The following is a 57,671-nucleotide window of genomic DNA, read 5'->3' as shown; positions in this document are numbered from 1 at the left end:
ATATGATCCTCGATCAGCCAATCAAGAAGTTCGAACTTCGTCGCGAAAACGGACAGAAGGTTCATGGCTATATGTGCCGCGATCGGAGCCTTGACAGAACCGTACTTCTCATAGAAATACGCAAGCATCATTCCCAACACAAAACCATACGTCATCTGTACCAGATTCATGTGCATGAATCCAAATACCAGCGCAGAATACAGCGCAGACTGCAGATAGGTTCCCCGCTCCCTCAGCCGCTTAAAGAGCAGCCCTCGGAAGACCAGCTCTTCGCTCATCGGCATCAGGATCCCCAATACGATGATCTGCACCGGCAGAGACGAAGCATAGAACGCTTCCATCGTCGCCTGATAGGAGTCGCTTATATCCGACAGATTCCCTATGATGATCAGATTGTTAAGTCCCAGACTCATGGCAAGAGCCATAAGAAGCCCCGCCGCATATTTCCACAGAGGCGCCTTCTTATTCGGTATAAATCCCGTCATCCTCTCCCTTACACGGTCCTTGTGGAAGAGAACCAACATCACCGGAATCGTGACGAATGCCGCCACACCCTCGATGGCGGTAGAAAATCCTACGAACTGCTCCATGATGCTGTCATAAAGGTTCATCATCTGCTCCTCGCTCTGCATCGCCGCCATAGACATATCCTGATGAGCCACCATGTACATCATGGTGAATATTCCTGATGAGATCATACTGACACTGATCGCGATCGCCCACTTTATCACGATCGGTCCCCACAGATGCCAGATCCGCTTCCCGTAATTCTCCGGTGTCATAGGAGGCACCTGCCCAAATTGCTGTTCCATATTCGTCCTCTCTTTCATCCAAACAGTATACTTAACTTATTCTACTTCTCTGATATGGAACATGCAATAAAAAAAGTATTAAATTTGATAAAACAGCAGAAGCCGCAATATTCTGACACTCAGAATACTGCGGCTCCCTGAAACAACAATATATTATCTCTTATCTTCTGGTACACTTCTAATCCTTCTCATCCGTTAAGCTCCATCCGTATACTGATATATCATTTCGCTTCTGTCTCTTAGTTTTCTTCTTCCTTTGTTGAAACTATCATAGCACAAAATATCATTTTCTGCATCCAGGTACAAACTTCTTGACAAGATTATTTTACTGCCTGTCTATTCCAATTCTGTGCTGCATGCATATATGTCAGAAGAGCCCCGGCCGCCATCCGGCATCTCAAATCCATCAGCTCACACTTAAGCATCTGCAACCTCCCATAACACTCCGTACCGCCGTCTCCCTCATCTTGTGCGACAATCAAAGAATCAATCGAAACCTCCAAGAGCCTTGACAATGCATACATATTATCCAGCGACGGCAGATTCTTCCCCCGAAACCAGTCATACACCGACTGCATAGCCGCAAAATTCATATAATCCCTGATCTCCCTCGCCTGGATTCCTCTTAAGTCACAGATCTCTTTAATCCTCTTTCCCGTCTCCTCAACGTCAATTACCGGATACTGCACGCTCTCCACTCCTTCCCGGACCTAATAACCTCTGCGCTTCTTATACTCCCCAATGATCGCCCCGATCTCATTATAATCCCTCTCGAACAGCTCTTGGCTGATCTGCACGTTTAAGATATCCTCTGGGACCCTCTCTATTATCTTATCCGTCACAAACTTCTTGCTCTTTTGCTTATAACCCGGAAGCCCGTTCTGTTCCTGTATATGTGCAAGCTCCGGCCTCCATAAGATACCAAGCTTCAGTTTCAGATCCGTCTTCGGACTATCCCCGGCCTCCCGCATCACATAGAAGTCCATTGCGCCGTCTACCTTCTCGGCGGTGATGATCCCCCACCAATCCGGTACGTGTTCCCTGATATGCAGTCCATGGCTGCCCCCGGCGACTACATAATTACGGTCAAAATATCTGTCATAGTCCCTGACCTGCCGCTTAAGCCTGACATATGTATCCGCATCGCTCTTGATCTCAATACCTGCGACCGCGCAGGGCATCACCATTACAATATCCGCCCGGGATCTCCCCATCTGCTTTTCTTCGATGATCCGAATCTTCCCGTAACGCTCCTCCAGGAAATCAAACAGCGGTTCCCTGATATCCTTATCATATAATTTCACCATTCCTCATATCACCGCACAAAGGCTGAACCTCCCCGCCCTGGGAATGCTCAGCCTTTCTCTTTTGTAAATATATCTACAGCTTGACCTTCACCACATCCACATCAAGATCCCACAGGAACTTATCCAGATCCTTGAAAGATAAGAATACCGTCGCCGTATTCTCAAGCGGATGGATTCCGAGACTCTTACATCTACTCAAATCCTTATCAATAAAAAATTCCACCGCATGATCCGTATCGTTCATCAAACCAAAGGGCGTCACGCTTCCCTGCTTAAGTCCCAGATACTTCTCTAAGCGGTCCTCCGAAGCAAAGCTTAAGTTCCCTCCGCCAAGCTGCCTGCCAAGGGCCTTAAGATCTACCTTCTTATCCTCCTCACAGGTTACAAGAAAATGCCTCTTCCCCTTCGAGTCCCTCAAAAACAGGTTCTTACACAGCGTTCCCTTCTCCGGGAGCCCCAGCCTGTCCATATCCTCCATAGTATATACCGGCTCATGCTCCACCACCTCGTACTTAATCTTCAGCTTATCCAGCGCATCATATACCCGCTGCTTTTGATCCTCCATGCTGCGATCACTCCTTCCTATCCGGGATAATGGACTACGATACTCGCAGTCACCATCCCCATTCCTGTATTCTTATATACATACTCGTCGAAGGCATTGTAAGACGCTGAATCTCCTGCCTTCAATACATACTCTCTGCCGTTAAAAATCAACGTCAGTTCTCCGGAATAAACGGTAATAAATTCCCTGGTTCCACTCATCTGCCGATTCCCCTGCATCCTGCCTCCTTCATCGAATTCCAGGTCAAAGATCTCAAAATCCTGTCTCTCCCTGAATTCAAAGACCGGATATAGCCGGTACTTTCCTTCGTCACCGATCAGCGGCGTTACCACCGACTTGCCCGTCTTCGAGAAAGGCTTGGGCTTGTCCGCTGTAAATGCAGTCACCGGAACCTTCAAGCCAAGAGACAGCTTATACACTGTCGAAATCGTGGGATTGACTTCCCCACGCTCCAATTGGCTTAACATACTCTTGCTGATAGAAGTAAGGGATGATACCTGTTCCAGACTCAATTCCTTTCGCTTCCTGATATCTCTCAGATTACCCGCAATAATATGATTCAAGTTCTCCAAAGGGATTCCTCCTTAAAATTCCTGTATATTAAATTTTTATCTATTATATTGCATAGCATAAGAAAAGTAAAGATAAAAATAACAAGGGCAGAATAAAAAGCTACCCTCCAAAACATTCTGCCACCGCTTCTTCATATCTGTCCGTCTTTTCTGCTTTTTTAATCCGCTTCAGCTGCTTCTCGCATCCCGGAAATGATCTGCCCATATAACACCAGATCTCCTTCATCTTAAACAGCACGTTTTTATCCCCCATGCCGGTGCCGCGGTATTCTTCATATATCCGGTCATGGAACCTTCGGATCAGCGCCCTGTCCGGCGATCCGGCGCCCTCGATCTCGCTTAGAAGTCCCGGATTCTCTATAATTCCCCTTCCGATCATACAGGTATCCACCGAAGGAAATCTGTTTTGAATCATCCCTGCATCTTCCTTTGAACAGATATCTCCGTTATAACACAAATCGATCTTGCTCGTCCTGACCGCCTCTTCAAACATCTCAAGATTCGGCTTATTCTTATAGAAATCAGTCTGAATCCTGGGATGAATGATCAGCTCCTCTGCCGGATACCGGTTATAGATCTTAAGAAGTTCCAAAAACTCCTCAGGATCGTCCTTCCCGATCCTGGTCTTGATCGAGATCTTAACCTTTGCCTTCGAATAGATCTCATCCAAAAAACGGTCAAGTCCTTCCGGGTCTGCAAGGAATCCAGATCCCCTTCCCTTCGAAACCACCGTTTTGGACGGACAGCCCAGATTCAGATTGATCTCTCCGTATCCGTAATATGTAAGCTTCTCGGCCGTTCCCAGGAAATCCTCAGCCCGGTTCGTCAATATCTGGGGGACCAGCCGCATCCCCTTGTTATTCTCCGGCAGGATCTCCGCCAACTCCTTCGCGTTAAATCCTCTCTTCGTGTGCGGAGACAAAAAAGGTGTAAAATATTTGTCCATGGGCCGGAAACAGTCATGGTACGCCCTTCGGTATATCCGCGTGGTAATCCCCTCTAACGGAGCCAGATAATATCTCATCGCCTTCGCTGTCCTTTCTCCCTGTCCTGCGGGACAGAATATTCATGTGCTTTTTATCATACCACAATTCTCCCATCCCGCGCCACTCTTATTTTTCCGTTCCGCTTAATCCGGCTTCTCTATTTTGACCGATACCTCTGTAAGCTTCACAATATTTGTCTGTTCCGTACTCTTTTTTCCCTTATCTTTCTGCTGCTCCGCCCTCTTCTTGGCAGCGTACAGATTACCCGGCAGAAGATCCAGCTTCAATTCCTTCATATTCTACGTGCTCCTTTCAGCAAGACAAGTCTTCCTGATAGATAGTATGCACGCCCCTGCCCCGATTATACACCCCGATAAAAAGAACAGACCCCAGCCAATGAAGTTCTTCTCATTGACCGAGATCTGTCCTGATCTTATATCCTATCCGTCCGGCTTGCCGCCTTACGAATCCCTTTACAGGTCTTGTAACTCGCTTGCTGCCCGGCGGACGATCATATATTACTGCCGCCTGCGTCTGCGCAAGACATTCACACCGAATACAGCCATACACAGCGCCGCTGCCGCAGCATAAGTCACAGCCGGATTCATATCTCCCGTCTTGACTCCCTGGACCCTGGTGCCGTTCTGCTTCCGGTCCTCGGTGATCACGTCTTTTCCGGTATTAGTGCTATTGCTTCCGGTATTCTGATTACTATCGAAGAGCGCCAGCGCATTCTCCAGATTCATAAGCGCCGCCTGCAGCTCCTCCAGAGTCGCATTAGGATCTTCAAGAACCCTCTTTGCCTCGTCGATCGCTCTTTGCAGATCCTCCGTCCGTTGGTCTGCCGGAATCGTCTCCGCCTTCTCTATAAGAGCCTTAAGCTCAGCTCTTATGGCGTCGATCTCCGGCGTTCCGCCCGGCGGATTCCCCTCTGACGGCTTACTTGGGCTGTCCGATTCACTGCCATATCCAAGCAGGTCTGCTTCCGTGACCAGCGCCGTCGTATTACCCCGGACCACCTTAAGCTGGCTTTCATCAATATTAACTGTAAAAGGTATCAGACTTCCGTCCGCCCTCTTCACATATACCGTTCCGACATCCAGGAAATCTCCATCCTCATCTGCCGTAAATAACGGCGTTGTTCCCGCAATATAGATATTCAAGATCCGTCCCTGGTCTGACCGGAACGTATGAACCTTGGTATTCCCTAAGATCCACTCCGTAAACTCTACTCCCGGCACGATCCCATCTGCGCTTCCCGCCGTATCCTTCAAGTCTAATGAAAGACTGATCGAAACCGTAGTAATTCCTTCCTGCGCCGCATTGGGGAGGGTCAGCTTCACAGAAGCCTTCCCCTCTTCACTCTCAGTCGCATTGATCGCCGACACCGCAGCCGATGCCTTGAGCGGCAGCATTGCGATAAATGCGAACACTGCCATGATCATGCCCATACTTAATATATATTTCTTCATGTTCTACTCCTTTTATCGCTGTTGTTTCTTGCCGCTGAGCGTTATACTCGGAAGCGTTGACGGCATAGTCTCGAACACGGTATCGCTGACCATCCTCTGTCCCTCAAGGGTCAAAGCATTATCCACACGGTACAGCTCCGCGCGTACCTGCTTAAGACTTGTAAGATCCGCCTGCTCCGGTTTGATCCAATAGATCCAGGTTCCGTCATAGGTATCTTCGATCGGGCCTGATTCCGATACCGTTGAAAATACCACCTGTTCTGCATTCAGAGAACCGTCAGTCCCCGTACCTCCGACGATATTGCCGTTCTGGTCATAGAGCAGCACTACATTGTAAGCCGAATTTCCCTTGTAGGTTCCGGTAAATACGATCGAACCTGCCGGGATCACATCCGTATCCTTCTGTCCGTACTGATATGCGTTATCCAGCTTGCCGATCGCCGCAGTACCGCTGCCGGAAGCCTTCCTGAATTCTACATTATCTCCGGTCACTCCAAACACATCCAGCTCTGTGATCGCAATCTCTCTTCCCTTCTGGTTCTTAATAGCAAGCTTCATCGCCGTCGTCTGATACAGCGCAATATTCTTAGTGCCTTCCTTAGCGAAATGAACACTCCTGCTGCCGGAAGCTTCGAATGATCCTGCTGCTGCTTCTATCCAGGTACCGTCCGCATCGTTCTTCACATAGACGCTGTAATCCTTGATCGGATTGCCGCTGTTCACCGTATACTTAAGGCCGGCAACCCTGGTAGGCTGATTGAATTCTATCAGGACTTCAGCATTGACGCCCGCCTTTCCGGTATATACCGTATCGCTCTTATTGTCGATCGCATTTTTAATCGGCGCCTCCTTAACCGGACTGCATGAATCCTCAATATCTTCGTCGTCTGATGCCAATGCACTTGTAGCGGTCATATCATTGGTGCTGGCCGTCCAGTGCGTCTTGTCGATCTCGCCCTCGTGCATGATCTTAAGCGGCGGCAGAGTCTTTACCGCAGAACGGTTCAGATACTTGTCGATCAGCGTGATCTCATAGGTCACCACGCGATTATTCATTGTTGTCACAACATCCGTAAACTGGCTTCCAGTCGTAAATCCTACGACCTCTCTCTCAACCTGTCCGTTCGAAGTCGTACAGCGCACGATCTCATATCCCTGGATATCCTCCGCGCTGATATTCTTGGAACTCAGCGTAATATCTACCTGATTCGCAGCACTGGCATTGATAACGGCTGCTGTGCTGTCGCCGACCGCTTCTACTGCCCCGGCCGTACCAAGCGAACTGCCGCTGCCATTTACCCGATATACACGGGAATTATCATCTACATAGTAGATCGCCCTTGTCTCTGCCGCAAACTGATCTGCATAGTTTACAGTATCCTGATTCGGTGTCATACCCCAGCGTACGAAGAAGTCCAGGATGTTCTTCTGTGCCGCCGCGCAGGCTAAGCGCATCAAATCCTGATCCCTGTCTCCTGACAGTGCAAGCGCCACGCCTCCCGGCGCCGGTGCTTTTGCCGGAGTCCTCGAATAACTGTCCACCCTTGCAAAGAAGAGGTTATTGAGCTGGTCCGTATAATCCGAATAAGTCTTATAATTGAATCCGCTGTCATACGCCAGATGAAGCTGCCAGTACATACCAAGCTGCGTAAACACATTGGACGCACGGCCCTTCGTACCGGATGTAACCTTATCATACACATTATCGTATTTGAACCGTACAGTGTCATTATCATCATGTGCCTGTGCAAGCACCGCAAAATAATTGTTCGTGATCTCTGCGACCGCGTAGGTTCCCTGGTTGATACAATGTCCGATCTCATGGGCGATTCCCCAGCCAAAATACTGACCGCTTTGATACCTGCCGCTATCATCAGACTGTACCGGAACTCCGTTTATCATTCCCGGCGCCGACCCCCACTCGATACCTATATGGTTGCCTGACGCGTACATGAACGCACCTGCGAACATCCTCTGATAACGGATGTTCAGATGATTCGCCGGAATCTTGTCTTTCGCTTCTGTCGCATTATTGTTCAATCCCTTATGCTGATAGAACAAGCCCATCATGCCTTCCATGGCGTCCATAGACGTCACAAGCTTCTGTGCTCTGGCCTGTACGCTTCCCGATCCTGTACCGGCAAGGATCTGCTGTGCCGGAAGGGATAACATCATCGTATCCAGCATAATATCAGATGCTCCAAGGATACAGTCCGCCGCCTTATACTCATACTGTACTGACGTATTCTTGGAATTCTTATGAACCTCGTTATGTTTTGCCTGTATGCCGCCTACATAGGCATCCAGCTTCGTGATATACGCTTCGGCCCTCGCAAGGCGTTCACCGGCATCGCTGACCTTATACAGATCAAGCCTTGGAACCTCTACGCCGCCGTTCACGCGAACCGCATAACGGTCATTGGCATTGTTTCCTGTATACTGTACATACAGCGCGCCTCCTGACTCTGCATCGACGGACCAGAGCTTCGGAATTGTAATGTCATTTCTTCCGATCTTAAGCGTCGCTACCGCCCGGAACATTGAGCCTGACTCCGAATGATACTGCGTGCTTACAAGCTGTAAGTTGGTCGTATCACCAGTCTTCTTCGTATTATGTCCGACATAGACCGTGATCTCCTCTCCTGCCGCCGCTGTCACTCCCAGAGGCTGCCATGCATTCAATCCGCCGAAACCGCGTCCCACATCCCTGGTCGTGATGGTATTGTAGATACCTACCGTCTCCGTTAGCTGCTTGGAGTTCAGGATGTCTTCTGCAGTCTTCAATTCACGCTCCAGATAATCCTTATCCGGATGATATTCTTTGCTTTCCGGATCCTGGGTATTGATCCGTTTCCTCAGAGCGTCAATAACCGACTGATCCACATCGCTTCTCAGCACTGTATGAAGATCGTCCTCATAGAGCGCCATAATATCTCTCTCTATCGAATCATAATGATAGAAATACACCTCCGATACCGTGATCGTACCGGATGCTACGGCACGCGCAAGCCCAAACTGGAGCTTCTTAGCCTTGATCGGCTCTGAAAGCTTGATCAGATAGTAAGGCCTGTTATCTGAATCTGCCTTCTTCTGGATTCCCATCCTTGGAAGTACATTGACATTGCCGTTCTCATCCCAATATCTGACCTGTACATAGCCGTAGTTCGGACTCTGGGGCACTACTTCCTGAAGCGCGATCCGGTCAAGCTCATATGCCTGGTCAAACTCATAGGTGAAACCATGTTTCAGCGACAGAGCATTAAATCCGCCTCCGTCCCAGGTATTAAATACATGATGGGAAAGCGCATTATTATCCACCGTTCCCCATACGGTTCCGGCTTCCGTATCAAGCGGGCTGTCCTTCATCGCGCCTGTTCCGGTCACCGCGCTGATGATATGTCCGCTCACCTTACCCGGGTCTGCCCTGTTGATCAGCTTATACTTCGGCATCGCAGCCGGATCCTGGTCTGTAGTAACAGCCTTAGACGTAAGAGACGCCTTACCCTCTCCTAAGTCATTCACACCTGTCACATATAACTCATAACTCGTCTTATCCTTCAGATCCGTTATCGTATGCTTGCTTGCGGTAATTCCTTCTATCTTAGTATATTCCTTCGTCCCGCTCTCTCTGTAATAGAGATTATAGGAGTCTGTATCCTCCATCATCTTCCAGGATGCGTCTATCGCGCGGTATTTGCCCTCCGCCTTCAGGCCGTCAGGAGCATCCGGCACCTTATCTACCTTAGGAACCACTCCGATCGGACTGCAATATCCGCTTCTCCATGCACCGTTCACAGACTGTACACGAACCTTATACTCCTTGCCGTTGACGAGCTTATCCTGCTTAAATGAGCTGACATTCAGCATATTGCCCTTCGTAGCAATTACTTCCTGCTCTCCGTTTTCATCCTCGATCAGTACCTCATATCCCGTAACGTTCACACATGCATTCCAGGTCACAGTGAACTTCTTATTCCCCGCTTCTGAGGCAAGTCCCTCCGGGATATCCCTTTGCGGTTCAGGGATCCGGTTCTCCATATCATTCACGAATTCCACCTTGGCGATCTCCGCAAGGTTATTATTATTCTTCATGCCCGTGATCTTGATGGTAACCTTCTTCACCGCGATCTGGCTGCCAAGATCGATCATGATCTTGCCAAATCCGTCCTGCGTTACCGTCACCTCTTCAGCCGTAAGCAGCGGTTCGATCCCTTCCGGCACAACGGGAACTTCGATCGTGTGATCGTTCTTCGTCTCGCTCCCGTCTTCACCCGTGACAGTCTCCGTATATGTAATCTCAACCGCAGCAGTATCGATCGGATTATCCTCCTTCGAATCGATCACGATCCCGCCGGTAGGGAAGCTGTCTCCGTCAATGTCAAACACCATCGTCACCGGCGTCTTATCAGAGATCTTCGCCTGATCCTCCCGCGTCAGAGTCACAGCTCCTTCACCTCTGGACAGATTCTCAAGAGACCCCTTCACAAGGGTCTTATCGCCTGCGCTCTGTGTGATGGCAGACGACGGCACATGCTGTTCCACGAATGACGCGGTATCCTCGCTCACCTTATACCCCTGAACAAAATAATCCAGATCCGTAAGGTCGAGCCTGCCGTCCCGATTAAGGTCTGCCAGAGGATTGTCCTTCGGCTCCTTCTCCTGATCGATCAGATCTATAAGCTCGGTCTCATCCTTTTCTGTAATAACTCCGTTCCCATTCACATCGCCGATCAGGACCGCTCCCGGATGCTTTCCCCCTGCAGTATAATCATATCCGCCGATAATTCCGGTCGCAAGGCTCACCTTATACGCCCAGCCCTCAACCTGAAGCTGCTGCTTATATGTGGCGAACCCTGGAGCTGATACCTCCAGCGCATAGAGTCCTTCTGTCAGATTGTCGAATGTGACTCCCTCCTGTACTTCCCTGACGCCTTCTGACGGCAGCGTGATCGTCTTGGAATCCTGTCCTTCCAGTTTGACGGTGAATGTCACCGGTTCTCCCCATTCTAATGTCTGGGCGATATAGACGTCCACCTGTCCCTTGTTCAAATCGGCTTCTTTCGCCTCTTCCTCGCTTGCAAGGTTGATTCCTGCTTCTTCCTCCCCGCTTCCCGGCACTGTTATGTCCGCCTCAGAAGTGGCTGACGGAGGATCTCCTGTGTTCTCCTGGCCGCTCTCATCCGGCCCATTTCCCGTATTCTGCTGGTCGCCTGTATCTGCCTGATCCGCTGCCGAACCGCCGCTCTCAACTGCATCATCCAATCCTGTAGCATAAACACTCATACACGGCGCAAGAACCAATACTGCTGCCAGCAGATATGAAACAATCCGCTTCATATTCCTCTCCTTTCACAACTATTTCTCATCCTTTTTATCTTTTTTGGACTTCATAATCCTAATGACAGCGCTGATAATAACTACTGCTGCCACCGCATAGAATATGACATCAGATCCCGCCTTAAACATCTCGTACATGTTAGATCTTCCTCCTGCTTATTCCTTTCTAAGGTCTGTCCAACTATCGGTTTTAGCGGCCATAAACCCATATTCATTATATCTTCCTGATGAGATTTTTGCAATATACATATGCGTCTTAAGTGTAATTTTTTCCATAAGTGAATGCTGTACTACCCTTACTTCATCCTGTACTTTCCAAACGCCTTCTCTTCGTCCACATGCACCTCCCGAAAGAACAGCACAAGCCATATGATGATCGCAAGAATCGCCGCATTCTGCGACATTGTCAGATCAGACAGGATTCCTCCCGCCTCCAGTATCACCGCCCACAGGGCGAACGCATTTCTCTGATCCCGGCTCATCCTCTTCTTATCATACAGTTCTCTTTTTTCCTTCGGCATGGTATTGAACCCGGCGATCAGCATCGCGCCCTTTTCCCTAAGAACCGCGAAGAGAAGCGCCGTAACCCCAAAGATAATACCTGCCCATTTACAAGTTCCCGTCCACATATCCATCCCTTTCACCTCCCCGGCAGACAATCTGCCGCAGCTTGCCCGCTATTTAATATAGAAGCCGCCCACCTTCATATCCTCGTCAAATGATATGGTGAACTGCGCTTTTCGTTTCTCATACTTTACCTTTATCACGGCAACCGCGTATTCCTGTTCTGTATCCGGATCCTTGCTTCCGGTCACCGCCTCCTTATCATAGCCTTCAAATGCGCCAAGTTCTTCGATGACCGGCATCACCTGGGACCGTACCTGATCCTTGTCAAAAGCGCTTTTTAACATGGCGTTCCACCTGTCATCGACCAGCGTATCCACATCTCCTTCATTCAGGATCCCGATCACTTCCTTGGCCTCTTCCCTGACCTCTGCCTCGTCAAATTTGTCCGAAAGCTTCTGCCCTCCTGCACATCCTGTAAACATACCCGCAAGCATACCCGCTGCCATAAGCATGCCCATGAGCCTTCTCATTCTTCTCGTTCTCATAATTTTCCTTCTCCTTTACTCTATGTCCTTCTCCGGTATCGTTATATTTACAACAAACTCATTTCCAAGCGTCTCCGTCAGGATTCCGCCGCCGTATTTTTCCAATGTAAGGCGCACATTTTCAAGTCCGATCCCCATATGCTTCCTCTCACCTTCCCTCTCCTGCTTAAGATCTGCCTTCCCTGCTTTCTGAACAGACATGGAGTTCTCAAGCTTCATCACCACAAAATCATGAAACGTTTCCATCCGCATCTTGATCCATCTCTCTCCTTCCGCCTGCTGCGCCGCATCCAGTGCATTGTCCAGCAGATTGGCAAATATTGCCGTGATATCCATATCCCTGATATGCTCAAGGCTGATCCGGCCGATCCTGACGTCCATCTCTATCCCTTTGCTCTTTGCCGCCTTCGCCTTGTCATTTAGAATGATGTTCAGCATCCGGCTGTCTGTATAATTCACGATTGAAAGAGAGTCCAGCATACCCTGCATATCCTTCACGTATTCCTTCCCCTGCTCTGCATCCTGCTTCCTAAGCTCCTCGATCGCCTGGAGATGGTTCCTCATATCGTGGATCATCTTGCGCGATGACTGATACTGCTGTTCCACCATCTCATAATATTGATACTGCAGTTCATTTTGCTTCATCCTGATCTTAAGTTCTGCCTCAAGCTTCTTATTCTTAGACTGGTAAGAGAATAAAAACCATATATAGAGATTCATCACGACCAGGAAGAAGATATCCAATATAATAAGAAACGCCCCGTACATCTGCATGAACACATCTCCGATGCTGATCAGGGAAAATATGATGAACACGCTGACAGCCGGAGGCAGAAACAGGCCGGCAAACCGGATTCCCTTCACGTCCTCGAATTTCCTTCTATTTAAAAATACCACCCATATCCCTGTCAGAAGAATATCTGTCAGCATCCTGACGATAAGCGTCACATCCGTCAGATAGTAATCAAAGACAGCCAGACCCCACCGCGTGGAGATGAATCCTAACATCAGATAGCCGATAAAAATCTGGCCTACAAGTACAGACACCGGATACAGGAAATAATAGAACCTATAGATTCTCATACGGTTATACAGGCCGTATCCTGCCGCCTCCGTCATCAAGACCATGAAAAGCGGCAGAACCAGATCCGTATAGCCACTGTCCTCCATTCCGAAGGTAATTCCCGCAAATCCTGCCCAATAGAGAAAAAATATCCCCAAACGATACCTCTTCTTCGTAGTTAGGCTCTGTTCTGTGCGGCTCATGAAAAACCAGGTGCACAAAGTAATAACCACCGTCTCTGCCATCACAAGAATGTTGTACCACATCGCCGATTCTACCCAGCTCATGCCATCTCTCCTCCATGCTTAATGCTCAATGCATCCCCGCCAGACTGTCCGCCTGATATTTCCCAAGCGCCGCCCGGAATTCCACAGACCGCTTCTGCGACAGCGGGATCTGATCTCCGTTCATCATAATGATCTCGTATCCCCGGATCGCCTTTACATGATGCAGGTTGACGACGAAGCTCTTGTGCGGGGCGGCAAAACCATAGGGGCCGAATATCCCCAAGTATTCCGCTATCTTTCCCCGCACCATAACCTCCCTGTGCTTTAAGACAAACCGAAGCTTCCGGCTCTGATATTCCAGATAATAGAGCTCCGATATCACAAACTCTTCGATCCCTTCTGTCGTCTGCACCCGGAAGGGAATCCCCTTCTCTTCCTCCCCTCCGTAGATGAGCGCTTCCTTCATCTGCCGGATGATCTCCTCCTTTTGCACAGGTTTTACAAGGAAGGCAAAAGGATGCACCGCAAAGGACTGACTCATATAATCCTGATATCCTGTGACATAGATGATCTTCACCTTCCGGTCCGATCTTCGAATCCTTTCCGCCACTTCAATTCCATTTCCCCCAGGCATATCAATATCCAGGAACAGAATGTCATACTCTCCGTAACCCCGAAGAAGATCTGCTCCGCCTGCGAACTCTTCCACCCGGCAGGATATCCCGGATTCGGAAACCGTCCTGCATAAGAACCGACGCATTCTGACATCGTCATCACATATGGCTATCCGGTACATCTTTGCACCTCCCCTACCGTCCAATCTTAATCGCCGGGTTGATCCGCTTCAATTCCCGGAACAGCAATTCCTTATCACACACGGAGATCAACGCCTCCTGCCGTCTCCCCCTTATCATTACCCGGTCTAATGACAGCGCCCCGGATGCGATCGGATTATGTGTCTTATACACTTCCCTGATCTCCCCGATCTCAATAGTAGTCCTGCAAAGGCCTAATACCAGTATCAGCCTTTCGCCGTCAATCTCTACATAATTTTTCACCAGCATCGGCAGGAACACGATATTCCAGACAAAGAAAACAAATATCATAATTACCAGCATTCCAACATCTTTCCCCTCCTCTGACGGTTCAAAAAAGAGGTAGAGCATCAAGATCTCCATACCCACGAACATTATCCAGAACCAAATTGCTATCTTCCCTTTTATCCTCATGTTACGCCTCCTGAATCTTCATATTCAAAGCCAATAAAGTATCAATATTCGAATATCTTTATCACTATTATATACTTTTTTACAGGAAGGACAATAGATGATTCCTGTGATATTGTTTCAGAAACATAAGGTAGTGTACGGTGATATATGTTCTAAATGGCTTCTACGTCCACCACACTAACAACGGCAAGAGGCCGGGATTCAGAAAGGCACTGGCTCCCAGCTTGTAAAATCAGGTGGTTTATGGTAGTATGGAAATACGAAAACGGAAGGAAAATTGCCTTTTTAAGGATAACATTCCATTGGCTGAATTTGTGTTGCGCACTATCACAGATAAACTTGATTTAATTATTACTGATTGTGAAACACAGAAAGATATGAAAAGACTGGCCGGGGCACGTTCTATCTGCTTGGACGCATATGGAACGGATTCGGTTGGAAAAAAATATGATTTAGAAGTCCAGAGGCAGGACAAAGGAGCAGACCCGCACAGGGCAAGATACCATTCAAGCGTAATGGATATAGAGAATCTCCATTCAGGTCAGGAATTTAAGGAGTTGCCGGACACATATACAATCTTTATCATTGAAAAAGATTTTTACGGTCAAGGCGAAGCGGTTTATCCGATTGAGAGAATCAACCTTGCAACGGGTAAATCTTTTGAAGATGGGGAGCATATTCTTTATGTGAATGGTGAATATCGTGGAGATTCTGCTATGGGAAAACTCATGTACGATTTTAATTGTACCAAAGCAGATGATATGAATTTTGAATTGATGGCAAACCGAACACGGTATCTAAAAGAGAATCCGAAAGGAGTGAGCGAGATGTGTAAAATTATGGAAGATATGAGAAGTGAATCTTTAAAAGAGGTTGCTCTTCGTATGTTGTCAGCTGGAAAATATGCTCTGGAAGAAATTGCAAATATTTCTGGACTTTCTCTTGAAGAAGTAAAAAAATTGAAAGCTGAAAGAACAGTGTAAACAAAACTGTAGGCCGGAAATCTAAAAACAGGTTCGTTTTCTATATTGAACCTCTGTTCACAATATGGTACATTAGTTAACAAAAATAGAGAAAAACGTTTATATAAATTCGTCAGCACAAAGGAGGTTTACAAAATGGCTTCAGCACAGCGGCCTACTTATACCATTGATGATATCTACGCCCTCCCAGACGGGCAGCGGGCGGAGCTGATCGACGGAAAGATGTATATGATGGCGCCGCCAAATGCAAGACATCAAGACATTATTTTTTCATTATCAAGAAAAATTGCAGACTATATTGATGCGAATCAAGGATCTTGCAAAATATATCTTGCTCCTTATGCAGTATTTTTAAATGCTGACGATAAGAACTATGTTGAGCCTGATATATCTGTTATCTGTGATAAAAGCAAACTAGAAGATAAGGGGTGTAACGGGGCTCCTGATTGGATTGTAGAAGTAATCTCTCCATCAACACAGCGGATGGATTATAGTATCAAGCTATTTAAGTACCGCACTGCCGGGGTTCGGGAATACTGGATCGTGAACCCGATAACAAAAACGGTTCAAATATATTCTTTTGACGACGACGAAGATTCCAGCCAGTTTTCTTTTGATGATGAAATCCCCGTCCATATATTTGATGGTTTGACTATCAAACTCTCTGATTTATTATAGAGAAAGAACCGCAAAAGGCTATCTGTTATGTGGATGACTGGTATAAGTAAAAACCAGGAATCGCCTTTTAGATTCCTGGTCCCTAATCATTTTCTTCACTCAGACCACAGCCTCGATCAACGTCTTATCTCCCACCTTGATCTCCTTTACTCCGATCTCCTTTTTCTTATTGAAATTAAAACTCAGCATATATCCTCTCGTGAGATGAAAATATTCCAGATAGTTGGATAATTGTTCTTCACCGCGCTCATTATAGGCATTCCCCCGCCAAATTTTTAGTTCGATCACATTCTGCTCTCCCATGTAATAGATGACCAGATCCATACGTTCATTATTCCTGGTTCTTGACTCTACACTGTAATTTCCGATCCCATTTATAATGGGCTTCAAAAAGAGAATAAAATAACGTCTGCCAACATCTTCAAGAAATGTATCATCTTTATCTCCATACAGATCAGAGAATGTCTCCACGAATTTTTCAAGCACCTTCCGAATATCAAGATGGCCTCCGACAATAAATTGATTTCTCTCCTGTACACCCATAAGATACATTCTGCTTACAGAAAATTCCTCGGTTATAAAATAATTGTACAACACAGATTCAAAGATCCGATTAGAAATAGCCGCTGTATCATTCTCATTCCGAATAATTCCAAACATGGCCGCAGTCTTCATGTAACTGCTCGTCGCATTATACGGAATCGGCTTCCCGGTAAACAAAAGCTCATACAAGATCGACCGAAGTTCCGGGTAAAGTTCAATTTTTCTTATAAGAGACTGATACAGTGTGTTATCTTCTTTTACAATCATCCTTTCTGCTTCATAAAACCCGGCTTTTGTCCAAGCACTGCTCTTATCCGGGAATCCCTTCATCCCTGCGACCCTCTCATCAAGATAATTACAGAATCGAGACACCAGATACGGATACCCGGAAGTGTATTCATGGATCATACCAGCAATCAGGTTCAATTCCATACCAGTATGATGATCATTCTCATACTCTTTTAACATTCCCTCAATATCATCTAATGAAAAACTCATATCCACAAGGAAATCTGCCGCAATGTTCCATGGACTGTTCTCCAGATGATCTTCATCCGGCCGAATCTTACCGCGTACACTGCGCACATCATAGACTCCGGCAAGAATCACCGATTGAAAAGCCGGTGTTCTCCCTCTTCTCAGATAGTAAAAACGAAGCTGAGCAAGAAAATCTACAAACACCTGGTTATTGGATGCAGAATCCACTTCATCGATGATCATTACGATCTTCCTCTCAGATTTCCTGCATAATTCCGACAGCAAGACAAACAGTCTTGACAAAGTTGCCCCTTCTACTCTTCCCGCTGAATATTGCTTAAGCTCTTCCTCTGCTTCAGCCGGTATATGTTCTGTATATAAAAGTATCTGTCTGGAAAATGCGGCGGCAAAGCTGTATTCCGATTCGAAGTCAGCATAACTTAACCCCTGAAAGTCCAGGCTTATGACTTCATATTCTGTTTGCAAATAATCCGCCAAAGCTGTCAGAACCGTCGTCTTCCCATACTGTCTTGCCCTGTTGATGGTGAAATACTTTCCGGCATCTACCATTGACTTGATCTCCCTTAACCGGGTATCCAGATTGACCATATAATGCAGCTTTGGATCGCAATATCCATCGGTATTAAATGTTTTACCCATGAAACCTCGACTCCTTCAAAATCTCTCAACTATTTAAAAATGCCGGATCACCTCGAACCTTTCAAGCCTAACTTCTTCCTCTGCCCCGATCCCCGCCTTCTGCTTTGCGATCGCGATCTGTTCCTCAACCGTATCCACCCCGGGAAGGTTCGGAAGCAGCAGCCCCCGGCGATATCCCTTCGTCACTATCACTCCGTACCGCTTCACATCCAGTTGTTTTGGCGAATCGACAGCTTCCGTATCTCCCAGCACATCCACACTGATCGACAGCTTATCCAGTTCCTTCGGCTCTATCGGGGAGAATCTGGGATCCTTCGCGGACGCGCTGACCGCGTTCTCAATGATCTCTTCTGCCACGGATGCCTGCACCGCCTGAATCGTGCCGATACAGCCCCGAAGCCGCCCTTCCTTCTTGACAGAGACAAATACTCCCGCCCTGCTTGTATACATCTCCCCGGGGAGGTTCTCAGGTATCTCCATCTTCCTTCCGGTACGGACATACTCCTCGATCGTCTCTCTGGCAAGCTGCACATATGCGTCTTCCTTCGCCCTCTGATCCATGATCCGCCGCTTCTCCTTCTCCTCATACCGGTCTTTCAGATTCCTTGTAAGATCCTTATCGCCCGTCTCATAGGCACAGATCCCATAACCGACCCCAAAAGGCCCCTCATAAGACAGAAGTTCTGCCCTGACAGCGGTTCTGTCCAAAGCTCCCGCCATCATAACGAATGAACGGTGTCCGCACTCCCCCGCCTTCTCGCAGAAATCCTCCGGGAATTCCAGAAGCTTCTCAAAATCACCGCTGCCCATCACATCCATGATCTGTCTGTCATACTCCGGTCCCTCTTCCTTGTAACCGTAAGGCCCCGTTTCCAAAAGCCTGTGTGACAGATCGCCGCTGGCGATCACCGCCGTGTTCCTGTTAAGCACCTCTGCCGTCTCCTTGATACGCCGCCCAAGTTCATAATGTTCCGTAAGGGAAAGCCCTGACAATCCGATCCTTACCAGCCTGTATTCCCGCCAATACTGATTCACAAAATAGAGCGGCACCATGGTCCCGTGATCCAGCCGCCTGTCCCGCTCTCCAAGCGGCCCCGCAGGTATCTCTCCCGCCTCAGAAAGCTTCGCAAGATTCTCTGCGAATTCCGTATCATAACTAACCTCCGTCTTCACCCATCCTGCGCCAAACTGTCCGAAATCACCCTTCGCTCCCTTTCCCGGTGAAATGTGGAAATAATCCGCATACATGGTCTGATGCGGCGAGATCAGCACGATCGTATCCGACCTGAGAGCGCCGATCCGACCTCCGATCTCATGATATGCGTCAATCGTATTCTGTATCTTCTTCTCCTCACCTCTGCCGATCTCCGGAATGATAAGCGGCGGATGAGGTACCATAAATGCTCCTGTAATCATGACCTGACCTCTTAAATAACTTCTTAATCTTCCTTTTCTTACTCTTATCATACCATCTTTTGATTTTTCTGTACAGGCAATATCACGCTCACGAAACAAAAATACTTCAAAAGCTTCATCAGCAATTCCCCACAAACACATGCTCTAAGTATCTTCCGGCCGTCTCTGCAAGACGGTATACCTGCCGCACATCCGTCGCCTGCCTGTCCGTCATGTGATATCTTGGATAGAAACGTGTAACATGAAGAGGGATCTTCTTTCCCGCTTTATCTTCCACAGAAGCGATCCACCCTGCTTCCTCCTCCATCTCCCCTACATCATCATTCATACCCGGAACGATCAGAGTCGTCAGCTCCACATGACATTCTTCTGCCGCCCGTACTATGAACCTCTTGACCGTATCAAGATCCCCTCCAAGCTCCCGATATGTCTCCCTGCAAAATGCCTTCAGATCAATATTCATTGCATCTATATAAGGAAGCAATTCATCCAATACCTCACATGACGCCGTCCCGTTCGTAACCATCACATTGACCATACCGGCATCTCTCACAAGCCTTGCCGTATCACGCACATACTCCCAGCCCACCAACGGCTCATTATAGGTAAATGCAACTCCGATATTGCCTGATGTCCTGTATTCCAGCGCTTTATCTGCCAGTTCCCGGCAAGAGACACAGACCGTATCTGCCCTCCCCTTTAAAATCACATTTCCCTCCGACTGCTGCACCGACGCCATAGATATCTCGTAATTCTGACAGAACGGACATCTCAGATTACATCCGAAGCTTCCGACAGACAGGATCAGACTTCCGGGTCTGAACAGCCGAAGCGGCTTCTTCTCGATCGGATCTAACGCCATGGACGTGATCTGTCCGTAGCTGACACAGACGATCTTCCCCTCCTCATTCTTCCGGGCTTTGCATATGCCTGTCTGCCCGTGATTTAGATTACACTGATGCATACATACTCTGCAAACCTGCTTCATACGATCCTCCTAATATATTTCCGCCTGTACGGCTGCTGTTATTTCAGATACTCGATCAACGGCTCCAGATACTTCTTATCTGTCCAGTCTGCCGTCTGTCCCACTGCGCTCATAAGGCCTGCCATCCATGGTTCATATGTACTCGGATCCTTTTTTGCCACAGACTTCTGCAGCAATGTACACAAAATTCTGTCCGCGAATCTCATCTTGCTCATATCCCACACACCCCGTCCATAGAACAGCGGGATTCCTCTAAGTTCACCCGTCAGATTGTGCTCCCTGATCCCTTCAAATGCTTTCTCGTCATAAGGCGAAGCGCCTACGCATAATACGGCCGTCTTCTTATTCTTCAATCTGCCGATATTCTTTTTCAAAAATGATAATCCCACGATCCCGGAAGCATAGATGCCTCCGCACAGTATGATTGTATCATATTGCGCCACCTCACTTGGTGCCGCCTTCGGCGTCTCCACACAGTCAAAACCTGTCATCTGCCGCAGCCATCCGGCATATTTCTTCGTCGCTCCGTATTTGGACTGGTAAATAATGATTCCCTTTTTCATCGTCTTTACGTCTCCTTTCTGCATTCTGTCTCTGATTTTAAAAAAGCTTCATAAGCGATCTCCTGCTGCGCATAGATCTCATCCGCCGAGATCCCCGGCGATGTTACCGAAAATACAGTGCCAAGGCCGATCGTATAGATCAGCATATTCAGGTGCAGCCGTCTCGCCGCCGGTACGCTGATGTGCAGATCTTCCGCTATAACTTCTGCAAGCTCCCGGCTTGCTTCTGTCCGGTACAGATCATCCAGGGAAGCGATCCCCTCTCTCTTATGCAGGATAAATATCCTGAACAGATTCGGTTCCTCCTTCGCCAACTGAATATAGTTCCTGCCGATACTGCGGAACAGATCGTCTTTGTTGATATGCGCCGCGATATATTCCTGTATGAATATCTTTACCTTTCCTGCCACTTCCATGCGCAGACCGTCCATATTCTTACAATAACTGTATATAGGCTGTACGGAACATCCGATCTTATCTGCAATATTTTTCACCATAACCTGTTCCATACCGCCGTCCCTTGCGATCTCAAAGGCTGCATTGACAACCATTTCCTTTGTGATCCTCTGCTTTGGCATAATCTCACTCCCTCTTCATTTACATAATCATTTTATATAATTAATTTATATAAAATGATTATACTTCTGCCCTTACATACTGTCAATCAAAAACTTTTCAACCGTACAATGGAAACTTTTCGGCATTTCTTCCGTCAGCTTGACTTTTTGCGCAAGGATGTCTATTATTATGAATCATGATAGAATTGTATAGGGACAACACAAATGAGGTGAGATTATGCACAGAGAATTTTTAATGGGCAACGAAGCCATAGCCATGGGCGCGATTGCCGCCGGAGTGAATCTGGTATCCGGCTACCCCGGAACTCCTTCCTCCGAAGTGCTGGAGACAGTGGCAAAGCACAGGACCGACAATACCTATGTTGAATGGTCCGTCAACGAAAAATCTGCTCTGGAGGTCGCCGCCGGAGCCGCATATACAGGCGCACGCAGTCTTGTAACTATGAAACAGGTCGGACTTAACGTCGCATCCGATCCGCTGATGAGCCTTGCCTACATCGGGGTCAAAGGCGGAATGGTCGTCCTTGCAGCCGATGACCCCGGCCCGATCTCTTCACAGACCGAGCAGGATACCAGGCATTACGCCGCATTCTCCAAGCTTCCCTGTTTCGACCCTTCTTCCGCGCAGGAAGCATACGAGATGATCCAGGAAGCCTTTACATATTCAGAAGAATACGGCACTCCCGTCCTCATTCGGCCAACCACAAGAGTCTGCCATGGATACGCGTCCGTTACCGTTAAGGATCCGGCAGAATATACGGTGCACCGCCCGGAAGGCTTCATCAAGGACAGCTCTAAGTGGGTGATCTTCCCAAGGCTTTCCTATCAGAACCATAAGCTGATCGAGGAGCGCAATGTCAGACTGGCTGACGAGTTCTCTGCTTATAAGCGAAACCAGATCTTCTACGCGGCAGACAGAATATCCGATCCTGTCCCTTCCAAGGGAAGCATTTCAAACTGTCAGGAAGATACAACCAGTCCTAACCGGTATAAGAAACGGCTGGGAATCGCATCCGGCGGCGTCAGCTTCCCCTACGCTATGGAGACATTGGCACAGACCGGCCCGGTCCGCCTTCTTAAGATCGCCACGCCCCACCCCTTCCCGGAGAAGCTGGCCCTTGAATTCCTGACCGGATTAGACGAGGTTCTCTGTATTGAAGAACTGGATCCTGTCATTGAGCGGGAACTGACTTATCTGTGCGGGAAATATAATCTTCCGGCGAAGATCTGCGGGAAACTGACGCACCACACACCCAATGCCGGGGAAAATACACAGGACAGCGTCCGGCAGAATATTCTGGATTTCCTTAAGGACAGCCCGGATACAGAGCATGGAAATACATTTTCAGATGTTCCTCCTGCTCTCCCTGTACGTCCTCCGGTACTCTGCGCAGGATGTCCTCACCGGGCCTCCTTCTACGCAGTCAAGACAGCCATGAAGGGCAGGAAGACCATTTTCTGCGGAGATATCGGGTGCTACACCCTTGGCAACGCCATGCCTCTTGACATGGTAGATACCTGTCTGTGCATGGGCGCCGGCCTTGGGATCGCCCAGGGCGTCGGACATATGGAACCGGACACCGTCTGCTTTGCATTCGTCGGAGATTCCACCTTCTTCGCGTCCGCGATCACAGGCGTGATTAATGCCGTATACAATCAGGCGGATATGACCCTGATCATACTGGATAATTCCACCACCGCCATGACCGGACATCAGCCCCATCCCGGCACCGGACGTACGATGATGGGCAGCGTAACAGACCAGATCGATATCGAAGCCGTCCTTCGGGGAATCGGCCTTAAGACTGTAGAGACCATAGATCCGCTTAACCATGAAGCCGCCGTCGCCTGTGTGAAACGGACAGCAGGAGAGCCAGGCGTTAAGGCGATCATTTTCAGATCACCCTGCATTGCCGTCACCAGACCGTCCGGCAGCATGCACGTCACTTCCGGGAAATGCATCAATTGCAGGAAATGTATCCGGGAACTTGGCTGCCCTGCGCTGATCATCAAGGATGGTTCTGTAAGCATCGACGCCTCTCTCTGTACCGGATGCGGCCTGTGCAGCCAGCTCTGCCCGGCAGATGCGATCTGTTCAGCCGGGGCCGCAGATAACATTTCCCATGATACGGAAGCTTTGAAGGAGGGAAACGATCATGAATAAAAACATCGTATTATGCGGAGTCGGCGGACAGGGAACGGTTCTCGCTTCCAAGCTGATCGCTGCCGCCGCCATGAAAAAAGACATTCCCGTCATGAGCGCCGAGACCATCGGCATGGCACAGCGGGGAGGCAGCGTGTTCAGCCATATCCGCATGGGCGAAGGATTGTACGCTCCTATGATCGCCAAAGGAACCGCCGATATCATCATCGGCTTTGAGCCGGGAGAAGCCGTCCGGCAGCTTCCTTATCTGAGAGAAGGCGGTCAGGTCATCGTAAGCCAAAGAGCCATCATGCCTGTCACGGCGACCCTGTCAGGCACACCTTACAGCGGCGGCGAGATGACCGCATACCTTAAGGAACGCATACCGAACCTGATCATCGTCGATACAGAGCGGGCCTGCCGCAAGATAGGTTCTCCCAAGGTACTAAACCTGCTGCTCCTTGGCGCCGCGATCCACAGCGGTGCGCTCGGGCTTAACGAAGACGAGATCAAAGACGCCGTCCGCGAGAGGCTGCCTGAGAGATTCCACGAACTTAACTTCCGGGCGCTTGCGTATGTCCGGGAACACCCGGCACAGGACTGAGTCTCTTTTCACAGATTGTCCATCTCCCGACCCCATCAGACAGGATATACTTAGAATCAGACAGAATATACTTAGAAAGGATACACACATGCAGATATCAGAATTACAGATCAGTCAGACAAACCATCAGATACAGGCGCTCATCAAAGCCGGAAGCTTCTACGGCAAAAAGCTGGAAGAAGCCGGCATCTCAAGCATATCCTCGCCGGAAGATTTCGAGAATCTTCCTTTCTCCGAGAAAAATGACTTAAGAGAAGCCTATCCCTTAGGACTTATGACCGCCCCCGAAAAGGACATCGTAAGGATCCACTCTTCGTCCGGCACCACCGGCCTTCCGGTTATCATCCCGTATACCGCCAAGGATGTGGAGGACTGGGCCGTCATGTTTGCCCGCTGCTACGAGACGGCAGGGATCACCAACATGGACCGCATTCAGATCACACCGGGATACGGGCTTTGGACCGCCGGGATCGGGTTCCAGGCCGGCGCCGAGAAGCTGGGCGCCATGGTCGTTCCCATGGGGCCCGGCAACACGGATAAGCAACTGCAGATGATGATGGATATGAAGAGCACCGTTATCTGTGCAACCTCCTCTTACGCCCTTCTTCTTGCCGAAGAGATTGAAAAGCGAGAGATCAAGGATAGAATCCATCTGAAAAAAGGCGTGATAGGATCCGAACGCTGGGGCGAGAAGATGCGCCAGCGGATCCGGGAAGAGCTTGGAATTGAGCTCTATGATATCTATGGACTTACCGAGGTCTACGGCCCCGGAATCGGCATCAACTGCAGCTATGACACCGGAATGCACTACTGGGACGACTATCTCTATATCGAGATCATAGATCCGGTTACACTGAAGCCCGTACCGGACGGCGAACTCGGAGAGATCGTGATCACGACCCTGGTAAAGGAAGGGGCTCCTCTGATCCGTTACCGGACCCACGACCTGTCCCGCATCATCCCGGGCGCCTGCCCATGCGGCAGCAAATATCCCCGTCTGGATATCATTATGGGAAGAACCGACGATATGATGAAGATCAAGGGCGTTAACGTATTCCCAAGCCAGATCGAAGAGATACTTAAGGAATTCCCGGAAGTTTCAAGCGAATACCAGATCCGTATCTCGCATCTGGACGGCAGAGACACCATGCGTCTCTATGTGGAAACCAACGGAAGCGTTGATTTCCTTGACCTGGCGAAACGCATTGCCGGCACGGTCAAGAGCCGAATAGGTTTCACACCGCTTGTCAAGGTTGTGGAATTAGGACTGCTTCCAAGGAGCGAGAAGAAATCCAAACGCGTAATCGATGAAAGATATGAATAGATGAAAGATCAAAAGGTATAAAGCCTGTATTTGGGCCTTATACCTTTGATCTTCTCCTTGCAAAGTCTTTCTCTTTATTCCTTCATATATTTCCTCTTAAGCCACCTGATCTTCCGCCCGCAATGAATAAACAAATACAAATATAAGCCAAAAAGTATCGTAAAGAAAATGACAAACCCTTTTGCAAACGGATCTCCTCTTTCATTCCAGTTTAAAAACTGAATGACTAGCTGCAGCATCACACAGCTAAAGAACACCATCAGAAGCGGTATCATCCGGCGTTTGAATACCCGCTCTACCATCTCGATCCGGGACTCATTGTCACTGAATATCTCAAGCTCCCTTTCTTCTGAACCCGCCCGCTTCCTGAAATAACTAAAACCGTTCACATCAAAGAGATATTCCCACCCATAATCATTATATAACTGCAGATACTCCGTCTTTTCACTTTTTTCCGCCTGTTCAAAGTCAAGCCTGTACACGACATCCTCCGGCACACATTTATCAAAAAGATAAATCCCCGGAAGCCAATATTTGCATAATTTCCACCCTTCCTTATGCTGTTCACTAAGGAACTTCTCTTCTTCTTCATAATCCGTCACAGTCATAAACCGAAATAATACTCTATCTGCCATAAATATATTCTCCTTTACTATTCTTGTATAACCGTTCAATCCGACGAAGCTCTATCTCCAGAACCTCCCAGCCAAGCTCCGTGATCACATACAGCTTCCTCTTCTCTTCCTCTCTTACGAATCTGATCAGCCCGTCCTTCTCCATCTTAGACAATGTTCCGTACATGGTTCCCGGACTTATGGTTACTTCTCCGCCTGTCATCTGCCTGACCTGCTGGCCGATGTTGTAACCGTGCATCTCTTCTCTCAGACAATATAAGATATAAAAGCCCGTCTCCGTCATAGGAACATATACTCTTTTGATCCGCTCCAGCATTCCACCACTTCTCCTTTCCTTAAGAATCTGCTTCGATATAATGCAGTTCAATACATTGCATCTCGTTGTATCGCGATTCGATATATATGTTTATATCACACCTCGATATATATGTCAATACATTTTTAAGAGGCAATTGCAGTGTAAAGTCGACTATGATACAATATAACATATTGTACAATGTGAAGATATTCAAGGAGACCTGCATATGGAGACTTTAAAAAACATGAATCAATCTGACAACACAATCTTAAAAGAGCCAAAAAGGCGGAAGATAACAGATAATATACTTGTCCTCTATCTTCTTGCCACCTTACTCATCTTATTGGGACAAACCGCAGGTATGCTGCTGGGCTTCCTCCCCTTTATGACAGGATCAGACGCTGCGATAACCGTCTACATGTATATAAGTTTTATCGGGCTGTGGGCCGTTGCCCTTCTGTACATGCGGTTCACGAAGAAGAACCGCCCAATCCTTCTGGCGATCGGCAGCAGAGCCTCCGGCAATAACGTGAGAAATCTTCTGATCGGCTTTATTATCGGTTTTGGCTTGAATAGCATCTGCATTCTGGCGGCATGGCTGCACGGAGACATCACACTATACTATGATTCCTTTCAGCCGTTATCCTTCGTCCTCATCTTCGTATCTGTCTTCGTCCAATCTTCGGCAGAGGAACTCATCTGCAGGGGATTTTTATACCAAAGATTACGGCAGAGCTATCGCAGCCCCGCCGTTGCGATCATTGGAAGTTCCTTGCTGTTCGCCATCCTGCACCTTGGAAATGAAGGCGTTACAGCATTATCCGTGTTAAATATATTTGTTGTAGGGATCCTGTTCGCCTTCATGGTCTATTATATGGACAGCCTCTGGTGCGCCATGGCAATGCACGCAGCATGGAATTTTACACAGAATATTCTCTTCGGGCTCCCCAACAGCGGCCTTGTATCACCTTACTCCGTCTTCCGCCTGGACGCTGCTGCAGCAAAAAGCAGCTTCGCCTACAATGTAGGATTTGGAATTGAAGGAACCTTATTCGCAGATGCGGTTCTGATACTGGCATGCGTCTGCATGTATCTGTGGGGCAGGCGGAAGTCTTTTTGACTGCTTCTGCCCGTTCTTTAACTGTTGGATTTACACCACCGTCTCAATCGAATCCACAATACTCATCTTCCCGACCGCTCTAAGCGGAATCGCCGTCGCCGCAAGGCATGCTGCCACGGACACCGCCGCCGCTTCAAGAACCGGTATCACCGGAAACGCCATAAGTTCAAGGCTGTCTGTCGCCGCCGCTCCCACAAGAAACGTACAGATATATCCCAATACCGCTCCCAGTACCGACGCGGTCAGGCCATAATAAACCCCTTCCCACAGAAATGTCTGGTAAAGGCTTCTCTCGCTCATCCCGATCGCCCTCTGCATCCCGATCTCACCGATACGGGTATGAATGTTCACATAAACAGTATTGACGATATTCAAGATACCGATCAGTCCGATAAACAGGATCTGTCCCCAGCACAGAAAACGGATCTGCTCAAAGCTCTCTGCCATCTGCTCATACGCCTGACGGTAGGACAGCCAATAAGTCCCCGGATTCTCCCCGCACCATTCGTCCAACCATTTCTCAAACGTCTCCGCGTCTGCATCTTCTTCAAGAGTCGGGCAAACCTCTGAGAACCTGTCGTCTCCGGTCAGCATATCATAGAGTGAATCCGTGACGATCACCTGCACACCATTGTGAAAATTACCGCTCCCAATACAGACCGGATTCTCTGTAATCCCCACTATCCGAAGGCGTACACCATTCACCGTGACCGTCTCATCCTTATGCAGTTCTGTTTGCGGTATTTCCTGCCCCTCATAGGAAAATGGGATCGGATTCATGACAAGGCATGCTGTTCCGGCCTTCCATTCCTCTAAATCCTCCTTCGGCAAGCCCGGCGCATATCTGCTTATGCTGCTTCATCAACCGCAGCAATCTGAAAATTCTCACTTGGCTTAAGATCAATATCCTGTTCAATCGGCACATTTCCTTCTTCATCCTGCTCATAGTATTTTAACTTCGTTGCGGCAAGACCTGCCACTGACTCGTGATCTTCAAGCTGTGCTACGGCTTCCGGAGGGATTCCTGCCGTCTCATTTGTCACTGCATAATCGCCCTTATACATTTGCTGTACATCACGGCTGGTATCCAGCAGGGAGCTGAAACTCTGCAGCGCTACGAAGACTGTAATACTCATCACCATCAAGAGAATCGTGATTACCGTGCGCCCGCGGTTCCACTTCAGGTTCAAGCGTGCATAAAATGCCTCAAAACTACGAATCCTTTTCTGCTGCGGCGTCTGATCTTCGTACTCCTCCCTCTCATGGCTTCCGTTGGCGAGATCTGGGCGGCATACCGCGCAGAAGGAAACGACGCCAATATGGTAAATAATAATGTCGCCAGCACACTGACAAGCAGCAGCAGGATATCGGCATCACTGCCCGCGATGGAAGCATCCAACGCCTGGGCGCTGTCAGCCAGAAAAAGCTTGGGATTCAACCATCTGGTAGCGGCAATCAAAATGCCTTTGGCTGATAACATGCCAAAGACCAGTCCAATCGGCAGCCCCAGCCCGCACAGTATCAGGAGCTGAACCGTCACCAACGCATAGAGCTGCCCCTTCTCACTTCCAATGGCACGAAGCGTTCCATACTCTCGCACACGCTTCGTCACGGCAACCTTGAGGATATTGTAGATGACCAGACCGGCCACCAGCAAGAGCAAGACTCACACCAGGATACATGCCGCCGTCATAAACGGGAATCCCTTATCTTCCCCTTCTCCCTCTTTCTCAGCATAATCAATGCCAAGTGCATTTAACAGGACCCAATTATACTGAATATTCTCTTCTGGCACGCTGACATTAAGCGCCAATTCATCTACTACAGACTGGAACTGCTCTCTATCGATCGTTTTGAAGTCTGCCGAAAAGAGATAATACCACTGCGGTAGCAGTTGCTTTGCGGTTTCTTCTCCCACGACACCATCCAGCATGCCGTTGGCATAGCCCTTATAATGATTCTTAAGGATACCGGGCAGAACAAAATCAGCCGTATATTCATAAGCAGAACGGGCATCCCTCATCCGCATAACACGGATGGGCTGAGTGCTCACCGAACCCACATGTTCCCTGACTCCAAGATATTTCAGCGTATCTCTGGAGAGTGCGATCTCTCCCTTCCCCTGCAGAAGTCTCCCCTCTTCCACCGTCCCAACGTCCGGATATGCCCTAAGCGCCTCCCCCTGGTATTCCCGAAGATGCAGGGTAAGCCCGCTGTCCTTCAGTTCTACGAAGCCCAGATTGATTAGGCTCCCCACATCCTTAAGCCGTGGATCCGAATGCAGCTTCTCATTCTGCTCTTCCGATAACTGATGGAAGGTTGCATAACGGTCTCCGTTCAGACTTGCGGCCTGCTCCGCACGCATAGACTGCAGGATACCGATCGACTGTCCCAGGGCAGCTCACAGTCGTTGACAGGATCATCGCGATCAGGATCAGAACAGAAGTTACCTTCTGCGCTTTTATTTCTTTCCATGCCAGAGATAAATAAGAATTCATCATGCCGTCACCTCCGTAAGAATCCCGTCGATGATCATGAACTGCCGGTCTGCCCGATCCGCGATCCGGTTGTCGTGGGTAATGACCACCAGTATCTTTCCCAGCTCCTTTTGGATGCTCTCAAGCATATCCATCACTTCACTGCCGCTCTTACTGTCCAGATTCCCCGTTGGTTCATCCGCAAATATAATCTCCGGCTGTGCGGCCAGCGCCCGTGCGATCGCCACACGCTGCTGCTGTCCGCCGGACAGCTCATGGGGCAGATGCATCAGACGATCCCCGATTCCCAGAAGCTTCGTCAGCTGATCCAGATAGGCAGTATCCGGCTGCTTCTTGTCAAGCAGCAGCGGCATGATGATATTCTCTCTGGCAGTCAGAACTGGAAGAAGGTTGAACTGTTGGAAGATGAATCCGATACATCAGCGCCGAAACGCAGATAACTCTTTATCATGGAAGCTATAGATATCCCTTCCATCATAGGTTAAACTGCCAGAGGTCGGGTGGTCAAGCCCGGACAGCAGATGCAAAAGGATACACTCCATACCCTCCTTGAGCACGGCAATCGGTGTCTTCAACTTGATCCGGTAAAACAGAAGCCCGGCAATTCCAAGACCTGTGACAGGAAACAGAATACATGCCAGCATCCAGATAACATCAAGCACCCACGGAATCCGCTGCTGTTTCAGTGTAAACTCGTACCTTATCGGCCCTTCTCTTTCTACAAGTCCATACCCGACAGGTCCCTCTTCCATCTCCATCACAGTCCCAACATAATGGTTCTGGATATCTTTACAGATGTAAATTACCAGCGCAACAAATACCAGAGAAACCGCCACACAACAGATTGACAATACGAAGATCGATCTCTTAAGACTCATATCTTTAAAGCTAATATTCCTAATTCTCGTCCCTCTCAGCCGTTCCACCGGTATCCGCACCCCCAGACTGTCTCTATGAAGCTATGCAGTGTATATACCGCAAGCTTTGCCCGAATCTTCCGTATATGTTCCATGATCGTATCGCTGCTGCCGTCCCCGTCTATTCCCCACACGATCTCGTAGATCCTCTCCCTGTCGAATACCTGTCCGGCATTCACCGAGAGCAGTTCCAGTATATCGAATTCCCTCTTCGACAAGGAAACCTGCTCGCCGTTCACAGAAACCGTCCGCCCTGTATAATCAACTGTCAATTCCCCGAAGAACCGTACCGCCGAATTCTCCTGCCGCCTTTGTTCCCTTCTGAGATGCGCGGCAACTCTCGCCCCCAGCTCACAGAGGTCAAAAGGCTTCACGATATAATCATCTCCTCCGGCCTGAAACCCGCGGATCCGTTCACAGACCGTCAGGCCGTCCATCCCCGGCATATTGATGTCAAGAAGTATCAGATCCGGACCGCACGACGATTTGCGAACCGCTTCTTCTCCGCTCATAGCGGTCATCACATTATAAGTATCGGCAAAATAACTCTTCATCATCCACAATCAGCAATGTCTGCTTCATCCCGCTCATCTCCCCTAGTGTACTGACAGTACATCGAATAATAAGTTTCTGGTGCTCCATCCGGACAGAAATCAAACTCCTGAATTGGATGGAACACCAGTATAACAGGAAAATCTCAAGAAATTCTCAAAGAAATAATATTATTTGATCATGCCCGGATCGCCCACCTCATCTTCGTTGACCGCGCTCTCCCGTTTCTTGCGCACTCTTCTGCCGACGGCCGGATCACTTCCGTGGATATCTCCTGATAGATTCCTGCTTTCTTCATCTCCTTGAAGGACTTCTTCACCAACCGATCCTCTCCCGAGTGAAAGGTAAGGATCGCCGCACGCCCTCCCGGCGCCAGCACATCCGGCAGTTTCTCCAGGAATTCATATAACACTTCAAACTCCCGGTTCACATCGATCCTAAGCGCCTGAAAGGTTCTCTGGCAGGCCTTCTTCACCGCCTCCTTCTGCTCTGCTGCCGGAAGAAATCCAAGCGCGGATTCAATCGCATCCTTCAACTGCAATGTTGTGTCGATCTTATCCCCTTTCTTCAATCGCGTCATCACCGTTCTGGATATCTCGCCGGCATACGGCTCGTCCGAATTCTCCTTAAGCATCCCCGCGAACTCCTCCTGAGTCATCTCCCGTATACGTTCGGCCGCACTGACTCCCTTATGCGGATTCATGCGCAGATCCAGAGGGCCTTCTGCCTTATATGTGAATCCTCTGTCGGGATTATCGATCTGCATGGAAGAAACGCCTAAGTCCGCCAACACAAAGTCAAATCGCCCCGCTTCAGCGGCAACCAGATCGATATCAGCAAAATTCTGAAGCCTCACTGTCAGTATATCCTCCCCATATCCCAAGCGTTCTAACCGCTCCTTCGTCTTCGCGGACTCGATCGGATCGACATCCAACGCATAGAGATGCCCCTGTCCCTTGAGACATTTCAGCATCTCCTGTGTATGTCCTCCATAGCCCAGCGTCGCATCAAGCCCCCTTTGTCCCGGCTTGATCTGCAGGAAATCAAGAATCTCATTTACACAGATAGACAGATGCATCCCCGCGGGAGTGCTTCCCTTTTGAATCACCTTTGAAATCGTGTCCGCATATTTCTCCGGCTGAAGTTCCTTGTATTTCTCTTTATAATTTCTCGGATGCGTTCCCGCATACCGTACACGCCTCTTATGCTTTTCCTGTTCACCCATAATGTCTTCTCCCTCTGCTTTCTATTGTGTTCATTAAACCTTATTAAAAATCACCAGCCATTAGACTGGTGGTAATTTATTTAAAGAATATTCCGTTTACTCCCACAAGATTCACGAATCACAAGCTCCGGCTGGAAGTAAATGCGCTGTGGACTTCCGCTCCTGTCATGGATTCGTTCTAACAGCAACTCAGCCGCCTTTCGTCCGATATCTTTGCATGGCTGTGCAACCGCCGTAAGCCTTGGTCTGAACAATCCCGCCCATTCACAGTCATCAAACGCTACAACTGCCATATCTTCCGGCACCCTGATATTCAGCTCACTTAATGCCTTCATAACTCCCAGCACCATCAGATTATTCGCCGCAATGATCGCAGTAGGACAGTCATCTATTCCCATCATCCTCTCAATGATTTCCTTTGTACCTCTTTCTGCCGGACCGCTTCTTGACTCACCTTCAATGATCAATGCTTCATCAAACACGATTCCATTCTTTTCAAGAGCTTCTTTATATCCTTCAATCCTCTCTTCGGTTGTACTGATATGGCGCAGCCCGGCCGCAAATGCGATCCTCTTATGCCCCAATAAAATCAAATGCTCTGTCAAGTTTCTCATTGATCTGTGATTTTCACTTCCAACCCAGTCACCATTCAGGTCAAGCATACGGTCTATATATACAATAGGAATATCTCTTTCCCGAAAATATTGACCTACATACTTTTCTGAATTCGCAGTTGGAGATAATATCACACCATCTACACATCTTTCGCAAAAAGATTTGGCAATTTCCAGTTCTCTTACCGGATCATCGTTAGAATCTGCCAAAAAAACCATATAACCATTTCTTATACATTCATCGCTGATCGCTTTAATCACATCAATAAAATATTGATTCTGAATATCTGAAATAACCAGACCTATTGTCTTCGTCTCCGATTTTTTTAATGCCTTTGCCACAAGGTTCGGAGTGTAGCCGGTTTCTTCAATAACCTTCAGAATCTTTTCCCGTGTTTTATCACTTACGTTCTTCGTATTGTTAAGCACATGTGAAACTGTCGACTTTGAAACCTTTGCTATCCTGGCTACATCTCCTATTGTAGTCTTATTTTCACTACTCTTTTGCATCACGTTATCTCTTTCGTTTCTCAAATTAAATTCAGAATATCATTAACTATTTTATTTGTCAATTAGAGAGATCTATTTCATTTCCACAAATTCGATTTTGACATGATCCGGTCCATATACCATAATACACCGGCAGGATTTGGGAGTCCATGCTTCTGTAACAGAGATCCCTTCTATCGCAAAGTGCACTCCCGCGTCCTCTAATTCCTTTTTCGTATCTTCCAAGTCATCCACCAGAAGTGCAAAATGATCTATATTTCCAGCGCCTTTTGTTCCGGCACTTTTTCTGACATCCTCATTCAAAGACTGGGGAAGACCGATGGTCACGCCATTACACTCCATAAAAATGAAATTATTTCCTTCCATTTCTTTTTTATCAACGATAATCTTAAAACCAAGACTTTTGTAAAATGCAATGCTTTGCTCTAAATCAGAGGTTGGAATTCCAATATGTGCAAGTCCTTTCGTCTTTATATTCATAGCTATTACTCCTGACAATCTAATTTATATAATTCTTTTGCATTTTTGTATAGGATATCTGCTTTTTCATCATCCGACAGATTACACTGTAAAATATCAGATGGCAACGTACCTTCTCCGGCAAACAATACTTTTTTCGATCCCACAATACTGACTGCATGCTCGATCCAACGATGAATATCTGTCGGCGGAAATTCTCTCTGGGCATAATGTCTAAGCCATGCCGTATCCAGATATGCATTTTCAAACCGTTCTGTCAGGCACAACAGTTCCCTGTAAAAATTGCCGCCAAAATGGGCAAATATAATCTTAAGCTCTGGATATCTCTCCAACACTTTTGCAAATTGATGCGGAAAACCGATACATTCATATTTTGTCAGCTTTGTTTTTCCCGGCTCATCTGACGGCCATGAACTGAACGTCACGATTCCATTATGAAAAAGCAGTGGGATATCCAACTCCAGGCACGTCTCATACAGTGGATTAAGAGCCGGATCATCAACAATATAATCCTCTACATAAGGATGCATCTTAATTCCCCGAAAAATGCCTTTATCTACATTCTCCCGCAGCATTTTTAATGAATGTTCCATATCCTTAATATTCACATACCCGATACCAAATAGTTTGTCCTTATACTTCTGCACATTTTCTATCACACCGATATTTTCTTTGTTAGCTGCCGCAATACAGGAACAGATATCCACCCCCTGCTCCTCCATATATTGAAATAACGGCTTATCATCATAATCTATAAATTTTTCCAAAAAGAATACGTGTGCATGTGTGTCAATTACCACTTACCTGACCTCCTCTAATTCTTCCCCTGCTTCTCTATCCGCAATTACAACCAGATTCGGATGAAGCCGCAGAATACTCGCCGGTACCTTCGGCGTAATTCCCCCATATAATGCTTTCTTTAAAATCCCCCTCTTACTGCTTCCGCTCACTATCAAAATAATCCTCTCTGCTGACATAATATCTTTAATACCCATTGTCACGGCTCTCTTGGGAACATTTCCATCACTGAAAAATCTGGAATTTGCTGCAATCGTCTCTTCTGTAAGCTCCACCACATTCACATATTCAGCAAATGAATCTGCAGGCTCATTAAATCCTATGTGCCCATTTCCACCAATTCCAAGAATCTGTATATCTCTCTTACCTATCTCTTCAAGTTTCTTTTCATAATCATCTGCTATTTTATCAATACACAGTTCCATCCCATCCGGCATATATGTACTTTTCTTCGAAATATTCACCCAATCAAAAAATTTTGTGTCCATATAATAACGAAAACTCTGCGGATGTGTCCCTTTAAGGCCGATATACTCATCAAGATTTACTGTTTGCACTTTTGAAAAATCAGCCGTCCCCTCTTCATACGCCTTTATCAGACAGCGATACATCCCCTCAGGAGTAGAGCCTGTCGCAAGACCAAGTATACTGTCCGGCTTATCCTTCAACTGTCTAAGAATAATCTCTGCTGCCGATCTGCTCATACTTTCATAATCTTCGGTAACTATAATCTCCATTTCTATTATCTCCTGTTCTGTTCAATCTCTTCTAAAACCGGAAGGCTTTCTATCGCTCCAAATCGTTGAACGGATATAGAACTGGCATAAACCGCAAAATCAATCGCGCTCCTGTAAAAATTATCTGCTGACATTCTACCTTTATATGTCACATAATAGTACAGGAACGCAGACATAAATGAATCTCCGCCCCCTGTCACATCCACAACTTCTATCTCATCCGGCTTTTTACTGACCTTACAGTCATCTGCCCAAATGGACGCTGTATTTCCTCCGTCTGTCACAATTACAACCTTTTTCTTTGAACGTGCAAGCCGCTCCGGTTCGATCTTAAGTGTCTTCGCTTCATCTTTTGTCATCTTTACAATGTCGCTTACTTCAACCAGTCTCCTGCATTCCTGAATCATTATCTCTTCGGACATCCATGAATTCGGACGCAGATTTACATCCAGGGATGTAATCACACCGCTTCCTTTTGCCCTTTCAATTGACTTTTCCATCGTCTTCTTCGACTGGCCGGCCGCGGCTGCAAGACTTCCATAATGAAGAATTCTCGTATGATTAAATATCTCATCCGGGATTTCATCAAAATCCAGTGCACTATCTGCACTTTCACTTCTATATATCGCATATCTGAGCATATCTGCTGATTCTGGCATTACGATCGTAACTGTAGTAGGTCTTTTTCTATCTATCTGTATATACTGCGTATCTACCCCGCAGCTTTCCACAGTCCGCATAATACCTGTCCCCATTGCATCTCTTCCTACTCTTGCCAGAAGAGCCGTCTTTATTCCTAATTTCCCAAGACCGCACGCTACATTGTTCGGCGCCCCGCCGATCATCGCGCGAAATCGCCCCGGAATACATCCTTCCTCCGGCACAAAATCAACAAGAGCCTCCCCTATTAACAGCACATCATATTGTTTCATCATTCTTTACCTACATTCCATTCCAATAATTTGCTCAATACAAATGCCACAAACCTCTCTGTAAAAACAGCCAGAATCAAGATCCAAATGATTCCGACAACTACCAAATCTGTAGAAAGAATCGCAATAAATGCATTTAAAATTCTCCCCACTCCACTTTTCGCCCCTAAAAGCTCACCTACAATTACAAGCCCCCAAGACCAGCTATATGCCACTTTGATCGGTCCGGACATAGCTGGAAGCAGGCCCGGAAGCAATACATGATAAACAACCGTTGTCTTTCCTGCACCCAATGTTCTTGCAAAATTTTCCTGAACCGGGTCCAGTCTTTCAAGAGCCTCTGCACCAGCAACAAAAATCATTGTAAACGCATAAAAAACAATAATGCCAATGATTCCTTCCTGACTGGTTCCAAACCACAACAGGAAAAAAGGCGCTAACGCAAGCGGCGGAATCGCCCGCAGTATATCAATCAACGGGTTAAAGATCTCCTTGAAGCTCCTAAATCTTGCAATAAGAAAAAGGCTGACAAATGCTATGGCTGTTCCAGACAGCGTCCCGACCAGATAACGTCCAAGTGTTGCCAGAACGTGCGGCCAGAATCCATTACTTCCTGCTCCCTGAAACTGTATTTCCGGACAGGACCCAAACGTCTCGATATAACGACTCAAAATTCTATACGGAGATGGTACACGTGTCTCTCCTAACGCAATACTCGCCAGAATCCACCCAAGAAATAAAAATATGATTCCTAAAACGGCAAGAATAAGATTTTTTGATTTTGACAGTTTTCTATCCATATCATATCTCTCCTGACGGGACACAGTACTTCGCTGTATCCCGTCTTTTACTATAGTTCATCTTTGTCTCTTTTTTACTTTGCTGCTTCTAATGCCTGCTCTGAAAAATTCTTTGCATCCAGATAATTGAATATAGAATACTGATACTCTGCCTTTTCCTTTAGCTCTGCCGCTTCGCCTTCCACATCTGAAAGTTTTTCAAGATTTTCTTCTGCCTGCGTCTTTAATTCCTTAAGTTCTTTATATACACCGTCCGCACTTACAATATCTGACGGCTTATACTCCTCTTCTTTAAACAATCCCTCACTTTCATACATTTTCAAAGTTGAACCAATCTCATATTCCCAGTATAACGGATCCCCCTCATCTTCAAACCATGGTACCTGCATCTCCCATGTGTACAATGGAATAGATGTGCTGTAAAGTCCTTGCACCTCTTCTTCTGAGAATTCTGTTCCTGCAAGTGAATTTACATAATTTACATGAATTTTGGCTGCATCTTCCGGATTATCATTCACATACTGATTAATTCTAAAGCACACCGATGCCAGTCTCAGAACAGTATCATGGTTTTCGTCCGCCCATTTTTTTGTAGTTGTCCATCCGTTATGAAGAATACTTCTTACTTCCTCGGAATCTATAGACGCCTCTGCTGATTCTACAATATCCTTTGCTGAAAGAATCGGTACAAACCCATTAGAAGCCAGCGTTGCCGCCGACGGCACACCGCCTACTTTAAAGTCTGCTCTTCCTGACAGCATAAGTGCTACTCCGTTTGAATCATCAATGACTTCATTCTCTACATCATCCAGTGTCATTCCTGCTTTCTGGAAGCAAAGATCAATAAACGGTTTGATCGCGGACTCAGAAGGATAAGTAAATATTTTCCCTTTCATCTGTCCTAACGCCGCCTTAATTGCATCTTCCCCGCTCATTCCTTCATCCACAAAATCGCTGTACGTCTTAGTCCCCTCTGGAGCCATCACACTGTATCCGAGAAATAGATTGCTGAATGCAAATGTTGTAAATTCTCCCTGTCCCATAGACGGTATAAACAATGAAGGCGCACCTGACGCAAAATCATATGTTCCCGCAACCAGTACGGAAGGCACTTTATCAGCATCAATAGAATCCACTGTCTCTAATTCAATCCCTACATCTTCAAAAAATTTCTGTTCAATTCCTATATACGGAACTGTGTGATCTGGATACGGCTCTGTCGCAAATTTTAATTTCACCTTTGGAATCTCGCCTTTGCTGCTGTCCTGACTCTCCGTCTTACCGGTTGATTGGGAACATCCTGCCAATAACATCGCTGACACCATTACCAAACAAATCAAAACTCTTCCTAATCTCTTCATCTCTTCGCCTCCCTAAAATTAATCAAATGAGAACTATAGTATATTTCTATTACCTTACGGCATCCATCTGGTAATCCTGTTGCCAATAACCTTTACGATCCAACTGAAGATTGCCGTAAGTATAATAAACACAATTAATATGATTAGCATTCGCCCTGTCTCCATGTACTGCTGCGAAACAATCAGAAGTCTGCCCAGACCGTTCTGTGCCGCTAAAAATTCCCCGCCCAACGCAACCGCCCACGAAACTCCAAGGGCAACCTTTGTCGTATTGATAATATTGGGAACGATCATAGGCAGAATAACATTGGTATAAACATCCATATCCTTGGCACCAAGCGTCCTTGCAAAATCGATCCGTATCCGGTCCGCCTGGTCGATCGCTTCTATTACATTGGTGGTATATATAATCCAAAGTCCAAATGCGATATAGATTATGATCCCCTTTTCTTCTCCCCCAAACCATACAAGAAACAGCGCAATAAGTGCCAGCAATGGAATATTTCGAAGCAGCTTTACTACCGGATAAAACATTCCTCTAAGCACAGGCTGCAGACCAATGATAATCCCTGTAGCCACACCAAGTATTCCCCCCAGAAAAAGACCGGCAATTACTCTTCTAATTGTAATCAGACTGTTGACAAATAAAATATAAAAGGCATCTCCATAATTTGGCAGTGAGCCATTTCTAAAAGCTGCAAATCCCGGCAGCGCTTCCTTGAGAACCTCTCCCCAGGAGGGTACCAGAACAGCTGTATATGGTCCCCCGCTTTTTGCGATAAATGACGCTATCTCCCAAAAAAGAATGAGCCCGACCGCTGCTATCACTTTCTTTAAATATTTTGACCGCATTTATCACACCTCTCTTTTTATCTCACTTAATTCCAACAATTTGCCCAGCAAATAATCTGAAATAGCATGAAATTCCGGAGTATTACGAACTTCTATCGGTCTTGGCCTTTTGATATCTACTTTCAGCTCCTCGACGATCTTCCCTTTCTCGATCATAATAATACGGTCAGCAACAAATGTAGCTTCTTCCACATCATGCGTTACAAAAAATGTGGTCAATGGATTTTGCAGACGAATCCTTTCCACTTCTACCTGAAGCTCGACCTTTGTCGCATAATCAAGCGGCCCAAAAGGTTCGTCCATGAGTAACAGCTTCGGCTGATTCGCAAGAACCATCGCGATCTGCAGCCGCTTTCTCATACCACCTGACAGTTCTTTCGGATAAAAATGTTCGAATTTTTCCAGGTTTACCAGTCTTAGATATTGATCGATCAGTTCTTTTCGTTCACTCTTAGGAACACCGCCAAGCTTCAACGCAAAGTCTACATTCTCTCCGACTCTCTTCCATCCAAATACGGCATCCGCCTGAAACACAACTCCTCTTTCCCTGCTTGGTCCTTCAATTTCCTTCCCGTTTAATCTACAGGAACCATCTGTTGGTTTGATCAGCCCTGCTACAATATTCAGGAGTGTCGTCTTTCCACATCCGCTTCGTCCTACTACAGCTACAAGCTCTCCATGCGCTACATTCAGCGAAACATGGTCGAGTGCCTTCATCCTGTCACCGCTTACCGTATTAAATTCCATCGTAATATTATCAATATTCAATTCTCCGCTCTGTACATTCACTTGTTCTGTACCCATATAAATCATTCATCCTCTATCTTCTCGATTCCAAGGATCCTTGCTATGTTACCTCCCAAGATCAATTCCCTGTCCTCTTCATTATCAACAAAAACATCCAAAATCTTCTCTTTGATCTGCGGTATGCCAAGGGGACCGTCAGTGCCTATAGTGAATTTCCCCGCGCCGCACTGTCTATACGCTTCTACTACGGAATACGGTCCGAGATTACCGGTGAGATCCAACAGCAGATTATCATAAGCCGGAGCAATCTCTCCTGTTGTACCATAGCACCATATAAATCCTGAATGTACCATGATAAAAATAAGCTCCGGATAATCTTTGGCAACTTCCGCAACCTGGAGCGCCGTCGTATTTCCACTGTCCCCCGCACCATGCAAAACAATTGGCAGCACTTTTCCGGTCTCTTTCTGCAATTCCACTAACATATCCAACATTGGATATACAACAGTCTTATTATTGATCTCATAATTATGTACTGCTGGATTCATGCGTAAGCCTTGAAGCCCCAGCTCCAGAATACAGCGTCTAAGCTCCCTGGAAGATTCATTTTCTACCGGAAGGGTAAATGTCTTTCCTGCATCCTCTGGCGGGTAATTCCATGTCTTAGGCGCGTCATTCCACGGATTGACTGTCGCCAGACCAATTACTCTGTCCGGAAACAAATTCTGGATCTTCGCCACATAATCATTCCCGATATACGGATTCCACTCTGGAGTATGATGTGCAAACCCTTCATCCACCTGAAATACCATCTGGATATCAATCCCATTCTTGTCCATCCACGGGATCAGATCCGTCTCTGCCACACAGGTGCTCTTCATGTTTACTCCGATTTTAAAATTCGTATCAATTACTGGCCAACGATATGTTCCCATCATTTTCTCCTTTCTGTTCATCACACTTTATCTTTGGAATACCCAGATACTTAGCCATATTCCCGCCCATTATAAGCTGGATATCCTCTTCATTGTCCTCACCCACCAGATCACGGACGATCATTCTCTTAGTAGTTGCCAGATCAAAGGGGCCGTCTGTTCCAATCACAAACTTTTTGGCACCTTCCCGTTCAAATGTTGCCCTTAATGTTGTAGGCGTCACATTCAGTGTCAGATCCAGCTTCAGATTATCAATTCCTTCCGCCACTTCTCCTGCTGTACCAAATGACCGCATATAACCCGCGTGTGCCATTAAGAACAATATCTCCGGAAAATCCTTCGCTACCTGAGCTAACTGTGTTGGAGTATTGTTCACAGAATCACCCGCACAGTGCACCACAACAAATAATTTTCTTTTACACCTATTCTGTAATTCTGTAAGCTTTTCCATGATCGGATATATGATTGATTTGTTATTAATTTCAAAATCATGCTCCAATGGATGCAGCTTGATCCCCCACAGACCTAATTCCAGAATCGAGCGTTCCAGCTCTTCTAACGCTTCATTTTTAATCGGCAGCTCCATCGGTTTCCCATATTTTTCTTTCGGCCAGTTGTATATCTTCGGCGCCTGAAGCCACGGATTTATCGTGCATAGTCCTAATACCCTTTCTGGAAACATCTTCTGGATCTTACTGATATAATCGTTCCCAATATACGGATTCCACTGTGGTGTCTTATGTACAAATCCTTCATTCACCTGAAAAATCACCTGGATATCGACGCCATTCTTATCCATCCATGGAATAAGTTCTTTTTCTGCATCAAATGTGTTGATCAGACATACACCTGTGTGATAATGTGTATCAATTACCGGCCAACGTTCTTTCATCTTTCTTCTCTCCTTTTGCTTTTATTTCCCAGCATCACACCGCAGGATTCCCTGACCTCAAGCCTTGGATAATATTCTACCCTTTGCGCTGCTGCTGTTGGATTCTTGATTCTTTCCAGAAGAAGCTTTACTGCTTTTATCCCAATATCTCTGCAAGGCTGGACAATTGTCGTGATCCTCGGCTGAAACAAATCAGCCCACTCAAAATCATCAAAAGCCACCAACGCCATATCTTCCGGTACCCGTATCGACAATTCCTGAAGCGTGCGCATAATACCAAGTACCATGAGATTGTTAGACGCTACTATTGCCGTTGGAAAATCATCTGTGTCCCATATTGTTTTAAATCTTTCTTTCGAGCGGATCTTAGACGGAACGATCCTTGATTCCCCTAAGATCAACAGCCTTGGATCGAAAGTAATACCTGACTCCTGAAGCGCACATTTATATCCCTCTATACGCTCTTCTGTCGTATTGATTCCTCTGAGTCCTGATATAAACGCTATGCGCTTATGTCCCAATTCGATCAGATGTCTCGTAAGCATCTTTGCCGCATTTCTATTCTCTGTACCTACCCAATCTCTCCAATCATCCAAGGTTCTGTCAATGCATACAACCGGAAGACTCACGCTATCCAGATATGGCGCCGCATATTTTTCGGAATGTGTCGTAGGAGAAAATATCAAGCCGTCCACACAACGTTCTTTAAATGACCGAATCAGTTCTAATTCTTGCTTAGGATCGTCATCCGAATCGCCAAGAATCAACATATATCCATCCTTTAAAGCTTCTTCGTTAATTGCCTGTATCACATCAATAAAAAACTGATTCGTGATATCCGATACAATGAGCCCTATCGTCTTCGTCTCACTTTTTTTCAAGGCCTTTGCCACCAGATTCGGTGTATACCCTGTCCTGTCTATAATTTTCTTCACTTTCTTCTTCGTATCAGCGCTTACATTTTTAGTCCCATTGATTACATGGGATACCGTTGATTTCGAAACATGTGCCATTTCAGCAATATCACTGATTGTAATTTTTGTTTCTTCCTTCTTCATATAAAGATTCCTTTAATTAGCGAAACGTTTCTCCTTTTGTTGTAAAAAAAAGCAAAACATACCCCTCTCTAATATATCCATAATTCTCCAAATATTTGCTAATTTTTGGATTCTATACATTTGAGGAATTATAGATTATATAGCGAAACGTTTCTCTTTTTTCTTATAATACCATCTTAATGATCAGTTGTCAATTCTTTTTTGGCTTAATTAGATACATCAAACTAACGAAGGTTTTTGATGGCAAAGCTATCAGAGCCTCGCCGTAGGGATTCTGTTCGCCTTCATGGTCTGCAATATTTTCAAAATAGCATCCGCAATCCGATCGTATTGATTAATTGCGTTTTCCGACACTTGAAGGACATAAGCAATGTAATTATATAACTGCTCCCTATCAGTTAACGCTTCATTCGTGATCCCATCGCCTCAAGGCATGCCGCCGCGGACACCGCCGCCTCAAGAAGAAGCGGAATCTCTAGTACACCGAATAATAAGTAACCAGCCATATAACTTGCCTGATTTTCCATCTGCGTCGTTGGTCTACACTCCGTTACGGTCCGTGCTGAACATGTGCCGCTGGCACATAGCACCGTCAATCGGCGTAGCGCCCACTACGCCTCATTCCTCCGCCTTGCATATAAAAAATCATTCTGCGTTATATGGCTAGGAACTTATTTTTCGGTGTACTAGTACATTATTGCATTAATCTTGAAGTAATAGTACTTGATATTCGTGTCAGCTGTAAGTCGACGAACCGACGGTGTAGCGGGCTACATCTAGGTTCGTAGGCGTGCAGATGGCATGGATAGCAAGTGCTTATTACTCAAGAATTAATGCAATGATGTACTAGGCCTTTTTCTGCAAACCGTCCCCCACCGACCCCACATCATCATACATCTGACCGCCTCATCCATGCAAAACCCTGCATAGATACCCACAATTCCCCACTCCAACACAATACCCAAAATATAAGAAGCACCCACGCCAAATACCCACATTGAAACCACGCTCAGCGCCACACAATAATATACATCCCCTACCCCTTTTAACGAATTGCTGAACATAAAATTACCAACCTTGAATAGCAGCGTAAACGCTTCTAAACAAATAATATCTTTCGCAATTTCTATAACAGCCTGATCAGATGTGAAAAAGCTTAGAATCAGACAGAAAAAAGGCAGCATTTACATGATATTAAGAAATACATTGACTGCTACTACAACGAACCTATACAGGTACAAACTATTGCCAGAGAATTTGCTATTCACCCGAATTATCTAACTTCGGCATTTAAAGAAGAATTCGGTTTATCACCGAAGCAATATATTATTGATAAACGGATCTCTGCTGCCTGTAATTTTTTAGAAACTTCCGCTTATTCTATCAAAGATATATCTTATATGGTCGGTTACGAGAACCAACTGGAATTCAGTCAGCTATTCAAAAAAGCAGTAGGAAAATCTCCTACCGCTTACCGAAGTAAATATATTACCTAAAAAAGAAAAGATTTATCGCAAAGGGACTTCATACACCGTACCGCGCCGCATGCCGCTTCTTCCTCATATGGAGGAATCTCTATCCTTAATCCGAACATTTCTTCTGCCAACTTCTGCATCAGAGGATTTTTCCGCAATCCGTTCCCCGCCCCGGCCAGACGATGCGCTTTCCTTCCCGTCAGTTCGCACATCTCAATATAATACTGATGCAGTTCATCCAATATTCCTATGATCACCCCTGCCGTCAGCGCGCCCGGATGAAAATTCTCTGTACTGATTCCTGCAACCTCTCCTCTCTTACCTGGATCGCTGCGGGTTCCTGAAAAGGTTGTCTTAACCTTCCATGCCGCATCAACCCCGTACTGCTCTATAAAATCACTTGCCTGTTCATACATAATCTTATAATGATCCCCTCCTCCCCTGCCGGACACTTCTCTGTAGAATTGCTCCAGCATCGCATAAGCCCGTCCTCCGCAAAGAGACGATCCCGCCAATATATAACTGTCCTTCATACATGGGCGAAGTTCCAGGTTTCCATTACACGCGGTATAATTCTCCGAAGCAAACGTCACCTGGCTTCCGGTGCCGATATTGATCAAAACCGTATCATAGAGATCGTCAACAGATCCAAAAAAGCTTGCCTGATTATCCCCGATCGCTCCCATGACCGGAATCCCTTCGGCCGTCTCTCCGGTAATAAAATGTTCTGTCCGAATCTTCGGCAGAAAGGAAATGTCGGTCCCTGCTTCCTTCAGCGCATCGTACATAAATTCCTTCTTCTCTAAGTCGAAGCATCCCCAGCTTGATGCCATATCCATGCCGATCACCGGCTCTGTACGTCCGCAGAGCTTCATTCCGACATAATCGCTGATCGTAGTCATCTTCTTTGCGTCTCTTGGAATTCTTCCCTTCTTCTGAAGATAATAATGCGTGGCCAGACCATATCCTGCTGACACCGCTCCCGCCGCTTCCTTCAATATCTGTACGCTGCTCCTTCCGCTATCAAGAAGCTTGTCTCCGCTGCCGTCCTGCCAGGTATACAGCGGGCTGACCGCATTGCCCTCCTCATCTACATACAACATTCCGTGCATCTGCCCGGTAAGGCCGATACCGGAAGGAATTCCATAGATACGGATCAATGCTTCTGTCTTCTCTTTGGTGATCTTATAGATCCTCTCTGGATCCTGTATCTTTTCTTCAGGCGTGCCTCCGGTAAGAAAAGACCTGTGCTCTGCCGTCTCGCGGGCAATCAGATTCCCGCTTTCTTTCTCTATAAGTACAATACTGACCGATGTTGTACCGATATCTATTCCCATGATATTCATAGACATTACCACCTTTTGTTGGTATTATATCACAAAGAATTTCTAAACTCTACTTTCTTTCCCAGACTATTTTGTACCTATTTTGCATTGCAAACAATCTTACCATTCCGCCCGAAATGAATCCCATTTTCTCCATCCTATAAGACTCACGATACATCCCGCGGCAGCACAGACACACCAGCCAATTCGAAGAGTTCCCCAGCCCCACCGGTCAGCGATCCACCCAAATCCGTAACTGGCGATCGTTGTCCCCGCATAGGCAGCCATATTAAGAATTCCTATCACCGTCGATATCTTGCCGCACTTTTTAAAATGAAGCGGAATCAAACTGATAATCAGCGTATTGATTCCCGTCATGACCGTTGTGATAACCCCCAAAAAAGCAAGCGAAAATACCGCTTTGTTATCCCCCCATGCCATCATACACAGAAGCGTCACAAAGGCAAGTCCGAAGAAAACCGCTATTGTTTTAACTTCCGTATGGAACCATCTTCGGTTCCAATTATCTGCCCAAAATACTCCAATCAGATTCACGACTGGCAGCACCATGGTCATCATTACAGAAACTACAGAACTTATGTGGAAACTGTCCGCCAGATAAGTCGGTATCCATGTAGAGATCCCGTCTTTCAGAATTCCATGGATACAAGAAATAATAATAATTCCTGCTAATCCCGACTGAATCAGTAACCGCCAAAATTCTTTAATTCCCTCATTCCTTTTTCTGCCATCTTCTTTACATATGATCAATGGGATCTTGCAGTCCCTGGTCATTATCTGGCAGCCGATCAACCAAAACATCGCGCTCACCAAGGTCCACACTCCAACTCCCCCAAAACAATATCTCCAACTTAAATACTTCAGACAAACGGCACTGTATCCATAAGCGCACAGCATCCCCGCCGGTCCCGTCGTCGACAGCAGAAGGCAGATCCTCGCACTCATTCCCGGAGAGGATAATTCTGTTATGAATCTTGCCATCGGTCCCCAGATAAACGCTTGAAACAATCCGTTCACAGACCATATCACCGTCATCCATGAAATACTGCTAAGACACCCCAATATGCTGTTCGCAGCCCCGCTTCCTAAAACCCCAAGAAAAACCAACAAAATCGGAGAAATATAGTCGCCAAGAATCCCGCTTAGCACTTGCCCCATACCATAAGCAAGGAAAAAGGCAGAAATTACAATTCCAATACTTTCCTTCGTCACATCAAGGTCAGCGACCATATCACTGATGCAGGCTGAGATATTCAGCCTGCCCAGATATACGGTAAAATAAGTTATCCATGTAATACAGATCAAGAAGCTTTCTTTTCTAATAGATTTCTTTTCTTCCATAATCCTACTGCGTACTCAAATATTCATCCAATGCAGCCTGCCCGATCTCCTGGGCTTTATCCAAGGCTTCCTGTGCCGGTACATTCTCGATTTCCACCAGGTCGGCCGCATCCGCAAGTGCCTGCAGAATCTTACCGCCGGTAGGATCGATAAAATTCATCTGAGAAAATTCCATCTGCTCGATCGGCACCTTTGCCTCTGGATGTTCTTCAAGATACTTCTTAAACTCCTCATCCTCAAGCGCCTTCTTCCTTACCGGTATATATCCCGTCTTCATTGAAAACTTTGCTGTACTTTCGGCACTGGTCAGATATGTCAGCCATTCAAACCCAGCCTGCTTCTCTTCCTTAGAAGCTTTGGATAATACTGCGCAAGTCAATGCGTCTGCATACGGACTTGGAGGATTATCATTGAATCCTGGCTGGATATGCGCTGCGATCTTATTAAAATCCAGATCTCCCTGATCCCCGCTTGAACCAGTATATCCTGCCGCCCGGTCCTGCATAACGTCATCAATCGTTTTATACCAGTATTCCCAACCGTCACCGCCAAAATGAATCCTCATGATCTTATCTTCATGAATCCATTTCCGCACACTTTCCCAAGCTTCCACCCATTCCGGAGTATTGACTGTAACTTTCGTACCGTCCTCACTCAGAACATCTCCGCCGTTACTGTACGCTATGTCTTTCAGATTCATCTCATCATACATAGGCTCCCAGCCATAAAAAACCGTCTCTCCGTTCTCCACGACCGTGAGCTTTTCTGCTGCCTCTGCCAACGACTGCCAATTCTTGAATGCATCCTCAGGGTTGATTCCTGCTTCTTTAAATACATCCTTCCTGTAATACATCACCTGTGTCGTGCCATAGACCGGCAGACCGATAGTCTGTCCTTCCATATCAATGCAATATTCCAGGAATGTTTCAAAGTAGTCCTCTTTCTGAAAGTCTTCATCCTCTTCAATATAACTGTCCAGAGGCTCTAACACTCCTCTCCCCTTAAACATATTGAGCGCGTCGTAGCCCAGAAGGGTAGTAGCCGGGACTGTACCGGATGCCATCGCCGCCTGCACCATCTTCTTTGTCTCATCATAGCTTGACTGCTGTACACCGATTACTTCTATGCGGTCTTGGGAATCATTGAATTCTTTGATCACATTCTCCATCGTCTTCCCAAGCTCCCCTCCAAGCCCGTACCAGAATTCAATCTGGACGACTCCGTCCTGCCCATGTTCCTCCGGTTTTGAACTCTTACCGCATCCAACCGCCGACACCGCTATAGCCAGCGTTAATATAACCGCATATATCTTCTTCATTCTCCCATCTCCTCTATCTTCTCTTATTCTTTTACCGCTGCATCATTCGTAATCCCTTTAATGATCCATTTCTGACCAAAAAAGAAGAGAATCAGCAACGGAAATATAATTACACAGCAAGCCGCCATAATAGCCCCCCATTGCATTCCGTAAGCTCCGTCAGATGAAAAAAACGTTCTAAGCCCCATACTTACGAAATATTTCTCCTTATCCTTTATAATCAAAGAAGGCCATAAATAATTGTTATAATTACCTATAAAGGACAGAATTCCTAACGTCACATAGGAAGACACCGACATCGGGCTAACGATCCTAGTGAATATCGTCCAATGACCGGCCCCGTCAACTCTTGCCGCATCCAATATGGAATCATTGATCTGCGAAAACGTCGTCCAGAAAAAAAATATATTAAATATACTTACCGAACTGGACAAAATATATCCCAAATGAGTATTCATAAGCCCCAACTTAGAGACAATGATATAGGAAGGGATATAGGTCGCCGCCACCGGCATGATATAAGTGAGGGTGATGATGATCACCAATATCTTCTTTCCGTAAAATTTTATGTTGACCAGCGCGTAGGCAAACAGAGCAGAGTTCACCAACACAATGGCGGTCGTAATAACCGCGGTATAGCTGCTGTTCCACATATACTTATAAAACATCCCATCCGCCAACGCATCTTGATAATTCACCCACTGTGCCGCCTTGGGCATAAGCTTAGGCGGCATCTGCCAGATCTCATCCTTCGTCTTGATAGAATTGGTCAGCATCCACAGAAATGGGAATGCGACGATGATACCCGCTGCCGCAAGACATACATGGATCCAGATATGCTTCCATTTTACTTGTTTTCTTCTCATACGACTACCCCTATCCATAGTATACTGAATTCTTTGATGCCCTTTTCTCGATCAATGACAGCAGCGCCGTAAGGATCACCAGTATTACAGCCACCGAAGAGGCTTTACCTGTATTAAAGGATTCAAAAGCCTCCTGGTAAAAATAATACAAAAGCGTTCTGGTCGAACCTGCCGGTCCCCCCTGAGTTAACACCTGGATCTGATCATACGCCTGCAGGGAATTGATCGTCGTAATGATCAAAAGAAAGAACGTCGTCGGCGATATCATCGGCAGTGTAATGGAAAAGAATCTCCTCACAGAATCCGCACCGTCAATGGCTGCCGCTTCTAACAGATTGGCAGAGACTTTCTGCAGCGCTCCCAAATAGAACAGCATTGTCCAGCCGATCTGTTTCCATACCGTCACTATGATGACCGACAGCATAGCCGTATCCATACTCTGCGTCCACTCAATTCCATGTATTCCCAAGAACCCCAACAGATAATTCAGAATGCCAACTCTCGGTTCAAATATCCAGGACCACACAATACTAACTGCTACCATAGGCGTAATATAAGGCGCGAATATGACCGCCCGATAGAATACTGAACTTCTTTTAGCAAGATTTAAAGCAAGCGCCGCCAATAGTCCAAGGACGATACTCGGAACAACGGTCCCAAGCGCAAAAGCCAGAGTATTCCAAAGCACCTCTGTAAAATCATGCTGTCCTATCAGACTAATATAATTATAAAATCCTACAAAATTAAAATGATCAGATATCATATCCCAATCTGTAAAGCTCATCCCAACAGAGTACAAGACCGGCCCAATCCAAAATACTGCCATCGGGATCAGCGCCGGCATGATAAAAAGCAGGCCGGCAAGATTCTCTTTCTTATTGCGAACTTTCATTCTCTTCATCTTTTCCTGCCCTTCCTTTCACACATTGATCTCACAGCGGACAAAATCAGCCTTCCTTTTTCGCTAATACCATCTGGTGGAACCGGACCGCCTTCTCATGGGTATCGCGCAGCATGTCCATCTCTTCCTGAACAGAATCAAATTCCGAACCGTACTTTAACCCTATTTCAAAATCAGCCGGAAGCTCTAACGGCGACCTTGCGACCCAATATGCAACCCTATCCCAATCAAGTACTCCTGTAAACGGCGGACGGTGGGCGTCAGCCTTCTCCACTGCGATATCGTCATCCAGTTTTTCCGGTTCTATAGAGTCAGTATCCTGCAGATGTGTCGCATAAAGCCTGTCATGATACTTTTCCAGGAAGAGATAGTAATTATCCTGGCACATAATGCTGGCATGTCCAGAATCATAACATAATCCCACAAATTCTTCGTCATATCTAGAGAAAATACGCTCAAACTTATCAATCTGGTACTCTAACGGCGTAAACAAAAGATTTTCCAATGCTATTTTAACTCCCGCCATCTTCGCATAACCTTGTATCTCATCGAATGATTTATACACCTGCCTATAATAATCTTCCATATCATCCGTACTCCTTGCAAACATACCGAATGGCAATTGCATATGCAATACCATAACACGGGCTCCGATATGGGTACACAAGTCTATCCTATTCTTCAACAGGTCCACCCCTGCTTCTCTAAGATATTCATTCGGATTCGTATAATCCTTGCGGATCCTGCTACACCGCTCTCTTACAGAAGGAATCCTCTTTCCATTCACGATTTTTCCTCTGAATCCGCCTTCTGTAGCATGAATGGAGTGCGCATGAAGTCCATAATGCTTCAGCACGTCTCTTGCCTGAAGCATCTCGCTCTTACTGTACATATATTCTCCCTCCCAGTCATGGATCCACTGGGTATGGGAAAATCCTGCCTCAGCGATATATTTGATTTGGTGTTCGATCGCTCCCCAATCATGAAGATCATTGTTATAATCTGTATTTACTGATGTTGTCAACATTTCCTGTTTCCTCCTACTTTTTATATTCTTCCAAATATCTAAGGTTCTGAATCTTCAGAATGATTACCAGAACCAGACCGACAACAGAGACGATCCCTGTAGCTATAAAAATCATTCTGTAACCCGCAATACCAGGATTTTTATCCAGGATACTCCCTGCCACCGTATACAGGTAGATCTCCGGCGCATACCCTACAACTGAGATGATTCCCGACGCGGTACCTGCAAGGCTCTTCGAGATACGCAGTTCATCGATCGGAGCAAAATACAATGCCTTCACCGCCAGCAAGCTTAATCCTTGAAGGACAAAATTCACTACTACTACCCATAACAGAGATCGGTTTGTCGGGATCAGCAGATAGAGGAAGGAAAAAACGGTCATTCCCACAAATCCATATTGCATAAACTTAATAACGCTCTTCATCTTGTCAGCCATAAATCCGCCGAGCAGCGATCCGATCAGCATCAGTGCGTATGCACGGAATACGCCAAGCAAAGCCACTGCCGAATTATTCATCTCGTATATCTCTGTAAAATACGGTGTCAAGTATCCAAAGAAGATCACCGCCGAATAGTTACACGCCACGATAGCTCCTACCATCCATACACGCGGTATCTTCACTACCTTCTTAAAATCTTCCCATGTGATCTTACTGCTGTCTTTTAGCTCTGTACCATCTGCTTCTACCGCACCCTTAGGATCCTGAACAAACAGAATGACCAGAACGCCGGCAACTATCATCATAGCACTGTAGAACTGAATCGCACCCGTGAGTCCCAGCACCTCATCTGTAAATCTGGAAAATACCCACACAGAACCCAGGGCTACCACAGTTCCTACCAGTCCTCTTCCGCCTTCCAGAAATCCAAAAAGCTTGCCCTGCTCATCGCCCCGTCCAAGATTATTGGTAATCTTAACCATAGACGCCCAGAATGTAAATACTGTCGTAATTCCAAATAACCCGTGAATGACCATCAACGCTCCAAATCCCGGAAGCATTGAATACCATAATCCTACTGCGCCTGTTCCAAAGCATGAGAATATAATCAGCTTCTTCGGTGAAATCTTATCCGCCAGCATTCCTCCCGGAAAATAGCAGATAAAATTAATAATGCCGTACATCGTCAGCAAAAGACCAAGCTGCGCTTTTGTAGAACCGGTCGCTGATTCCAGTGTCGAAAAATATGTATCCTTAAGATACGGCAGTTTTGTGATAATTCCCCCCACCAAAGATACACAAAAAAGTACTACCCACTTTTGAATTTTCTCTGACCTAAACTTAATCATCTTTTCCTCCTTCTTTACCTGTCGTTCCTTTCATCAGTTTTTCGCTTGAATATTCAGACTATCCTCCCTTCAGCTTTTTATTATTAATTATGGTTCCAGTATATCATCCACACTTTTCCGACAACATATCACAACTTGTGAATTCATATCATTTTCACTTATCTTTATCAGCATTGATGATGAAACGTACTGTTTTATGGTAAACTAATACCACTATTTCTTATGGGACAGGAGAGGTCAAATGACATTATTTAAAAATATGAATCTATCTAAAAAATTAATATTAATGAATATATTTCTGGTCACGCTGCCCACCCTTGTATTTGCATTTGTTCTTTATTCCGTGCAGTCACGCCAATTCAACAAACAGATGCTTCAGGAACGTCAGTCTGCCGTATCCCAACTGGCAAACAGTCTGGATACATCCTTAACGTCCGTAGAAGATCTGTCCCAATCCCTTGTATACCGAAGCACCATCTCTTCGCTTGTTACACGCTCCGACCTTGCCATGTATCCCACCTGGGCAAAATATAACAGCGAGGAGATATTGATCGACCTAAAATATTCCATTAAATACCAAAACCTGGGATTAAAGGATGCCAGCATATACACTAATAACCCGGATATCCCGGAATTAAGCAGTTTCCATGATATTTCCAAGTTGTATCAGCTTCCCTTTTATCAGGATTTCCGTAATTCACAGAAAAGCTTTGATTTTTACTGTCTCTCAACCGAAGAGACACAAGATTTTTATCAGGCGAAAGGTGAAGATCCGCATACATTCGGAAGGCTGATGATCTTCGTTCAGAGAATACAGCCGGATTTTTCAAGCGGTTACAGCGGTGTATTAATCTTTGAAGCAAATCCTCAAAAGTTTTTTTCTTCGCTGTCTGTTTACGAAAATCACTCATCTGGATATTTTATATATTTTCATAATCTGTCTAATTTTTACGGGTGCTCTCCCGACCCGGATGCAGTAAAGCAGCTGAAAGACAAGAATAATCGGCAGCGGAAACTTAACTTCTCCGACGCCTCCATATTGAGCCAACCGCTGACCCGATACCCAGTCACCATTGTTTCACAGAACCCGCATAACAAAAACCTGCAGAGCTACCCTGCCTTTAAGCTCTCATTTCTGCTCATTGTCATGACCGTTTTCCAGTGTGTCATCATGCAGCTTGTTACCAGCAGTATTTTCAGAAGAATCAATTCAAATATTACAGAGATGGATCAGATCATTGCCAACGAATTCAGCGGAAAGGTTACGATCAATTCTTCTGACGAAATCGGATTTATCGCACAGCGTTACAATACGCTGCTGGAGAAAATCGACACTTTGATCGAAGACATGATCTTAAAAGAAACCGATGCCAAAAACGCACAAATCAAGGCTCTGCAATTTCAGATGAATCCGCATTTCATCTATAATACATTGAGCATTTTTTCTGGAAATGCTCGGCAGAACGGGAATTTCGAACTGGCAGACGCCATCTCTTACTTCGGGCATCTGCTGCGCTATAATATTAAGGATACCGGATTGTACTCCACCGTAGAACAGGAATTAGAAAATACACGTTCACTGATCAAGGTATACTCCATGAAATTCATCGGGAAACTAGAATTGAATATCTCGATCGCCGATGATCTTCTGGAAAGAAAATTGATTAAATTTCTCTTACAGCCAATCGTAGAGAATGCTATCTTCCACGGAACCTCCGGTATCACTTCTAACATGTTTATAACGATGGAAATCTGGGAAACAGAACACGCCCTGGAAATAGCAGTCTCTGACAATGGGATCGGAATCAAGGAAGCATATTTGAAACAGATACAGAAAAACATCTTATACGGCACGCCCCTGTCGCAAACGCCAAAATCAAATTCATCTTTTATCGGACTGCACAATGTCTACGAACGAATCCAACTGATCTACGGCGCCAATGCAAAACTGACTATTGAAAGCATTTACGGCCAGGGTACCAAAGTCTGTGTACACCTGCCGATATTTCAGGAAACCGGAGGTATGAAAAATGACGATCAACTTTTTAATCATTGATGACGAATATTATATCTGCGAAGGAATCCGTACGATGATCATGACTTTCGGGATTCCAGAACTCGGTGAGATCCGCACCTGTTACAGCGGAGAAGAAGCCTTATCGATCTGCCGGACGTTCAAGCCGCAGATTGTTCTTACCGATATCAAAATGTCAGGGATCAACGGTATAGAACTTATCAAGCTGCTGAGTAAAACTCTGTATCCTGTCCGTTTTCTGGTCCTAAGCGGATACGACGATTATGAATATGTGCGGAACGCCTTTCAAAACGGCGCCGTAGACTATCTGCTTAAGCCCGTCATTTCCGAACAGTTGAAGAAACTTATAGAAAAACAGTGCCAATTGCTGAGAACCGATTTCCAGGAAAGAATGATCTCTTTGTCACGGCATCTTTTTGCAGCGGCAATACAGCCGGAATACCGATTCTGTTCTTCCCATGCAAAAGAAATCCAAACCTATCTGCCGTATAGCAATTATATGTTTTCTGTCATCGCATGTTCTAAAGATCACACGGAAACTGCCGCTTACATCATTGAACTGATCTATGATTATTGCGCATGCCATACTGCAGGCCCGTTTCTATGCTCCGACATAACAGAAAAAAAGACCGCCTTGCTTCTGAATTACCCGCAGCACGCGCCTGACCTCGCTCCTCTCTGGGATATGCTTCTGAACCGTACCGAAACGTCAGATAACGCAGAACTCGCAATCGGAATCAGCCGGACAGGAAACCTAGCTTCCGTCTACTCACTCTACTACGAAGCTGAAAACCGGCTCACCTTCCGGCTCTTAGAGGGATACGGGAAACTATATGCCTCAGATCCCCCGACTCCTGGCAGAAAACAGTCTGGGAAAATTAAGCAGATCATCTCTAATCTGTTAAAATCACCGGAATTGCTATACAGCAGTAATCTCTGGGATCAGCTCTGTACTCAGCTCCACAGGCTGAACATCACAGATCTGAAACATTTTTATAATTATTTTACCGGCCTTCTTCGTTCCAACCCGGCTGGCTGCGGTAATGTCGAATACATCGAACATCTTCCGTCTTTTTATGATTTTTCCAGCTATGCGGAGCTAGAAGAGTTCCTGCACCGGCAATTACAGACATACGCCTCTTATTGCCCGAAAGAACTGAAAAACCAATCAAATATAGAAAACATCAAAGAATACGTTGACAAAAACTTTACAAGCCATATCACCCTAAAAGAAGTGGCGGACCTGCATTTTATCAGCGCATCCCATTTAAGCAAATTATTTCACGAAAAATATAATATGTCTTTCCAGGCATATCTGACGTTTTGCCGGATGACCTATGCTGAAAATTTGCTTCACGACCCGCTCTTGTCGATCCAGGAAATCGCCGCAATGACCGGATATGAAAATGCATTCAATTTTTCGCGCGCCTTTAAAAATTACTTTGGGATCTCACCAAGCCATCACAGAAGACAAGACTCTTAAAAGTCCGGCGCCCACAGGACAACAGATGATTCCAGCTTAATTTTTCTACACACTTTCTATGATTTTATGTAAAATCCTCCTCTTTGCTTGTTTCTTGTTTTTTTTACTGATATACTAAAACGGTACATGAAAGAATACTAACGAGAGGAGGGATTGTCCTGAAGTTTGATTTTATGAATTATGACAGCAGATTTTCCCGGGTTCTTAGTAGACTTACCGAGCTGGTCTTATTAAATTTTGTATTTATCCTGACCTGTCTTCCGATTCTTACCATTGGGGCTTCTGTCACCGCCCTCTATTCCATCACTCTGAAAATGGCCCGCAACGAAGAAGGTTATATCATTCAGGGGTATTTTAAGGACTTTGCAAAGAATTTCAAACAGGCGACCGCTTTCTGGCTGATTGAACTGCTGCTGTACTTTCAGCTCCGTGTATTATACATTGCCGCCGCTGTAAACGGAGGAGCTATGTTTCAGATATATACGGTGATCACCTGGGGGCTCGGTATTTTATACAGTCTGTATTTCTTATTCGTGTTCCCGTTGACTGCTACGTTCCAGAATACATTCCTTAACATTGCCAAGAATGCATTTGCAATGATCATCGCGCACCTTCCCTGGGTGCTCGCGGCATATCTGATCGCCGCAGTTCCCCTGGCAGTCAGCTTCGGAATCAACACTAGGATCCTTAAGTTTGCCATGCTGTTCTGGATTCTCATCGGATTTGCACTGGTTACGTTCTTTAGCTCTTTCTGCCTGAACCGAGTTTTTAAACGTTATATGGACACTGATCCATAAGCCATGAATCACAATACATTTCACATTGAAGGAGGATATTTCCTATGATCAAACAAACATTTCAAAACCCGCTGCTCTCCGGCTTCTATCCAGATCCGTCGATCTGCAGAGTCGGAGAGGATTATTACATGGTAACCTCGTCTTTCGTATATTATCCGGGTCTCCCTATATTCCACAGCCGTGATCTGATCCAC

Annotated in this window: 61 protein-coding genes (2 of these 61 only partly in view); 11 read left to right on the top strand and 50 right to left on the bottom strand. The window is 46.2% G+C overall.

What is annotated here, in order from left to right; translation table 11 throughout:
• The 14 genes from VSQ62_RS12000 to VSQ62_RS11935 all read right to left on the bottom strand — a co-directional run.
• Positions 1 to 812 carry the 5' portion of a CPBP family intramembrane glutamic endopeptidase gene (locus VSQ62_RS12000; protein ID WP_334635159.1) on the bottom strand. It extends 139 nt beyond the left edge of the window, so the window shows 812 of its 951 coding nt (coding positions 1–812); its start codon is at positions 810 to 812; its stop codon lies off the left edge, out of view.
• Between the two features lie 320 nt (positions 813 to 1,132).
• Positions 1,133 to 1,501, bottom strand: coding sequence for a helix-turn-helix domain-containing protein (locus VSQ62_RS11995; RefSeq protein ID WP_334635158.1), 369 nt, complete (start codon positions 1,499 to 1,501; stop codon positions 1,133 to 1,135).
• A 21-nt stretch (positions 1,502 to 1,522) separates the two neighbouring features.
• A complete protein-coding gene (locus VSQ62_RS11990) occupies positions 1,523 to 2,119 on the bottom strand; it encodes a sce7726 family protein (RefSeq protein WP_334635157.1) in 597 nt (198 codons plus the stop codon).
• A 73-nt stretch (positions 2,120 to 2,192) separates the two neighbouring features.
• Positions 2,193 to 2,684, bottom strand: a complete 492-nt coding sequence (locus tag VSQ62_RS11985) for a prolyl-tRNA synthetase associated domain-containing protein (RefSeq protein ID WP_334635156.1) — start codon at positions 2,682 to 2,684, stop codon at positions 2,193 to 2,195.
• A gap of 17 nt (positions 2,685 to 2,701) precedes the next feature.
• Positions 2,702 to 3,256, bottom strand: coding sequence for a helix-turn-helix domain-containing protein (locus tag VSQ62_RS11980; RefSeq protein WP_334635155.1), 555 nt, complete (start codon positions 3,254 to 3,256; stop codon positions 2,702 to 2,704).
• A 100-nt stretch (positions 3,257 to 3,356) separates the two neighbouring features.
• Positions 3,357 to 4,280, bottom strand: coding sequence for a tRNA dihydrouridine synthase (locus VSQ62_RS11975; protein ID WP_334635154.1), 924 nt, complete (start codon positions 4,278 to 4,280; stop codon positions 3,357 to 3,359).
• 105 nt (positions 4,281 to 4,385) lie between these two features.
• Complete coding sequence (locus tag VSQ62_RS11970) at positions 4,386 to 4,538, bottom strand: hypothetical protein (protein ID WP_334635153.1); 153 nt, start codon at positions 4,536 to 4,538, stop codon at positions 4,386 to 4,388.
• A 222-nt stretch (positions 4,539 to 4,760) separates the two neighbouring features.
• Positions 4,761 to 5,714, bottom strand: a complete 954-nt coding sequence (locus VSQ62_RS11965) for a hypothetical protein (RefSeq protein ID WP_334635152.1) — start codon at positions 5,712 to 5,714, stop codon at positions 4,761 to 4,763.
• A gap of 12 nt (positions 5,715 to 5,726) precedes the next feature.
• Positions 5,727 to 11,051, bottom strand: coding sequence for a fibronectin type III domain-containing protein (locus VSQ62_RS11960; RefSeq protein WP_334635151.1), 5,325 nt, complete (start codon positions 11,049 to 11,051; stop codon positions 5,727 to 5,729).
• A gap of 296 nt (positions 11,052 to 11,347) precedes the next feature.
• On the bottom strand, positions 11,348 to 11,686 hold the full coding sequence (locus tag VSQ62_RS11955) for a DUF3784 domain-containing protein (protein ID WP_334635150.1): 339 nt from the start codon (positions 11,684 to 11,686) through the stop codon (positions 11,348 to 11,350).
• A gap of 42 nt (positions 11,687 to 11,728) precedes the next feature.
• Positions 11,729 to 12,163: a DUF3887 domain-containing protein gene (locus tag VSQ62_RS11950; RefSeq protein WP_334635149.1), complete on the bottom strand. Its 435-nt coding sequence runs from the start codon at positions 12,161 to 12,163 to the stop codon at positions 11,729 to 11,731.
• Between the two features lie 15 nt (positions 12,164 to 12,178).
• Complete coding sequence (locus VSQ62_RS11945) at positions 12,179 to 13,513, bottom strand: sensor histidine kinase (RefSeq protein ID WP_334635148.1); 1,335 nt, start codon at positions 13,511 to 13,513, stop codon at positions 12,179 to 12,181.
• Between the two features lie 25 nt (positions 13,514 to 13,538).
• The gene (locus tag VSQ62_RS11940) at positions 13,539 to 14,249 is read right to left on the bottom strand and encodes a LytR/AlgR family response regulator transcription factor (RefSeq protein WP_334635147.1); all 711 of its coding nucleotides are present in this window, start codon (positions 14,247 to 14,249) and stop codon (positions 13,539 to 13,541) included.
• 13 nt (positions 14,250 to 14,262) lie between these two features.
• Entirely contained in the window at positions 14,263 to 14,682 is a 420-nt protein-coding gene (locus VSQ62_RS11935; RefSeq protein WP_334635146.1) for a PH domain-containing protein, read from the bottom strand.
• A gap of 251 nt (positions 14,683 to 14,933) precedes the next feature.
• On the opposite strand from VSQ62_RS11935, the gene VSQ62_RS11930 reads away from it, so the two are divergent.
• Positions 14,934 to 15,665: a PD-(D/E)XK nuclease family transposase gene (locus VSQ62_RS11930; RefSeq protein WP_334635145.1), complete on the top strand. Its 732-nt coding sequence runs from the start codon at positions 14,934 to 14,936 to the stop codon at positions 15,663 to 15,665.
• A 135-nt stretch (positions 15,666 to 15,800) separates the two neighbouring features.
• Positions 15,801 to 16,343, top strand: coding sequence for a Uma2 family endonuclease (locus VSQ62_RS11925; RefSeq protein WP_334635144.1), 543 nt, complete (start codon positions 15,801 to 15,803; stop codon positions 16,341 to 16,343).
• A 99-nt stretch (positions 16,344 to 16,442) separates the two neighbouring features.
• Here the strand turns inward: VSQ62_RS11925 and VSQ62_RS11920 are convergent, their stop codons facing one another.
• The 5 genes from VSQ62_RS11920 to VSQ62_RS11900 all read right to left on the bottom strand — a co-directional run bounded on the left by VSQ62_RS11920 (position 16,443) and on the right by VSQ62_RS11900 (position 21,568).
• Complete coding sequence (locus tag VSQ62_RS11920; protein WP_334635143.1) at positions 16,443 to 18,023, bottom strand: AAA-like domain-containing protein; 1,581 nt, start codon at positions 18,021 to 18,023, stop codon at positions 16,443 to 16,445.
• A gap of 33 nt (positions 18,024 to 18,056) precedes the next feature.
• Positions 18,057 to 19,439, bottom strand: a complete 1,383-nt coding sequence (gene amrA, locus VSQ62_RS11915) for an AmmeMemoRadiSam system protein A (protein ID WP_334635142.1) — start codon at positions 19,437 to 19,439, stop codon at positions 18,057 to 18,059.
• Between the two features lie 118 nt (positions 19,440 to 19,557).
• The gene (gene amrS, locus VSQ62_RS11910) at positions 19,558 to 20,427 is read right to left on the bottom strand and encodes an AmmeMemoRadiSam system radical SAM enzyme (protein ID WP_334635141.1); all 870 of its coding nucleotides are present in this window, start codon (positions 20,425 to 20,427) and stop codon (positions 19,558 to 19,560) included.
• Between the two features lie 38 nt (positions 20,428 to 20,465).
• Positions 20,466 to 20,990, bottom strand: a complete 525-nt coding sequence (locus VSQ62_RS11905; protein WP_334635140.1) for a flavodoxin domain-containing protein — start codon at positions 20,988 to 20,990, stop codon at positions 20,466 to 20,468.
• Between the two features lie 5 nt (positions 20,991 to 20,995).
• Positions 20,996 to 21,568, bottom strand: a complete 573-nt coding sequence (locus VSQ62_RS11900) for a TetR/AcrR family transcriptional regulator (protein ID WP_334635139.1) — start codon at positions 21,566 to 21,568, stop codon at positions 20,996 to 20,998.
• A 217-nt stretch (positions 21,569 to 21,785) separates the two neighbouring features.
• On the opposite strand from VSQ62_RS11900, the gene VSQ62_RS11895 reads away from it, so the two are divergent.
• The 3 genes from VSQ62_RS11895 to VSQ62_RS11885 all read left to right on the top strand — a co-directional run bounded on the left by VSQ62_RS11895 (position 21,786) and on the right by VSQ62_RS11885 (position 25,639).
• Positions 21,786 to 23,732: a thiamine pyrophosphate-dependent enzyme gene (locus VSQ62_RS11895; protein WP_334635138.1), complete on the top strand. Its 1,947-nt coding sequence runs from the start codon at positions 21,786 to 21,788 to the stop codon at positions 23,730 to 23,732.
• Complete coding sequence (locus VSQ62_RS11890; RefSeq protein ID WP_334635137.1) at positions 23,725 to 24,315, top strand: indolepyruvate oxidoreductase subunit beta; 591 nt, start codon at positions 23,725 to 23,727, stop codon at positions 24,313 to 24,315. Before VSQ62_RS11895 ends, VSQ62_RS11890 begins: the two co-directional genes overlap by 8 nt.
• A gap of 88 nt (positions 24,316 to 24,403) precedes the next feature.
• The gene (locus VSQ62_RS11885; protein ID WP_334635136.1) at positions 24,404 to 25,639 is read left to right on the top strand and encodes a phenylacetate--CoA ligase family protein; all 1,236 of its coding nucleotides are present in this window, start codon (positions 24,404 to 24,406) and stop codon (positions 25,637 to 25,639) included.
• 74 nt (positions 25,640 to 25,713) lie between these two features.
• Here the strand turns inward: VSQ62_RS11885 and VSQ62_RS11880 are convergent, their stop codons facing one another.
• Together VSQ62_RS11880 and VSQ62_RS11875 are read right to left on the bottom strand one after the other, a co-directional pair.
• Positions 25,714 to 26,274 (bottom strand): DUF2812 domain-containing protein, encoded by a 561-nt coding sequence (locus VSQ62_RS11880; RefSeq protein ID WP_334635135.1) that lies wholly within the window; start codon positions 26,272 to 26,274, stop codon positions 25,714 to 25,716.
• Positions 26,264 to 26,590: a PadR family transcriptional regulator gene (locus VSQ62_RS11875; protein ID WP_334635134.1), complete on the bottom strand. Its 327-nt coding sequence runs from the start codon at positions 26,588 to 26,590 to the stop codon at positions 26,264 to 26,266. The genes VSQ62_RS11880 and VSQ62_RS11875 overlap by 11 nt, the downstream gene beginning before the upstream one ends.
• Positions 26,591 to 26,798: 208 nt before the next feature.
• Here VSQ62_RS11875 and VSQ62_RS11870 point away from each other — a divergent pair, with 208 nt between their 5' ends.
• Complete coding sequence (locus tag VSQ62_RS11870; RefSeq protein WP_334635133.1) at positions 26,799 to 27,692, top strand: CPBP family intramembrane glutamic endopeptidase; 894 nt, start codon at positions 26,799 to 26,801, stop codon at positions 27,690 to 27,692.
• Between the two features lie 30 nt (positions 27,693 to 27,722).
• Here the strand turns inward: VSQ62_RS11870 and VSQ62_RS11865 are convergent, their stop codons facing one another.
• From VSQ62_RS11865 to VSQ62_RS32435, 22 genes are all read right to left on the bottom strand, one after another.
• Complete coding sequence (locus tag VSQ62_RS11865) at positions 27,723 to 28,523, bottom strand: ABC transporter permease (RefSeq protein WP_334635132.1); 801 nt, start codon at positions 28,521 to 28,523, stop codon at positions 27,723 to 27,725.
• Positions 28,524 to 28,540: 17 nt separating this feature from the next.
• Complete coding sequence (locus VSQ62_RS11860) at positions 28,541 to 28,882, bottom strand: hypothetical protein (RefSeq protein ID WP_334635131.1); 342 nt, start codon at positions 28,880 to 28,882, stop codon at positions 28,541 to 28,543.
• Positions 28,879 to 29,343: an ABC transporter permease gene (locus VSQ62_RS11855; protein ID WP_334637641.1), complete on the bottom strand. Its 465-nt coding sequence runs from the start codon at positions 29,341 to 29,343 to the stop codon at positions 28,879 to 28,881. Before VSQ62_RS11855 ends, VSQ62_RS11860 begins: the two co-directional genes overlap by 4 nt.
• A gap of 15 nt (positions 29,344 to 29,358) precedes the next feature.
• Complete coding sequence (locus tag VSQ62_RS11850) at positions 29,359 to 30,057, bottom strand: hypothetical protein (RefSeq protein ID WP_334635130.1); 699 nt, start codon at positions 30,055 to 30,057, stop codon at positions 29,359 to 29,361.
• A complete protein-coding gene (locus VSQ62_RS11845; protein WP_334635128.1) occupies positions 29,981 to 30,193 on the bottom strand; it encodes a hypothetical protein in 213 nt (70 codons plus the stop codon). The genes VSQ62_RS11850 and VSQ62_RS11845 overlap by 77 nt, the downstream gene beginning before the upstream one ends.
• Positions 30,190 to 30,597: an ABC transporter ATP-binding protein gene (locus tag VSQ62_RS11840; RefSeq protein ID WP_502957817.1), complete on the bottom strand. Its 408-nt coding sequence runs from the start codon at positions 30,595 to 30,597 to the stop codon at positions 30,190 to 30,192. The genes VSQ62_RS11845 and VSQ62_RS11840 overlap by 4 nt, the downstream gene beginning before the upstream one ends.
• A 12-nt stretch (positions 30,598 to 30,609) precedes the next feature.
• Positions 30,610 to 31,116, bottom strand: coding sequence for a hypothetical protein (locus VSQ62_RS32640; protein ID WP_502957741.1), 507 nt, complete (start codon positions 31,114 to 31,116; stop codon positions 30,610 to 30,612).
• Positions 31,104 to 31,664, bottom strand: a complete 561-nt coding sequence (locus tag VSQ62_RS11835; RefSeq protein WP_334637640.1) for a response regulator transcription factor — start codon at positions 31,662 to 31,664, stop codon at positions 31,104 to 31,106. Before VSQ62_RS11835 ends, VSQ62_RS32640 begins: the two co-directional genes overlap by 13 nt.
• A gap of 173 nt (positions 31,665 to 31,837) precedes the next feature.
• Positions 31,838 to 32,884, bottom strand: a complete 1,047-nt coding sequence (rsmH, locus tag VSQ62_RS11830) for a 16S rRNA (cytosine(1402)-N(4))-methyltransferase RsmH (RefSeq protein WP_334635126.1) — start codon at positions 32,882 to 32,884, stop codon at positions 31,838 to 31,840.
• Positions 32,885 to 32,964: 80 nt separating this feature from the next.
• Positions 32,965 to 34,008, bottom strand: coding sequence for a LacI family DNA-binding transcriptional regulator (locus VSQ62_RS11825; protein WP_334635125.1), 1,044 nt, complete (start codon positions 34,006 to 34,008; stop codon positions 32,965 to 32,967).
• 72 nt (positions 34,009 to 34,080) lie between these two features.
• Entirely contained in the window at positions 34,081 to 34,488 is a 408-nt protein-coding gene (locus tag VSQ62_RS11820; protein WP_334635124.1) for a VOC family protein, read from the bottom strand.
• Between the two features lie 5 nt (positions 34,489 to 34,493).
• Positions 34,494 to 35,288: an amidohydrolase family protein gene (locus VSQ62_RS11815; protein WP_334635123.1), complete on the bottom strand. Its 795-nt coding sequence runs from the start codon at positions 35,286 to 35,288 to the stop codon at positions 34,494 to 34,496.
• Positions 35,289 to 36,023 carry a glucosamine-6-phosphate deaminase gene (gene nagB / locus VSQ62_RS11810; protein WP_334635122.1) on the bottom strand — a complete coding sequence of 245 codons (735 nt, stop codon included), beginning with the start codon at positions 36,021 to 36,023 and terminating at the stop codon, positions 35,289 to 35,291.
• A gap of 5 nt (positions 36,024 to 36,028) precedes the next feature.
• Positions 36,029 to 36,958, bottom strand: coding sequence for a carbohydrate kinase family protein (locus VSQ62_RS11805; RefSeq protein WP_334635121.1), 930 nt, complete (start codon positions 36,956 to 36,958; stop codon positions 36,029 to 36,031).
• A complete protein-coding gene (locus VSQ62_RS11800) occupies positions 36,955 to 37,755 on the bottom strand; it encodes an ABC transporter permease (protein ID WP_334635120.1) in 801 nt (266 codons plus the stop codon). Before VSQ62_RS11800 ends, VSQ62_RS11805 begins: the two co-directional genes overlap by 4 nt.
• Positions 37,756 to 37,829: 74 nt before the next feature.
• Complete coding sequence (locus tag VSQ62_RS11795) at positions 37,830 to 39,116, bottom strand: ABC transporter substrate-binding protein (RefSeq protein ID WP_334635119.1); 1,287 nt, start codon at positions 39,114 to 39,116, stop codon at positions 37,830 to 37,832.
• 54 nt (positions 39,117 to 39,170) lie between these two features.
• Entirely contained in the window at positions 39,171 to 39,968 is a 798-nt protein-coding gene (locus VSQ62_RS11790) for an ABC transporter permease (protein WP_334635118.1), read from the bottom strand.
• A 3-nt stretch (positions 39,969 to 39,971) separates the two neighbouring features.
• Positions 39,972 to 40,772, bottom strand: a complete 801-nt coding sequence (locus tag VSQ62_RS11785; protein ID WP_334635117.1) for an ABC transporter ATP-binding protein — start codon at positions 40,770 to 40,772, stop codon at positions 39,972 to 39,974.
• A 5-nt stretch (positions 40,773 to 40,777) separates the two neighbouring features.
• Positions 40,778 to 41,596, bottom strand: coding sequence for an amidohydrolase family protein (locus VSQ62_RS11780; RefSeq protein ID WP_334635116.1), 819 nt, complete (start codon positions 41,594 to 41,596; stop codon positions 40,778 to 40,780).
• Positions 41,597 to 41,621: 25 nt separating this feature from the next.
• Entirely contained in the window at positions 41,622 to 42,542 is a 921-nt protein-coding gene (locus VSQ62_RS11775; RefSeq protein ID WP_334635115.1) for an amidohydrolase family protein, read from the bottom strand.
• Positions 42,539 to 43,600 carry a LacI family DNA-binding transcriptional regulator gene (locus VSQ62_RS11770; RefSeq protein WP_334635113.1) on the bottom strand — a complete coding sequence of 354 codons (1,062 nt, stop codon included), beginning with the start codon at positions 43,598 to 43,600 and terminating at the stop codon, positions 42,539 to 42,541. Before VSQ62_RS11770 ends, VSQ62_RS11775 begins: the two co-directional genes overlap by 4 nt.
• 830 nt (positions 43,601 to 44,430) lie before the next feature.
• Positions 44,431 to 44,784, bottom strand: coding sequence for an MATE family efflux transporter (locus VSQ62_RS32435; RefSeq protein ID WP_350339913.1), 354 nt, complete (start codon positions 44,782 to 44,784; stop codon positions 44,431 to 44,433).
• A 9-nt stretch (positions 44,785 to 44,793) separates the two neighbouring features.
• Between VSQ62_RS32435 and VSQ62_RS32430 the strand changes: the two genes are divergently transcribed.
• The gene (locus VSQ62_RS32430) at positions 44,794 to 45,096 is read left to right on the top strand and encodes a helix-turn-helix domain-containing protein (RefSeq protein WP_350339923.1); all 303 of its coding nucleotides are present in this window, start codon (positions 44,794 to 44,796) and stop codon (positions 45,094 to 45,096) included.
• Here VSQ62_RS32430 and VSQ62_RS11765 read toward each other — a convergent pair.
• The 7 genes from VSQ62_RS11765 to VSQ62_RS11735 form a co-directional block, all read right to left on the bottom strand.
• On the bottom strand, positions 45,093 to 46,421 hold the full coding sequence (locus tag VSQ62_RS11765) for a sedoheptulokinase (RefSeq protein WP_334635111.1): 1,329 nt from the start codon (positions 46,419 to 46,421) through the stop codon (positions 45,093 to 45,095). The two genes, VSQ62_RS32430 and VSQ62_RS11765, sit on opposite strands and share 4 nt — an antisense overlap.
• 99 nt (positions 46,422 to 46,520) lie before the next feature.
• A complete protein-coding gene (locus VSQ62_RS11760; RefSeq protein ID WP_334635110.1) occupies positions 46,521 to 47,762 on the bottom strand; it encodes an MFS transporter in 1,242 nt (413 codons plus the stop codon).
• 4 nt (positions 47,763 to 47,766) lie between these two features.
• Positions 47,767 to 49,080 (bottom strand): ABC transporter substrate-binding protein, encoded by a 1,314-nt coding sequence (locus VSQ62_RS11755; RefSeq protein ID WP_334635109.1) that lies wholly within the window; start codon positions 49,078 to 49,080, stop codon positions 47,767 to 47,769.
• Between the two features lie 23 nt (positions 49,081 to 49,103).
• Positions 49,104 to 49,946, bottom strand: a complete 843-nt coding sequence (locus VSQ62_RS11750) for a carbohydrate ABC transporter permease (RefSeq protein ID WP_334635107.1) — start codon at positions 49,944 to 49,946, stop codon at positions 49,104 to 49,106.
• 10 nt (positions 49,947 to 49,956) lie between these two features.
• Entirely contained in the window at positions 49,957 to 50,847 is an 891-nt protein-coding gene (locus VSQ62_RS11745) for a carbohydrate ABC transporter permease (RefSeq protein WP_334635106.1), read from the bottom strand.
• 46 nt (positions 50,848 to 50,893) lie between these two features.
• Positions 50,894 to 51,874 carry a sugar phosphate isomerase/epimerase family protein gene (locus VSQ62_RS11740; RefSeq protein WP_334635105.1) on the bottom strand — a complete coding sequence of 327 codons (981 nt, stop codon included), beginning with the start codon at positions 51,872 to 51,874 and terminating at the stop codon, positions 50,894 to 50,896.
• A 13-nt stretch (positions 51,875 to 51,887) separates the two neighbouring features.
• Positions 51,888 to 53,162 carry an MFS transporter gene (locus tag VSQ62_RS11735; protein ID WP_334635104.1) on the bottom strand — a complete coding sequence of 425 codons (1,275 nt, stop codon included), beginning with the start codon at positions 53,160 to 53,162 and terminating at the stop codon, positions 51,888 to 51,890.
• A 241-nt stretch (positions 53,163 to 53,403) separates the two neighbouring features.
• On the opposite strand from VSQ62_RS11735, the gene VSQ62_RS11730 reads away from it, so the two are divergent.
• The 4 genes from VSQ62_RS11730 to VSQ62_RS11715 all read left to right on the top strand — a co-directional run.
• Positions 53,404 to 55,218: a sensor histidine kinase gene (locus tag VSQ62_RS11730; protein ID WP_334635103.1), complete on the top strand. Its 1,815-nt coding sequence runs from the start codon at positions 53,404 to 53,406 to the stop codon at positions 55,216 to 55,218.
• Positions 55,193 to 56,680 carry a response regulator transcription factor gene (locus VSQ62_RS11725; RefSeq protein WP_334635102.1) on the top strand — a complete coding sequence of 496 codons (1,488 nt, stop codon included), beginning with the start codon at positions 55,193 to 55,195 and terminating at the stop codon, positions 56,678 to 56,680. Before VSQ62_RS11730 ends, VSQ62_RS11725 begins: the two co-directional genes overlap by 26 nt.
• 173 nt (positions 56,681 to 56,853) lie before the next feature.
• Positions 56,854 to 57,477 (top strand): YesL family protein, encoded by a 624-nt coding sequence (locus VSQ62_RS11720; protein WP_334635101.1) that lies wholly within the window; start codon positions 56,854 to 56,856, stop codon positions 57,475 to 57,477.
• A gap of 44 nt (positions 57,478 to 57,521) precedes the next feature.
• Positions 57,522 to 57,671: the start of a glycoside hydrolase family 43 protein gene (locus VSQ62_RS11715; RefSeq protein WP_334635100.1), read on the top strand. The gene runs 1,458 nt beyond the window's last position; 150 of the gene's 1,608 nt are visible here — the first part of the coding sequence; it begins with the start codon at positions 57,522 to 57,524; the stop codon falls past the right edge of the window.

This window comes from Sporofaciens sp. JLR.KK001 (genome assembly GCF_036941055.1).
Lineage (GTDB): Bacteria > Bacillota > Clostridia > Lachnospirales > Lachnospiraceae > Sporofaciens.
The sequence above is the reverse complement of the archived record's forward strand: the minus strand, read 5'-3'. Positions and strand labels throughout refer to the sequence as shown.

Bases quoted from the DNA above. Each gene is read 5' to 3' on its own strand.
- VSQ62_RS11990 (WP_334635157.1), bottom strand. From the start codon at position 2,119: ATGGTGAAATTATATGATAAGGATATCAGGGAACCGCTGTTTGATTTC.
- VSQ62_RS11985 (WP_334635156.1), bottom strand. From the start codon at position 2,684: ATGGAGGATCAAAAGCAGCGGGTATATGATGCGCTGGATAAGCTGAAG.
- VSQ62_RS11975 (WP_334635154.1), bottom strand. From the start codon at position 4,280: ATGAGATATTATCTGGCTCCGTTAGAGGGGATTACCACGCGGATATAC.
- VSQ62_RS11970 (WP_334635153.1), bottom strand. From the start codon at position 4,538: ATGAAGGAATTGAAGCTGGATCTTCTGCCGGGTAATCTGTACGCTGCC.
- VSQ62_RS11965 (WP_334635152.1), bottom strand. From the start codon at position 5,714: ATGAAGAAATATATATTAAGTATGGGCATGATCATGGCAGTGTTCGCA.
- VSQ62_RS11960 (WP_334635151.1), bottom strand. From the start codon at position 11,051: ATGAAGCGGATTGTTTCATATCTGCTGGCAGCAGTATTGGTTCTTGCG.
- VSQ62_RS11955 (WP_334635150.1), bottom strand. From the start codon at position 11,686: ATGGATATGTGGACGGGAACTTGTAAATGGGCAGGTATTATCTTTGGG.
- VSQ62_RS11950 (WP_334635149.1), bottom strand. From the start codon at position 12,163: ATGAGAACGAGAAGAATGAGAAGGCTCATGGGCATGCTTATGGCAGCG.
- VSQ62_RS11945 (WP_334635148.1), bottom strand. From the start codon at position 13,513: ATGAGCTGGGTAGAATCGGCGATGTGGTACAACATTCTTGTGATGGCA.
- VSQ62_RS11940 (WP_334635147.1), bottom strand. From the start codon at position 14,249: ATGTACCGGATAGCCATATGTGATGACGATGTCAGAATGCGTCGGTTC.
- VSQ62_RS11935 (WP_334635146.1), bottom strand. From the start codon at position 14,682: ATGAGGATAAAAGGGAAGATAGCAATTTGGTTCTGGATAATGTTCGTG.
- VSQ62_RS11930 (WP_334635145.1), top strand. From the start codon at position 14,934: ATGGAAATACGAAAACGGAAGGAAAATTGCCTTTTTAAGGATAACATT.
- VSQ62_RS11925 (WP_334635144.1), top strand. From the start codon at position 15,801: ATGGCTTCAGCACAGCGGCCTACTTATACCATTGATGATATCTACGCC.
- VSQ62_RS11920 (WP_334635143.1), bottom strand. From the start codon at position 18,023: ATGGGTAAAACATTTAATACCGATGGATATTGCGATCCAAAGCTGCAT.
- amrA (WP_334635142.1), bottom strand. From the start codon at position 19,439: ATGATTACAGGAGCATTTATGGTACCTCATCCGCCGCTTATCATTCCG.
- amrS (WP_334635141.1), bottom strand. From the start codon at position 20,427: ATGAAGCAGGTTTGCAGAGTATGTATGCATCAGTGTAATCTAAATCAC.
- VSQ62_RS11905 (WP_334635140.1), bottom strand. From the start codon at position 20,990: ATGAAAAAGGGAATCATTATTTACCAGTCCAAATACGGAGCGACGAAG.
- VSQ62_RS11900 (WP_334635139.1), bottom strand. From the start codon at position 21,568: ATGCCAAAGCAGAGGATCACAAAGGAAATGGTTGTCAATGCAGCCTTT.
- VSQ62_RS11895 (WP_334635138.1), top strand. From the start codon at position 21,786: ATGCACAGAGAATTTTTAATGGGCAACGAAGCCATAGCCATGGGCGCG.
- VSQ62_RS11890 (WP_334635137.1), top strand. From the start codon at position 23,725: ATGAATAAAAACATCGTATTATGCGGAGTCGGCGGACAGGGAACGGTT.
- VSQ62_RS11885 (WP_334635136.1), top strand. From the start codon at position 24,404: ATGCAGATATCAGAATTACAGATCAGTCAGACAAACCATCAGATACAG.
- VSQ62_RS11880 (WP_334635135.1), bottom strand. From the start codon at position 26,274: ATGGCAGATAGAGTATTATTTCGGTTTATGACTGTGACGGATTATGAA.
- VSQ62_RS11875 (WP_334635134.1), bottom strand. From the start codon at position 26,590: ATGCTGGAGCGGATCAAAAGAGTATATGTTCCTATGACGGAGACGGGC.
- VSQ62_RS11870 (WP_334635133.1), top strand. From the start codon at position 26,799: ATGGAGACTTTAAAAAACATGAATCAATCTGACAACACAATCTTAAAA.
- VSQ62_RS11850 (WP_334635130.1), bottom strand. From the start codon at position 30,057: ATGCGTGCGGAGCAGGCCGCAAGTCTGAACGGAGACCGTTATGCAACC.
- VSQ62_RS11845 (WP_334635128.1), bottom strand. From the start codon at position 30,193: ATGATGAATTCTTATTTATCTCTGGCATGGAAAGAAATAAAAGCGCAG.
- VSQ62_RS11835 (WP_334637640.1), bottom strand. From the start codon at position 31,664: ATGATGAAGAGTTATTTTGCCGATACTTATAATGTGATGACCGCTATG.
- rsmH (WP_334635126.1), bottom strand. From the start codon at position 32,884: ATGGGTGAACAGGAAAAGCATAAGAGGCGTGTACGGTATGCGGGAACG.
- VSQ62_RS11825 (WP_334635125.1), bottom strand. From the start codon at position 34,008: ATGCAAAAGAGTAGTGAAAATAAGACTACAATAGGAGATGTAGCCAGG.
- VSQ62_RS11820 (WP_334635124.1), bottom strand. From the start codon at position 34,488: ATGAATATAAAGACGAAAGGACTTGCACATATTGGAATTCCAACCTCT.
- nagB (WP_334635122.1), bottom strand. From the start codon at position 36,023: ATGGAGATTATAGTTACCGAAGATTATGAAAGTATGAGCAGATCGGCA.
- VSQ62_RS11805 (WP_334635121.1), bottom strand. From the start codon at position 36,958: ATGATGAAACAATATGATGTGCTGTTAATAGGGGAGGCTCTTGTTGAT.
- VSQ62_RS11800 (WP_334635120.1), bottom strand. From the start codon at position 37,755: ATGGATAGAAAACTGTCAAAATCAAAAAATCTTATTCTTGCCGTTTTA.
- VSQ62_RS11795 (WP_334635119.1), bottom strand. From the start codon at position 39,116: ATGAAGAGATTAGGAAGAGTTTTGATTTGTTTGGTAATGGTGTCAGCG.
- VSQ62_RS11790 (WP_334635118.1), bottom strand. From the start codon at position 39,968: ATGCGGTCAAAATATTTAAAGAAAGTGATAGCAGCGGTCGGGCTCATT.
- VSQ62_RS11785 (WP_334635117.1), bottom strand. From the start codon at position 40,772: ATGGGTACAGAACAAGTGAATGTACAGAGCGGAGAATTGAATATTGAT.
- VSQ62_RS11780 (WP_334635116.1), bottom strand. From the start codon at position 41,596: ATGAAGAGCACCTGTGTGGCAGAGACGGATCTGATCCCGTGGATGGAC.
- VSQ62_RS11775 (WP_334635115.1), bottom strand. From the start codon at position 42,542: ATGAAAGAACGTTGGCCGGTAATTGATACACATTATCACACAGGTGTA.
- VSQ62_RS11770 (WP_334635113.1), bottom strand. From the start codon at position 43,600: ATGAAGAAGGAAGAAACAAAAATTACAATCAGTGATATTGCTGAAATG.
- VSQ62_RS32435 (WP_350339913.1), bottom strand. From the start codon at position 44,784: ATGCTGCCTTTTTTCTGTCTGATTCTAAGCTTTTTCACATCTGATCAG.
- VSQ62_RS11765 (WP_334635111.1), bottom strand. From the start codon at position 46,421: ATGAATATCATGGGAATAGATATCGGTACAACATCGGTCAGTATTGTA.
- VSQ62_RS11760 (WP_334635110.1), bottom strand. From the start codon at position 47,762: ATGGAAGAAAAGAAATCTATTAGAAAAGAAAGCTTCTTGATCTGTATT.
- VSQ62_RS11755 (WP_334635109.1), bottom strand. From the start codon at position 49,080: ATGAAGAAGATATATGCGGTTATATTAACGCTGGCTATAGCGGTGTCG.
- VSQ62_RS11750 (WP_334635107.1), bottom strand. From the start codon at position 49,946: ATGAGAAGAAAACAAGTAAAATGGAAGCATATCTGGATCCATGTATGT.
- VSQ62_RS11745 (WP_334635106.1), bottom strand. From the start codon at position 50,847: ATGAAGAGAATGAAAGTTCGCAATAAGAAAGAGAATCTTGCCGGCCTG.
- VSQ62_RS11740 (WP_334635105.1), bottom strand. From the start codon at position 51,874: ATGTTGACAACATCAGTAAATACAGATTATAACAATGATCTTCATGAT.
- VSQ62_RS11735 (WP_334635104.1), bottom strand. From the start codon at position 53,162: ATGATTAAGTTTAGGTCAGAGAAAATTCAAAAGTGGGTAGTACTTTTT.
- VSQ62_RS11730 (WP_334635103.1), top strand. From the start codon at position 53,404: ATGACATTATTTAAAAATATGAATCTATCTAAAAAATTAATATTAATG.
- VSQ62_RS11725 (WP_334635102.1), top strand. From the start codon at position 55,193: ATGACGATCAACTTTTTAATCATTGATGACGAATATTATATCTGCGAA.
- VSQ62_RS11720 (WP_334635101.1), top strand. From the start codon at position 56,854: ATGAATTATGACAGCAGATTTTCCCGGGTTCTTAGTAGACTTACCGAG.